Source organism: Caldimonas caldifontis (assembly GCF_002930615.1).
Lineage (GTDB): Bacteria > Pseudomonadota > Gammaproteobacteria > Burkholderiales > Burkholderiaceae_C > Caldimonas > Caldimonas caldifontis.
On the sequence record NZ_PSNX01000018.1, the window covers coordinates 1 to 47,929 of the forward strand.

A 47,929-nucleotide genomic window follows, 5' to 3' on the forward strand; every position below is an offset into this window, starting at 1 on the left:
TGAAGGCTGGCGATGCTAGCAAGCACCCCCCGCCCTGCCCATGGGCTCTTGGAAACAGGGTGTGACAGACGCGCCGCCGTGGCCGCAGATGCGCCCGTCAGGGCAGGGGTGGATCCCCTGAGTGAGGGGGTCGCGTCAGTGGTCGCGCAGATCGAGATCCCAGAGCACGTCACCGCCCAGGCGGTAGGCCCGGGCGCGCGGGCGCAGGCATTCGGCCATGCGTTGCACCGGCGGCAGTTGCACCCCCGGCTTGCCCTGGCCGATGAGCACGGGGGTCACCATCAGGTGCAGCCGGTCGAGCACGCCCTGGGCCAGGCAGCGCGAGACGGTCACCCCACCCCCCTCCACCAGCACCGTGGTCAGGCCGCGCTCGCGCAAGGCGGCCAGCAGCACCGGCCAGACCACATCGCCCGCGGGATCGACAAGGTCCGCCACGGCCAGCACCTGCTCGTCCCCCACACGCTCGGCGGCCCGGGCGCGGTCACGGGCATCGCACACCAGCAGTGTGGGCGCCTGGCCGTCGGTGAACACGCCCGCCTCGCCCGGCACACGCAGGCGCACATCCAGCACCACCCGCGTGGGGTGGGGGCCGCTCACGCGCCGGGTGGTAAGACGGGGGTTGTCGGCCACCGCCGTGCCGGTGCCCACCAGCACGGCGTCGCACAGGGCGCGCAGCCGGTGCAGATGGGTCAGGGCCTCGGGGCCGTTGAGGGCCCCGGAGTCGCCGGCTTCGGTGGCCACCTGACCGTCCAGGCTCTGGCCCAGCTGGCCCACGACGCGGCTGGTGCCGGCCGGCACATCGGCCACCAGCGGCAGCAGCGGGCCGGCCAGCTCATGGGCCGCGGTGGGCCAGGCGCCGTGCAGTTGCCACAGCCCGTCATGCTGGTGCATGCCCAGCCGGGGGTCGTGCGCGGCGGTCAGCCGGGGCGGCGTGCCGCGGCGATGGCGGCGCCAGTGCGCAGCCTGCAGCAGCAGCGGCCACAGGGCTTCGCAGGCGGCCGCAGCGGTAGGCCCCAGCAGGACGTTCGGATCGGTGGACGGGTCAGCGGACAATCGCGGGCCTCCTGCGCCCATGCAAGGCAGTGCCCACCGGGCCAGTCTCAAAAGGCCCGCGCCGGAAGTGCCCCGCCATCGCGGCTATGCTAGCAGTCTGATGAATGCCCTGATTTCCCCTACGCCGACCCTGCCTGCCCAGGATCTGGCCTCCGAACGCGCGGCCATCCGGGTGGACCGGGCCCAGACCGAACTCAAGCATGGTCGCGCCCTGGCGCTGCGATCGGCCGCCGGCCCGGTGCTGCTGGCCGCCACCATCGAAACCCTGAGCCCCTCGCGCCTGACCTGGCTGCGGGGTCTGGGGGTGCCGCTGCGCCTGCTGTTCACGGCCGAGCGGGCCACCGCCCTGGGCTTGACGGTCGCCGGCAGCGTGAGCTTGCCCCTGCCGACGGATGCCGATGTGGAAACCCTCCAGGCCCTGGGCGCCATCACGCTGGAGTTCGGCCCTGCCGGGCGCGCCAAGCGCCCCGAGGCGGCGGCCCTGGGCACTCCCGAGCCGGCCACGCCAGTGATGCTCTCGGCGCTGACGCTGGCCAAGCGCGCCCGCCTCATCCCCGCCCTGGTGGTGGCCGAGCTGGGGGAGGTCAGCGACGCCACGCTGGACGCTGCGCAACTCGAGGTGGTGAGCGAGGCCGAGGTGACCCAGGTGCGCGAGCAGGGCCATCTGAGCCTGCGCCGCGTGAGCGACGCCCATGTGCCCATCGACGCGCATGACGACTGCACCCTGGTGCTGTTCCGCGAGCTCAACGGTGACGCCGAGCACGTGGCCATCCTCGTGGGCCAGCCCGACCTGAGCCAGCCGGTGCCGGTGCGCCTGCATTCGTCCTGCCTGACCGGCGACCTGCTGGGCAGCCTGCGCTGCGACTGCGGCGACCAGCTCCAGCGCGCCATCGCCCACCTGGCCGAACGCGGCGGCGTGCTGCTCTACCTGGCGCAGGAAGGCCGCGGCACGGGCCTGGGCAGCAAGCTGCGTGCCTACCGGCTGCAAGACATTGGCCTGGACACCATCGACGCCGACCACTACCTGGGCTTCCGCGCCGATGAGCGCGACTTCCAGGCCGCCGTGGCCATGCTCAAGGCGCTGGACATCACCCGCATCCAACTGCTGACCAACAACCCGCGCAAGATCGAGGCGCTGCGCCGCGGCGGCATCGACGTGGTGGATCGCATCGCGCTGCACGCGCCACCCACCGCGCACAACGCGCGCTATCTGGCCACCAAGCGCGAGCGCGCCGGGCACCTCAAGCCGGACGACGAGCAGGAGTGAGGGGCGCGCGACGGCCTCAGGCCGGGTCGCGCCCGCGGAAGCGCAGGTAGTCGGCTGCGCACTCCTGCGGCCGCTCGATCATCGGCAGGTGTCCGACACCGGGCATGCGGATCAGTTCCGCCTGCGGCATCAGGCCCTGCAGGATGGGGCCGGCGCCGGGGTGGAGCACGCGGTCTTCCTCGCCCCAGACGATGAGGCTGGGCGCCTTCACGGTGCTGGCGCGGGCCTCCACCGGGTCGGCCTTGATCTGCTGGTACACCCGTTGCTCGAGCGCATGGTTGGCCATGCGCTCCTTGGCCATCACCTGGATGTAGGGCATGGGCACCTCGGGCAGCTTGGCCACGGTGAAGGCCAGCGTGCGGGCGAAGTCCTCGGCGCTGCGCACCAGCAGCGGGTTGTCGCCACCAGCTTTGACCATTTGCGCGAGTTCACTCAGCGGTGCGCTCCACACCCCGCCCGGCGCCAGCAGCCACAGGCTCTTCACCGCCTGCGGATAGCGCGCCGCAAACGCCAGGGCGATGTGCCCGCCCATCGAGTTACCGCCCAGATGCAGCGCTGGCGCCCCCAGGGCCTGGGCCAGGGCCAGCAGACGCTCGGCCTGGGCGTCGGTGCTGTAGTCGGCCTCCATCGGCTTGGCCGATTCGCCGAAGCCGATGTGGTCGGGCACGATCACGCGGTAGTGCGGCGTGAGGTGGCGCGCGATGGTGTTGAAGTTGTCCTTGTTGCCCCCGAAGCCATGCAGCAGCATCAGCGGCTCGCCCCGACCGCCTTCCAGGTACACGTACTGCAGGCCGCCGGGCAGCGTGATCGAGCGGCGCTCCAGCCCCGCGCGTTCGCGCAGGGTGTCGAGCATGTAGCGGACGGTCTTTTCAGGGGCGAGATGCGCGAAGACTTGGGCGAGCAGGTTCATGGGCGCCGAGGATAGCCCAGGGTCGTGAGGCCGGCTGTCACGCCCATGTCACCCCCGCCGCGCCCGCAGCCGCTGGCCGTCGGCGGCCACCAGCACCAGGGCGCCATCGGTCGTGAACTCGTGGCGCACCACCTGGCCGAGGATCTGCAGGAAGCGCGTTTCCTGGCGGTTCAGGGCCTCGGCGCAGGCCATGCGGGTGGAGGCCAGGCCCTTGAGCTGCAGCCCCTCGCCACTGAGCGCATAGCTGCCCATGAACCGATTGCAGGAGGCTCGCCCCGTCACGCGCTCGTCGGGGCCGAACTGCACCGTCACCCGCGAGCCATCGACGATGCCGCTGCCGGCAATGTCCTCCACCACCCACTCGTCGCCGCGCAGCAGCTCGGCCGGGTCGCCGCCGCAGCCCTGGAAGCGCCGGCCCTGCACCTCCACCGTCACCGTCTGCGGGTAGGGCATGCCGCTCATGCTGTCCTGGCATCGGCGGCTCATGATCACGGTCGTGAGCGCCCCGGCGGTGGTCGAGGCGGTGTAGGTGGTGGTGTCGCCCTGCACCTGGGGATCTCGCGCACGGCCGCTGGCCTGCGTGGCACCGTCGGCCGTCTGGAACACCAGGCCGCCACCGGCCATCTCCAGGCGCCAGCCGGGCTCGTTGCCGCGGGCCAGCCAGGCCGTGGCCGCGGTGCCGGGGCTTTGCTCGATGGCCGGGATGGCCACCGGTGCCACGGTGCAGCCCGCGAGCACCGCGGACAGGGTCAGCGTCGTCGTGAAATGGCCGTTCATCCTTCCCGGGTGCATGTGCATTCCTTGTGCGGTGGTTGACATGCCCCGAGCATGCCGCTGGATGCTGGGAGCCGTCCAAAGGACCGCGCAGCGTCCGGGGTTATTCAAGCGCCTCCCAGCTGACGCCCGCGGCAAGCACTCCAGTGCCGGCCTGACGCTGACATGACTGATAGGACCAATACCCGACTCGCGCAGCAGATCCACCGCCGGGGGCCTTACCCATCGTGGACATATGGCCCACCACCACAGTCCCAGCGTGATCCAGTGGATGCGCCGCAGCTTCTCGGCTGCCTTCGTGGCGCTGGGGGCGCGGCTGGCCTTTGCCGAACGCTGACCCCGCTCGAAAGCGGCCGACTGCAAGTGCGCTAGGCTTGCACATCTTCCTCGCGCCACCCTGTGCCATGCTTCACTCGATCCGATCCGCCCTCGGCCTGCTCGCTCTGGCCACGTTGGCCGGCTGCGGCTCGCTGCCCGCCCCTGGCAGCGTGGTGACCGTGGCGCCGCGCGGCGCGATCACGCCGCAGGACCTGGAACGCCGGCCCGACGTGCGAGCCGCCCGAGCCGCCCTTGAAGCGCAGGGCATCGGCCCGGCCGAGATCGCCGCCGGCCGCGTGCTGTGGGTGCAATGCGCGGTCGTCACCGACGGCTGGTGGGACAGCCTGGCCATCGTGCCTGCGGGCCTGACGCTTGCCCCTGGACGCGCACTGACCTTGACCGTGACCGACCCGGGCACCAACGACCGCCTGGCCGTGAACCGCATCACCGCGCTGGCCGAGCCCCCGCTGGGCCCGGGCGGCCTGGCCTACCGGCTCATTCCCGACTGGCGTGAACGCGGCCTGCGCAACAACTACGAAGAGCAGCCCCCGCAAGGCGGGCCACGCGCGGCCTACCTCAAGGTGCAGGGCCGCTGGGTGGTGCGCTGCCGCATGCCCTGACCCCCTCGCCAAGCCCCGTCAGGCGTGACAAGATGGGCGCTGCCCCAACCCACAGGAGGGCACCATGGTCACACCCGTTCGTGCAAGCAACACCCCCTTCCCCGTCACCGTGGAAGCCGGCAAGGACTACTGGTGGTGCGCCTGCGGCCAAAGCAAGAAGCAACCCTTCTGCGACGGCTCGCACAAGGCCGAAGGCCAGTTCAACCCCGTGAAGTACACCGCCACCGAGAACACCACCGTGTGGTTCTGCGGCTGCAAGGGCACGGGGAAGGCGCCCTTGTGCGACGGGACGCACAAGCGCACCTGATCCTTGCGGACATTCTTGCGCTTGTAGCGTTTTTGAGTGTCTGTGATGATGCAGCATTCTTTCCTGCAAACAAGATGCGGTAGATCTCCTTGGATTGCGCCTGGGAGCAGTTGGGGGTGCCGCAACCACTTCGCTATCTGGAAATGATGCGCGGGTAGCTCTGAATGCGTGAAGGCTGGTGGTCGAGCCTATTGGAGCCGATTGAGCGGTCACGAATAGCCGCCGCACTGGATTCGAGGGCAAGCACATCCTGCGGTGGAGGTCCCACCCTCCACGTTGGATCTCCATTGCGACAACATGCTGGGATGTCGCCCTTTAGCGCCGCCGCAAATGACCGCGGGTCGAGTGGTCGAATGGGCGCACGCTCATGGAGTGCTCCCTGCTCGCGCGGGAAAGCCCCTCATGGCATGGCGCAAGCCGGGACCCGCCGCGCCGATCCCCGCTCACGCGGGGGAGCCGGCGCTTGCCAAAGGACGCAAGGTCATCACGAAGGTCGATCCCCGCTCACGCGGGGGAGCCAGCTGGGAGAGGATCAGCAGGCGCTCGGTCTGGGGTCGATCCCCGCTCACGCGGGGGAGCCACCGTGCGTGATGGGTGCGCAGCGCATGAAGAAGGTCGATCCCCGCTCACGCGGGGGAGCCACGTCCTCGGCCTCGTAGAGCTGGTCGATCAAGGGTCGATCCCCGCTCACGCGGGGGAGCCCCCGACTTCTTTCCGAACTTGATGCGGCGCATGGGTCGATCCCCGCTCACGCGGGGGAGCCGCTTTCCATGCCGACATCGGCAGTGCCGCCAGAGGTCGATCCCCGCTCACGCGGGGGAGCCCCATCTCGGGGACCAGCTCGGGGACCAGCTCAAGGTCGATCCCCGCTCACGCGGGGGAGCCCATCACCACCGCGGTTTTCTGGTGTTCGCGCAGGGTCGATCCCCGCTCACGCGGGGGAGCCGGGAAACACCTCAGTGCGCTCCCCGGCGTGCAGGGTCGATCCCCGCTCACGCGGGGGAGCCCAGCGATCCGGTACCGGCCGGCTTGGCCTTGACGGTCGATCCCCGCTCACGCGGGGGAGCCGCCCAGCGGATGGTTTGCAGGAAGGCCTGCAGGGGTCGATCCCCGCTCACGCGGGGGAGCCCGAGGACATCCTGCTGGGCAAGCGGCAGATCAGGGTCGATCCCCGCTCACGCGGGGGAGCCGCGCCAGAAACGGCGCACCTTCTGGTAGTAGCCGGTCGATCCCCGCTCACGCGGGGGAGCCGCTCTGGGCGAGATCCAGAAGCTGCTGCGCGGGGGTCGATCCCCGCTCACGCGGGGGAGCCTCCGCCTGGCCGACGACGCGGCCGAGAGTGTCAGGTCGATCCCCGCTCACGCGGGGGAGCCTCCCGGCCTATGTCGCGGTGAGGTACGCCAACAGGTCGATCCCCGCTCACGCGGGGGAGCCCAGAAACTGATCCGCGCCAGATGGTGCTGGAGCGGTCGATCCCCGCTCACGCGGGAGAGCCTCTGGTGTCGATGTCGCGCCGGAACAAGCCTGGGGTCGATCCCCGCTCACGCGGGGGAGCCGATAAAGAATGCCGGAATCTGCGCTTAGGTAGCGGTCGATCCCCGCTCACGCGGGGGAGCCCAGCTCGCATCCCCAGCGCGCCACCTCAGGCAGGGTCGATCCCCGCTCACGCGGGGGAGCCGGCTTGACTCATCGGGTGGCCTCTCGCACGTACGGTCGATCCCCGCTCACGCGGGGGAGCCGTGGCCGCGTCGGTGGCCGCGTCGGTGGCTGCGGGTCGATCCCCGCTCACGCGGGGGAGCCGCCAGCCTCACGCCGTGGCCGAGCTGGTGAACGGGTCGATCCCCGCTCACGCGGGGGAGCCCTTTCCGGCCTTCAAGCCGTCAGATTTCAGGGGGGTCGATCCCCGCTCACGCGGGGGAGCCGCCCCCGAATTGCACGTCGCCGCGGTGATCTGGGGTCGATCCCCGCTCACGCGGGGGAGCCGCCGCGGCGGGCCGCCGTTGTAGGGCAGCTTCGGGTCGATCCCCGCTCACGCGGGGGAGCCTGCCTCAGCTTGAGCCGAGTCAATCGGCCAACGGGTCGATCCCCGCTCACGCGGGGGAGCCGTCGAGGGAGGCTTCCGCATCGTGCACGAAGCGGGTCGATCCCCGCTCACGCGGGGGAGCCGATCATCGCGGACTAGGGCAGCGCGGCCAGAACGGTCGATCCCCGCTCACGCGGGGGAGCCTCCATCAGCGCCACCAGGGTCGTGGTCACGCGGGGTCGATCCCCGCTCACGCGGGGGAGCCCGGATGTTGCTTGAGGAGCCGCCGCGCAGCCAGGGTCGATCCCCGCTCACGCGGGGGAGCCGGCCCCACGGAGGCCTTGCTGACCTGCAGGTCGGGTCGATCCCCGCTCACGCGGGGGAGCCTGAAGACCTTCATGTTGGTCAGAGCCATGATGGGGTCGATCCCCGCTCACGCGGGGGAGCCCCACCTACAGACTGCGCGCGATGGCGGTGAGCGGGTCGATCCCCGCTCACGCGGGGGAGCCACGAAGGCCCTCGCACGCCGCACGAAGACGTGAGGTCGATCCCCGCTCACGCGGGGGAGCCTGCACAGTCACGCTGTTCACGACGTCCAGTCGGGGTCGATCCCCGCTCACGCGGGGGAGCCCACATTGATGTCCGTGTTATCCACGGTCATCAGGGTCGATCCCCGCTCACGCGGGGGAGCCGTAGGTGTCCGCCGACAGAGCGCGCCCAGTCAAGGTCGATCCCCGCTCACGCGGGGGAGCCTTGCGCCATGTGCTCGCTACTGCTGCATGTACGGGTCGATCCCCGCTCACGCGGGGGAGCCAGCTGCGTCAGGGCCGCCGCAGCGCTTTGCGCGGGTCGATCCCCGCTCACGCGGGGGAGCCACGCGGCCACCCGCGCAGCCACCCGCGCGGCCAGGTCGATCCCCGCTCACGCGGGGGAGCCTGTCGCCGCGCTGGAGGTGTCATGACTGACGACGGTCGATCCCCGCTCACGCGGGGGAGCCGGAAACCACCACCCCACGGTCAAGCCTACCGAAGGTCGATCCCCGCTCACGCGGGGGAGCCTCTGGGCCGTCGAACAAGACAGCGCCCGGCCAAGGTCGATCCCCGCTCACGCGGGGGAGCCGGCGTGCGCTTGAGGTTGAGGGGATGACATGGAGGTCGATCCCCGCTCACGCGGGGGAGCCGTTGCGGTTTCATTTGGTGATCCTTTCGAGCGGGGTCGATCCCCGCTCACGCGGGGGAGCCTACAGCACACCATCGCTCACGCCCACCACATGGGGTCGATCCCCGCTCACGCGGGGGAGCCTCTGCAAGTTGTAGTGCAGGGTCTGGCGGCTGAGGTCGATCCCCGCTCACGCGGGGGAGCCTAGATGCGCGTGCAGTCGCAGAGGCCATCGACGGGTCGATCCCCGCTCACGCGGGGGAGCCCTCCAGCCACTCGCGCAGCGAAACACCGATATCGGTCGATCCCCGCTCACGCGGGGGAGCCCGTAGATGGGGGCGAGAGCGCCGAGGGCCTTCAGGTCGATCCCCGCTCACGCGGGGGAGCCTCGTCATTGACCAAGAACGATGCGGCCTCAACGGGTCGATCCCCGCTCACGCGGGGGAGCCCGCCCCAGCCAGGAGGCATTCGTGCATGGCTGGGGTCGATCCCCGCTCACGCGGGGGAGCCATTTGGTTTGCGCTTGGCACACAGTACTGAAGGGGTCGATCCCCGCTCACGCGGGGGAGCCACGACCTTCACGGCCACTTCGCCCTCGCGCAGCGGTCGATCCCCGCTCACGCGGGGGAGCCGAACCGGGCCGGCGGCTGAGGTGGTAGGCGTTGGGGTCGATCCCCGCTCACGCGGGGGAGCCCGGCTTCGGCTGGTCACGCGCTCGGCTTCCGAGGGTCGATCCCCGCTCACGCGGGGGAGCCTGGACGAAGCCGCCTTGGTTCTCGGTGCGCTCGGGTCGATCCCCGCTCACGCGGGGGAGCCATGCCCGTCCACTGGCCGCGCGCCAGGTCGCGGGGTCGATCCCCGCTCACGCGGGGGAGCCACGCGCCGGATCAGGCCTGCCTCGCCGTGGTCGGGTCGATCCCCGCTCACGCGGGGGAGCCCATGCCTCGATGGCTGCGCGGTCAATCGTGGAAGGTCGATCCCCGCTCACGCGGGGGAGCCGCCCGCAGATAGTTGTCCAAATCCGGGAATACGGGTCGATCCCCGCTCACGCGGGGGAGCCAATGGGGCGGCGCTGGTGGGACTCAATGCCACGGGTCGATCCCCGCTCACGCGGGGGAGCCGCTCGGCTTCCGTGATCTGGCCTTGGCCCTTCAGGTCGATCCCCGCTCACGCGGGGGAGCCCTGCCAGGACAAGGGAGGTGACTTCAGCCATTCGGTCGATCCCCGCTCACGCGGGGGAGCCCCGACTTATCATGTCCGGCCTGTATCTTCACAAGGTCGATCCCCGCTCACGCGGGGGAGCCGCTACCAGGGAGGCCGCTACCGCTCACAGGCGAGGTCGATCCCCGCTCACGCGGGGGAGCCTGCGCGAAGCGGTCCAGGTCGGCGCTGGCCTTGGGTCGATCCCCGCTCACGCGGGGGAGCCATTCCCGCTGCGATGAAGTCGGGGACTGCTGGAGGTCGATCCCCGCTCACGCGGGGGAGCCGATCGCCGCGTGCGCCAAACCACTCCACCGGCAGGTCGATCCCCGCTCACGCGGGGGAGCCTGTACTGGTAGAGATAGACATCAAGTCCCATGGGGTCGATCCCCGCTCACGCGGGGGAGCCTGTACAGTGTAACGTGTTGATTGTTAAAGAAATGTCCGTCTTTTTACGCCGTGCTCCCTCGAAGCAGTCGGCGTGCCAGGATCAGACCGTCGACGTCCGACAACTCGATGGGTGGACTTCCCAGCGTGCGAACCGCTTGCCCGCCGGGGATATTCCGCTCCTGCCAAAGCATCACGATCGATGCATCCCGCTCATTGGGAAACCAGTTTTCGAGCACACCCCAAACCCGACCGCGCACAGCGGGAGACAGGCGAGGCGCGCTGTAGACACCCGGCACAAGTTCCAGCATTGCGGACGCCAGGAAACCTCGCACCCGCGAAGACACATTACGCGTCACCACCACGGTCATCGACATCGAAAAGCTCCTTGATGCGATCGATCATGCGAGGGACGAGCTTTTCCTGTCGGAACAGTTTCGCGGCACGTCGTCTCACTTCTCGTTCGAGGTTATCGGTTTCGCCGTCCCCGAAGGCACGAACAGCGCCAAAGGCCAAGGGAAGTGTCAGATCCACACGGTACAGGTCGGACACGTCCAGGGTAAAGGCATTGCTGGAGTCTTCGTGGATGAAACCCAGTGGAGGTAGAGCACCAACCGCGGCAACTGCGAGGTCAGCTGCTGCTTCCACGAAGGTAGCCGCATGGTTGAGCGCCTGATTGGGTAGATCAGCCGCCGTCGGGTTCTGCCGATCGTAGCGGCGTCCGTGCCATTCGATGCCGAACCGCTGGGCCACGAGCTTGTAGCTCTCCTTGATGCGTGCACCTTCGATGCCACGCAGGGTTTCGATGTCTCGGTGGGGCAGTACACGTCCGAAACGCCACGCATAGAGCCGTCGGGCAGTGTCAAGTCGTCGTTTGGGGTCGGCCCAGCGCTCGGCATGCGCCCGTGCGACGTCCGAGCGCCCTTGACCCAACGGAGGGGCGGTGTAGCTTTTCACGCCACCTTCGCCAACGGCTGCGATCAAAGTACCGTGGCGCGCGCACAAGCGCAGCACGTCTTGCGTGATGCTGGTACCGGGGCCCAGTAGGATCATCGAGACGGCTTGGTAGGGGATGGCATAGTCGCCCGCGTCCAACGTTTCGCTTTTGGCTGCCACGAAACGCAGCGTGCCATCCTCCACCGAGAGCTTGCCGTATTCGAGCCATAGCAGGCCGTGCCGGTCGGTGTGTGGAATGCGCGAGGCGGCCAGACCTAACCGCCCATGCATGAGGCCAGGCCCAACGTTCATCGCGGTGGGGAAAGCAAGACCATCCCGAAGCCGAACGCGCGGTGACGGCCGATACCACGCGCAAGCAGGCCGGAGAATCGATCAGCGTCGACGATCACCGCATCGGCGCTGAACAGCGCCTGCGGCCGCTCGACAATGCGTAGACGGTTCGTCCCGTTGCGTGCACGCCGCAGCAGGCGGCTGCGGGCATTCATGCCCAGCAGTTCAAGCTGATCGAAGCGAACCCCATCGGCCCATTGTTCGGTGAACCAGGTTCGGTACACCTCGGCGCGCGGTGGAGCTGCATTCCCAAGACGGTCGAGCGCTCGCAAATAGAGATCCTTTTCCACGTCACCTTGGCGCGATACCGGGCATGTCAGTACTTCCAGTCGAAGACGTTGGCCCGCCCGCCAAAGGTCAGGCATGGGCTTGCTGGCGACGCCCTCGGGGTCGAGCGCTGCCCAGGCCTGCGGTGAGGCAAATGCCTGGGCCTGCGCCAACAAGGTAGCAGCGTCTGCGTTCGCGTAGGCCAGCACCTCGCAGCGGTGCACGAGGTGGCGAAAGGGTTTCGGCGCCAGGCCCCCAAACAGCGCGGCAAACCAGGCGTGCAGGGTGTAGCCCAGGGTCTCGTCTTCCTGGGCGATGCCGTGATCAACAGCGAAGCGCAGCAGGCGCGGGGCATGGACGGGGATGCGCACGAGATGCAGGGGGCTCATGCCGTCACCTCCAGGAAGCCCACGGCATGGCGCTCGGTGCCGCGGTGGATGTTGTTGCGCCAGTCACGCGGGGCGTAGCGCTCTTCGACCTGGGCGCCCTGTGCCTCATCCAGCGGCCAGAGGGCGGGGATGCGGCCGGGACGCCGGCGCGGGCCGATGTCGGCGAGCGGCTCGGCGGCGAGCGCGGCCCGCACCCCCTCCGCCTTGCGGCGCCCCAGCAGCAAGGGGCCCGCGGGCAGGCAGGGCTTGCGGCCGAGGAACAGCGGCCGGGCAGGGCATCGCAGTGCCTGCTCCAGGGCCGCAAAGCCGGGCTCGCCTTCTCCGTCCAGCGCCAGCGCGATGGTGGCCACACCGTTGGCCCAGTGGTCGCGGTAGCGGATATGGGTGCCGGTGGTCGCGGCCCCCTTGCCACGGTCTTCCCGGCGTCCGCGCGTGGTCCAGCCGGTGCCGATCATGAAATCCTGCCCCAGGTCCACGGTCTGGTAGTCGGTCAGCAACTCCGGTTCGGCATCCCAGCGGGCGGCGAAACGCAGCCGGTCCTGCAGGGACTGCAGCCGGTCGGTGTCGCGGTGGTCCCAGCCCAGGGCATTGCCGAGCAGGCCGGTGAGCATGGCCACGCCGGGGAAGCGCCAGACCGGATGGTTCTGGTCCACCACCACGGCGCCGAAGCTCATCAGGGGCGCATCGAGGCGCAGCAGCAGTACGTCCATGCCCATGGCCTCATGCCTTGGAGCCGAAGATCGCATCCAGTGCCGCTGCCACCGCCTGCGGCACCGGCTGCCTGGGCGGCAGATGCGCGGGCTGCTCCAGCGTGGTGGAGAGCTGGCGCGTCTCGCCATCGTTAGGGCCGCCGTACATCTCGTCGAGTTGCTTCACATAAGCCGCCAGGCGGCTGAGCGCCGCGTTGCGCAGGTCGCTCTTCCCTTCCGGGCGCAAGGCGTCGAGGAAGGCGTTCGACAGCGCGCGGGGCTGGCTGCGCCCCACCTCGAGGTAGAGCGCGTCGGCCCAGGCGTAGGGCGCGGTGCTGCCCTTCTTCGCGCCGGGGCTCTGGCGCAGGATGCTGTCGATCAGGGCCTCCAGCACGCGCCGGGCGGTGCTGCCGTCCTGGCCCTGCCAGTCCTTCGCCTCGCAGCCGGTGAGATTGGAGACCAGCAGCGGCACGTCCACGGCCACGTAGCCGTAGTACAGGCCGGCGCCGAGTTCGGTCTGGTTGGCATGCGCCGCGCCGGTTTCGTCCTCGCGGTTGAGGTCGTCCACCACCGTGAAATAGTCCATCTCGGTGCTGGCGGCGTGCACGCTGAAGGCGTGCGCTACATGCACCGGGGCATCCACGCGCGCCAGCAGGTCGGAGGTGACCATGCGGCCGAAGAGCGCGGCGGTGAGGCCGGCGGCCGATTTGCTCATGGCCTTGAGGTTGTCCTTCTCCTCCCGGGATTTCAGGCGTTCTTCCAGCGCCTTCTTCGGGTCGTCCGCCTGGCTGGCCTCGCGCAGCAGTTGCACGAAGTAGTCCGCCTCTCTCATGCCGAAAAGGACCGGCTGAGAAATATCAACACCTTTCTTCTTGGCCTCTTCCCGTTTCCTCTTTGCATCTTCCTTCTCGTCTTTTGACGATGCGATGAACACATCGATCAACGCATCAACAAGCTTCTCGGCTTGTTCTTCCGGCACACCCGCTTCAATGGTCCGCGGCAGCACTGTTCGGGTGAAGAAGGAGCGGGTGCGTTGCCCGTCAGGCAGTTCGGGCAGCCGGAGGGCGAGGTCCTCGCGCCAGTGCCGCTTCAGGCACTGCGATGACACGCGCAGCCGCACGGCGTTGCCGAAGGGGATGCGCTTGGCCAGCCCGGCGTCATCGCGGTTCAGCAGGCTAGCGGGGTAGGCGGTGAGGGTGTGGATTTGCAGGAACATGCGGCACTCCTTGCTGTGGGTCAGTCGTTTTTCGGCAGGTGGCGGTAGAAGGCCTGGGCGATGCGGCGATGCACGGCTTCGCGCTTGTCCGCATCCGAGGTGATGAGGAATCGGGCGGCCTCGGTGAGGTCGAAGCGCTCGCCCTTGGCGGCAAGGAAGCGCACGGCGGCCATGAACAGGTCCGGCCGCACGTCGGCGGGGGCGGAGAGCAGCCGTTCCAGCCGGCCTTCGGCAAAGCCGCTTTCGGCCAGCGCCTGGCCCCAGGGGCGTTTGGGGTCATGGGCCTCCGCGCCCAGCGTGGCAAGACTCCAGGCCAGCAGCATCCAGGCCTGGGTCGCGGCCTCGGCCGGAAGATCTCCGTCCATCTGGCGTAGCCACAGGCGGTAGAAGGCCAGTGGCAGCGGTTGCCCGGGTGCCCAGCGTCGCAGCGCGGCACGGTCGCCATTGGGGTAGTGCTCGGCACCGATCGCGTGCGCCAACCGGCCCACGGTGCTGGCGAGGCTCGATGCCTTGGGGGATGTGGGGGCAGGTTCGCTCATGCCGGTTGCTCCTCGGGTTCGGGGGTTTCGGTGGTGGCGCGGCCCGGCAGGGGCAGGCCGGCCTTGTGCAGCATGCCGCGCCAGGCGCTTTCGGCCTGGGTCAGGGCCCGCCAGCGCCGGCTGGACGGCAGCGGCAGGCGGGTGGCGGCCTCGTCGAGCAAGGCCTGGCCGGCATCGACGAGGCGCTGCTGCCAGTCGCGGCGCACGGCCTCGTGGGCTTCGTCGGCGCCACGCCAGAGCGTTGGGAAGTAGTGCTGCTCCCAGGTCTTCGCAAAGTCGGCGCGCGCTGCGTTGATCCATTTCTCGATTTGTTTGAAATCATTCTTGTCAGCCTTTTCCAGTCCTCCTTTGCACAAGCGCATCAGTGCCGTGGCCAAGATCTGTTGCACGTCCTTGGCATCAGCGAGCAGCTGTTGCCCGAGCTTTCCCAGCGTCTCCCGGTTTGCTTTCTGCAGCAGGGCCCGGCGGGCTTTCTCGGGCACCGGGACCTGGGCGCGATGGAAGCCTTCCGTCTTGCCCTGTCCGCGCACCAGGCAGGACGCCACGAACCAGCCATCGCCCTCCCCCGATGGCGGCCGTTGCAGCGGTGAGAGCTCGAAGCCCTGCTCGAACAGCAGGTCGGTCAGGCGCTGGGGCGTGAAGCCATCGGCAGACAGGGTGAGGGCCGATCGCCCCTTCTTCTTGTCGCCGGCGTTGATGGCGGTCCAGGGGTCGCCGATGTCGCCGTTCTCGACCGTCTTGGGGCCGATCTGCCGAACCTCGCTGGTGGCTCCCAGCGCCATCAAGCCTGCACCTGCGTGCGGCCACAGGCGGATCGGGCGGGCGGCTTCGATGAACCAGGGCTCCAGCTGGCTCAGCGTGAGGTGATGCTGCTTGCGGTTCCAAGGGGTCAGCCAGGTGAGCACGATGCCACGTTGCGGATAGCGCGATTCGCGGCAGACCGACTCACGAAGCTGTGCGAGCTTCCGGGTTTCGTCGGTGAATCGGGCCGAGGGATGAAGGTCGCGCACCCAGGCCGCAATGCTGCGGCTGCCAGTGCCGGAGTTCATTCGTACGATCCCGTAGTTACCTCTTCCCAGAACGCCGCTGGTGGTTTGCAGCAGTAACAGCGCAAATATCCAAGCCTCCATGGCATCCGTGCCGAGACGCGCCATCTTGACGTCGTGGTTCTTGGCAGTGACCAGCACGTCCAGCTCATCCGGCGAGCTGGCCTTGGGGTCGAACACGGTCTGTCCGCGGCTGGTTTTTACGCCGTAATCTCCTGCCTCGGCCTGCCAGCTTTTCCACGGGTGCTGCATGAAGGCGGGCTTGGTTACGTCCTCCACCACCAGCTGCCAGGCCTCGGGGATGCGGTCGGCCAGATCGAGCAGGCCCTCGCGCCAGTAGGTGGCATCGGTGGGCAGGGCGTCGGTGGGGCGCCGCGCCTGGATGCTGGCAGCCAGCTGCACCAGGAACACATGCCAGGGATCGGCCTGATGGGCGCGCAGGCCCGTGTAGCCGTCCACCTGTCCCGCGCTCAGGGCCGCGAGCAGCCCGGGCAGGCTCAAACGCTGCGATCCGGCCGGCGTGCGCACGCCGATCAGCGGGTCGTGGAGCAGGTCATGCATCGTCTTTCTCCAGTCCAAGGCGGGTGTAGCGGAAAGCGCTGGCGCCGATGCGGAAGCGCAAGCCCTCGGGCGAGGCTTCGGCCTCCAGTGTCTCGGGCGGGGAATCGCCCTTGAGCCAGTGCGCGGGGAGGGACACGCGGTCGATCGTCGCACCGAAGGGTGAGCGGAGCGGGGTGGCCAGGGGAAGCTCGAAGGTCGGGCGGCCCAACCGGGTGAGGACGCGCTCGTTTTTGTCCGGGTAATGCAGCTCGCCAAAGGGCTTGTCGTCGAGCACCGACCGCAGGGCCTGGCGGATCTCGCCGAGGGCTTTGCCCTCGATCATCTGGCCATGGGCCGTCCAGAGGGCTGGCAGGGTGGCGAAGGCATCGGGGTGCGTGGTGCGCTCGATGCGGCTGCGTGCTTGCTCGGGCAGTTCGACCTGCGGCGCGTCCTGCAGTGAGCGCAGGGTCAGCGCCAGCACGCGGCCATCGGCGTAGACCGAGCCGAGGCCGGCGGGGCCGCGCAGGGTGCCATCCTGTGCGAGATGGGCTTGCAGCCCACCTTCGGGGATGCGCACCAGTGCGCGGGGCGTAGAGAACCCGGCAGGGCGATGGGCGCGGTCGTGCCGGTGCAGGCGGCCGAAGCGCTGGATCAGCACGTCCATGGGCGCGAGATCGGTGATGAGCCAGTCGGCGTCGATGTCGAGGCTCTGCTCCAGTGTCTGGGTGCCGATCAGCAGTCGCGGTCCGTCCGCGGAGCCCTTGCCCAGCTGTGCCGTCACCGCCGCGTCCAGCCGTTCGCGGTCGGCACGGGCGAAGCGGCCATGGTGCGGGCAGCGCACCCCGTCGAGTTGAAATAGCGCGGCGAGAAGCGCGGAATGGTCGCGTTCAAGCGTGGCTTCCACGAGCCGGAACAGCGCGTTGGCCCGGGCCACGGTGTTGCAGACCACCAGCACGCGAGCGCCGGCCTCGAGCGCCGAGGTGAGGCCGGGCAGCAGGGCGGCATCGTCGGTGAGGCTGGGCGAGCCGCTCACCTCGATGCTGCGCGTGCGGCTCGCCGGCATGGGCCAGGCCTTGGTGCGCGAGGACAGCAGCGGATAGGGGCGCTGCATGGCATCGGCAAGCGGCTGGGGCGGGCGGCCGAAGAACTCGGCGGCCGCCGACTCGCCGAGGGTGGCCGAGAGCAAGAGCGCCCATCCGCCCCGCGCCAGATGGCCTTTCAGCAGGGCTTTCAGGGCCTCGCGCATGTAAGGGTCAGAGGCGTGCACTTCGTCGACCACCAGCAGGTGCCGATCCAGGCACACCGAGCGCAACAGGCTGTGCTTGACCTGCAGCGCTGAGAGCAGGGCCTGGTCGATGGTTCCGACCGCGACCGGCGCGGCGAGGAAGCGCTTGGGCCGTTCGGCCGACCACAGGCGTTCTCGCTGCCGGTCCTGCGCGCTGTCGTCCCATAGCGTGCCCTCTGGGGCGGCCAGGGCTGGCGATGCGCCATCCACCTTCACGTAGCCCGGCGCGGCCAGCAGCACCGGCCCGGGGCGCTCATCAGGCTCGAAGGCGGCCTCGATCGCCTGCAGCACCCGGGCATACAGCTCCCGGGCAGCCACCCGGGTCGGCAGGGCGAAGTAGAGCCCGTCCACTCGGGCCTCGGCATAGAGCCGGAAGAACCAGGCCAGCGCCGCCTCGGTCTTGCCCGAGCCGGTGTCGGACTCGGCCAGCAGCAGGCGAACGTCATCGCTGGGCGTGATCTCCCCAGCCAGCGCGGCCTGCAGCGGCGTGGGGCGGAACGCAAAGGTGGTCTCGAACGGCCTGGGCTCACGCCTGGCCGGGGGCATGAGGCCGATGCGTTCGAGGGCGCGTTGCGCCGCCGCCCGCGCCAGCGCCAGCCGGTCTTCTTCCGGGCTTTGCCGGTAGGGAAAGAACTGCGTGTCCGAGCCGATCCAGTCGGCCAGCATCACCAGCCCGGCGAAGCGCTGCTGCAGGGCCGGGGTGGCGTCGATGGGTGCCGCCTCGCCGAAGGCCAGAGGAAAGGCCCCGCGCACGGTGGCCGCCTGGGCATCGAGTGCCGCGAGCGGGTCGTAGCCACCGCTCGCCGTCCACCAATGGCGGGCCTTTCGTTCGATTCCTGAATGCTGATAATCGCTCTCCGAGACCGGGCGGCCATGGTGGGAGAGGCTGGCGATCAGCATCTGCTTCGCTTGCTCCTCATCCTTGAACCAGCCGGCAATGTCGCCGAGCAGTGCCTCCCAGCCTGGCGGCCATAACGCCCCGAGATCCCACAGCAGCGCCAATCCCTCGAATACATGCCCGGCCGTGTCCCTGGCGGCCGGGTCGGCCTTGGCCTGAAAGCCCCGGTTGCACTTGCCGAAATCGTGCAGGAAGGCGAGGACGGTCAGGCGCTCGCACTGAATGGGGTCGAGGCGTGGGAGCGACCGGGCGATCCCGGGGGCGTCGAGCAGCGCCCGGAAGGTGACCGCCACATCGAGGCAGTGGTCGACGAGAGGATGACGCTCTCCCGTTTCGGACAGTTTGCCCCACGGCTGTTCGGCAGTCTCAACCATCCTGCGCAAATTCGTCCCAGCATGGTCGGCATCGCCGCACCCGGTTCACTTTCTTGTGTGCCTCCACGGTCCTCTGCTGCTCTTTCTGTGCTTCAGAACATGCCCCCGAATGCTTACAAGATGTCACGCTATCCGACACCCCCTTTTGGGGGAGAAGGATTGCGGGTTTTCACAGTTGGCGGTCGATACAGCCGCCGTGCGCGACGCGGTGCTGGTTCCGATGATTCACGCCCGGCCGTGACGCATTGCGCGCTTGGTTCACCTCTTCACCAACGGCACCCTCGCAGCCGCCTCCGCACCGGCATCTCGCCGTTACATTCGCGAACAAATCCTCCCGCGACCGGATGCCCTGAATGCTGTCGTTCCGCTCGGCCCCGCCTCTTGACCCAGGCACGCTGCTGTTTTCGATTTCGGTGCTGGCCTTGCTGATGGCGGCGATGGCCTTCAGTTCGATGCGCACGCTGCCCGATCTGCGCTTTGGCCTGCGCGAGTGGGGCAAGGCGATGCTGGCTGCGGGCGGAGCCTTCCTGCTGTTCTTCTTTCGCGGGCATGCGCCGTGGTTCCTGGGCTTCGTGGTGGCCAACCTGCTGGTGATGCTGGTGCCGGTGTATGGGCTGCTGGCGCATGCGCGGCTGATGAGCCGCCAGGTGTCGCGCCGGCTGCTGTGGGGCATCTATGGCTTTGGGGTGAGCGGGGTGGCGGTGTCATATGGCTTGGGCACCTCCACGGCGGTGGCGGTGGTCACGCTGTCGAGCGCGATTGCGCTGCTCTTCCTGGCCACAGCGGTGCTGGTGCTCAGCCATGCGCGGCAGCACCGCAATGGCGCGGTGTTCGTGGCGGGGCTGGTGATGGCGGCCATGGCCGCGGGCTTCCTGATGCGTGCGGTGCTGAGCCTGTTCGGGCAGGCCGAGGCGGTGTCGCCGGGCGCGCCGTCGCGGCCGCAGATCGGTGTGCTGCTGATGGGCGCGCTTTTTGTGGTGGGGGCGTCGATCGGCTTCTTTTCGATGGTGCACGAGCGCCAGCGGCAGGAGGTGCTGGACCGCGCGCGGCGTGACGGGCTCACGGGCCTGTTCACGCGCATGGCCTTCATGGACATGGGCCGCGCGCTGGAGCAGGCGCGCCCGCCGGTGCATTTTGCGGTGGCAATGATCGACCTCGACCACTTCAAGCTGGTGAACGACACGCACGGCCATGCGGCCGGCGACGTGGTGCTGGCCCACGTGGCGCGGCTGATCGCCAACACGGTGCGCAGCACCGACCTGGTGGGCCGCTACGGGGGCGAGGAGTTCTGCGTGCTGCTGCGCGACTGTTCGCTGGGCGAGGCCAGCGTGTTCGCGGCCCGCCTGGTGGAGGCGGCCCGCCATCAGGCGGTGCGCCTGCCCGGCGGCGGCGAGGTGGCGTTCACGGTGTCGGTAGGCTGCGCCGCGCGGCGGCTGCTGCCGCAGCCCGAAGCGCTGATGCAGACGCTGGCGCGTGCCGACAAGGCCTTGTATGACGCCAAGCACCAGGGGCGCGACCGCTGGGTGGCGCAGGCGCTGCCGAGCAAGACTTGACCTTGTAGCGGCTCCAGGCTCTTCAATGGCGCGGTTGCCACGGAGAACCGCCTCATGTCGTCCACCTCTTTCAACCCTGCCGTCTTCGATCGTCTGCTGGCCCTGTCGGCCGCGCCCGGCGCATGGCCCAGCGAGGAGCGCTGGCGCTACCTGGAAGCCGCACACGTGGTGGGCCAGACCCGCTTCGTGCCCCACCTGAAGACGCATGCCCGCATGCTGGCCCTGGCGTGGCACACCCGCGACTGGCCCGAGGTGGCCGGCCAGATGTTTCGCCTCGCCCTGGTGCCGCTGGGCCACACGCTGGGCCGCCTGCCGCTGGGCAATCCCGGGCGATCCAACGTGAGCGCCTTCCGACCGTTTGCGGTGCGGGAGGATTTGCAGGCCACGATCAATGCCGTGTCGAAAGACCTGGCCCTGGCTCGTCGTGATGTCACGGAGCGAGATCCAGGAGGGCGTTGATGCACGATGCTGCTGACGGGCTGCTGCCATGATGGGCATGGGGTGGAGTGGCTCACGGCATGCCGGGGGAAGTGGTACTGTTGCGTGCGGCAGGCGCACCCTACAGTCCCATCCTTCCGCCATGAAGAGCCCTGTTTCGTCCCATCAGTTGGCCACTCAGCTGCACTCGCTGGGGGTGCGCCCGGGCGACCTGCTGGTGGTGCACACCGCGTTTTCCGAGGTGGGGCCGGTGGAAGGTGGGCCGCAGGGTTTCATCGACGCGCTGCTGCGCTCCGTGGGCCCGATGGGCACGCTGATGATGCCCAGCCTGGCCGATCACGACGACTTGTTCGACCCGGCGGCCACCCCTTGCCGCAACATGGGCGTGGTGGCCGACACCTTCTGGCGCCTGCCGGGCGTGCTGCGCAGCGACAACCCCCATGCCTTCGCGGCGCGGGGGCCACTGGCCGGGCAGTTGCTGGCGCCGCATTCGGTGGTGGTGCCGCACGGGCCGGACAGCCCGCCGGGGCGCGCCATCGTGGCCGGCGGCAAGGTGCTGCTGGCCGGTGTGGGGCATGACGCGAACACCACCATCCACGTGGCCGAGAACGTGGCCGGTGTGGGCTATGGCTTCGAGGCGCGTTCGGTGGTGCGGCTCGACGGCGCACTGGTGGAGCTGCGCTACCGCGAGATCGACCACTGCTGCCGCGGCTTCGAGCGGGTGGGCGACGAACTGCGGCGCAGGGGCTGGCAGACCACGGGGCTGCTGGGGCATGCCGAGGCAGTGCTGGCTCCCTCGGCCCAGGTCTTCGAGGCGGCGTCGGCCCTGCTGGGCCACCACGCCGAGGCCTTGCTGTGCCCGCAGGGCCAGTGCAACTATTGCGATGCGGCGCGCAGGGCCGCATCGCCGGACGACCATCGGCACGGCGTGCCGGCCTGAGTTGCGTCGGGCCTCGCGCGGCGGGGCCGGCAAGGCGGGAACGCCTGCGAGGTGAGCATGGACATGTTTCTTGAACTCGACGGCCAGGGCGAGGTGTACCGACAACTGCACCGCGCCCTGCGCCAGGCCATTGCCCAGGGGCGCCTGCGCGAAGGGGCGAAGCTGCCCTCGACGCGCGAGCTCGCCCAGCAGATCGGCGTGGCACGCAACACCGTGCTGCTGGCCTACGAGCTGCTGTGTGCCGAGCACCTGGCGGTGTCGAAGGTGGGCTCGGGCACCTATGTGGCGCGCGGCACCACACCAGCGCGCACGGTGCTGCGGCCCAAGCCTGCTGCCACCCTGTTGCCGCCGCCCTCGCGTTATGCGCGACGGCTGCGCGACACCGACACCACCTGGTTCCGCCCCACGGGCCAGGCCCTGCGCTTCAACCTGCAGTACGGCACCCCCATGGTGGACGTGACCATGTACAGCGCCTGGAGCCGGGCGCTGGCACACGCGGCGCAGCACACGGATGCCGGCTATCCACCCACCCAGGGCCTGCCGGCCTTGCGCCAGGAGATCGCCGCCTACCTCAGCCAGCGCCGCGGGCTGGTGTGCGACGCCGACGACGTGATCGTGGTGAACGGCACGCAGCAGGCCGTGGCGCTCATCGGCCGCCTGCTGCTGGACGAAGGCGACCGCGTGGTGATGGAAGACCCTTCCTTCAAGCTGGCGCGCAACTGCTTCACTGCACAGGGGGCCCAGCCCTGCTTCGTGCCGGTGGACGACGAGGGGTTGCAGGTGGACGCCCTGCCCGGCGGGCCGCTCAAGCTGGCCTACGTGACCCCCTCGCACCAGTACCCCTCGGGCGTGCAGATGTCGATGCGTCGGCGCGTGGCCTTGCTGGCCGCCGCCGTGCAACGGGGCTTCTGGGTGGTGGAAGATGACTACGACGGCGAGTTCGGACTGGAGGGTCGTCTGCAGCCCGCGCTGGCGTCGATGGACACGGCCGGCCACGTGATCTACGTGGGCACCTTCTCGAAGATGCTGCTGCCCTCGATCCGCATGGGCTATATCGTGGCGCCGCGCGCCCTGCGCGACGACCTGCTCAAGGCCAAGCTGCTGGCCGACATTGCCAGCCCCGGCATCGAACAGGTGGCGCTGGCCCACTTCATGAAGAGCGGTGCCTTCGAACGCCACCTGCGGCGCGGCAACCTGGAGTTGCGCCGGCGACGCCAGGCCCTGCACGAGGGCGTGGCGCGCTGGTGCGGCGACGACATCGTGCTGCACGACAACGGTGCCGGCATGCATTGCGTGGCCTGGCTGCCGCGGTTCTCGTTCGAGCAGACGCAGCGGCTCATCGACCTGGCCCGCAGCGAAGGCCTGGGCCTGCATGCCATCCACAACCAGTACCAGCACCCGCCGCGCCACCCCGGGCTGCTGCTGGGCTTTGCCAGCACCTCGGTGGCGCAGCTGCGCGGCGCGATGAAGCTGCTGGGCGAATGCATCCAGCAGGTCCATGCCCAGCAGGCGGCCGCCGAACCGAAGACCGCCATCTGTACACCCTGAGCTAGCCTCAATCGGCCTCCCGTGCAGACGCGTGTGGCTTCGCCCCACATCGACTGGGGGATCGACGCCGCCGGCAAACGGCGTGTCGCAGACGTCGAACAATGGGCGCCACCTGAGGACATCACATGGAGGACCCCATGACCGCACTCGATCGCTTTCCCATCACGAAGAAGTGGCCTGCCCAGCACCCCGACCGCCTGCAGCTGTATTCGCTGCCCACGCCCAACGGCGTGAAGGTGTCCATCGCGCTGGAAGAGCTGGGCCTGCCCTATGAGCCGCACCTGGTGCGCTTCGACACCAACGACCAGCTCTCGCCCGAGTTCCTGTCGCTCAACCCGAACAACAAGATCCCCGCCATCATCGACCCGAACGGGCCGAAGGGCGAGCCGCTGGCCTTGTTCGAGTCGGGGGCCATCCTGTTTTACCTGGCCGAGAAGACGGGCCGTCTCCTGCCGGCCGACCCGGCCGCGCGGTATGAAACCCTGCAGTGGGTGATGTTCCAGATGGGCGGCATCGGGCCGATGTTCGGCCAGCTCGGCTTCTTCCACAAGTTCGCCGGCAAGGACTACGAAGACAAGCGCCCGCGCGACCGCTACGTGGCCGAATCGAAGCGCCTGCTCTCGGTGCTGGACCGGCGCCTCGACGGGCGCGAGTGGATCATGGGCAGCGACTACACCATCGCCGACATCGCCACCTTCCCCTGGGTGAACAACCTGATCGGCTTCTACGGGGCTGGCGAGCTGGTGGGCTTCAACGAGTTCGCCAATGTCAACCGCGTGCTGCAGGCCTTCGTGGCACGCCCGGCCGTGCAGCGCGGGCTCACGATCCCGGCAAGGCCGGCGGGCTGAACGCTTCGAACAGGCTGCGCACCGCCTGCTCCCACACCCGCCGCGGCACCTTCGTGCCCGGCGCGGCCAGCCGCAGCGCCAGCGCGTTCAGCGCCCCGTTGAGCATCGTGGCCAGCAGCTCGGGCGAGCCCTCGTAGCGCAGCACCCCTTCGGCCAGCGCAGCCTCGATGCCTTCGCGCAGAGCCTGCTGGCCCAGGCGGCGATCGAGCGCTTCCCAGCGCGACCAGCCCAGCACGGTGGGGGCATCCAGCAGCCAGATGCGCTGCACGCCCGGCTGGGTGACGAAGCGCAGCCACGCCAGCGAGCCCTGCACCAGGGCTTCGAGCGGGTCGTCCACCCTTTCGGTGGCGGCCTCAATGGCGGGCACCGCTTCTTCGCACAACTGCAGGCACACGGCCTCGAACAGCGCGGCCTTGTCGGCGAAGTGGTGGTACATGGCACCACGGCGCACACCGGCGCCTTCCAGGATCGCTTCGGTGCCGGTGGCGGCATAGCCGTGCTCGGAAAACAGCGCACGCGCCGTGTCGATCAGGCGGGCGCGGGTCTGCGCGGTGCGTTCTGCGTTGGTGGCCATGATCTCGATGGTACTTTACAGACAGTCTGTCCGTAAACTACATTTAACAGACAGATTGTCTGTTTATGGAGATCCTCATGCGCTTCAGCGACCGCTACCCCCTCATCGTCACCCCCCACAAGAACGCCTGCCGCGACTTCTGGGTGCGCCACCTCGGCTTCGAGGTGGGCTTCGACAGCACCTGGTTCGTCTGGCTGCACAGCGGCGACGGCTCGGCCAGCATCGCCTTCATGACGCCCGACCACCCGTCGGCCCCGCCGGGGCCCGAACCCTTCTCGGGCCGCGGCCTGTGCTTCGAGATGCAGGTCGACGACGTGGACGCGGCGTTTGCCGAAGCCACGCAACGGGCGCTGCCCGTCGGCTACCCGCTCACCGACGAAGCCTTCGGACAACGCCGCTTCGGCTTCACCGACCCTTCCGGCCTGTGGGTGGACGTGGTGCAGCAGACCGAACCCGCTGCCGGCTGGTGGGACCGCTACATGCTCGATCCAGCCTCCTGAGAGACAGTAGCCCAGCAGTAAACGATCGGCCGATACAAGGTCATCGCACCCCGGCGTGAGGTCTTGTGGCGCCGGCTTGAGCCTGGCCCACGGCATCGCTAGCCTCGAAGGCTCCTGGACGATCTGCTGGACTGCCTATCCATGAACTGGCCCGAATTCGCTCCCTGGCTCAGCCCGCTTCTCGCCGCCACGGTGGCTGTGACCATCGCCCTGGTGGTGCATCGCATCGGTCGCACGATCCTGCGGCGCGTCACCCATTTCTCGATCATGCTGCAGCACGTCGTGCGGCACATCGACCGCCCGGCCCAGTGGGTGCTGCCCCTGATCGGCCTGCAAGGGGTGTGGCACGGTTCACCCGCCGGCCTGCCCGGGCTCGGCACCGTCCAGCACAGCAGCGGCCTGCTGTTGATCGCCTGCATCACCTGGCTGCTGATCGCAGCGGTGCGCGGCATCGCCGATGGCGTGATCGCCCGGCACCCCGTGGATGTGGCTGACAACCTCCACGCGCGTCGCATCCAGACGCAGACCCGGGTGCTGGCCCGCACGGCGATGTCGATCCTGGCCGTCGTGGGTCTGGCCTTCATGCTGATGACGTTCCCCGGCGCACGCCAGCTGGGCACCAGCCTGCTGGCCTCGGCCGGTGTCATCGGCATCGTGGCGGGCATCGCCGCCCAGTCGGTGTTCAGCAACCTCATTGCCGGACTGCAGATCGCCCTCGCCCAGCCCATCCGGCTCGACGATGTGCTGATCGTCAATGGCGAATGGGGTCGCGTCGAGGAGATCTCGGGTACCTACGTGGTGTTGCGTATCTGGGACGAACGCCGCCTCATCATCCCGCTGCGCTGGTTCATCGAGAACCCCTTCGAGAACTGGACGCGGCGCAGTGCCGACATCCTCGGCACCGTCTTCCTGTGGGTGGACTATCGGTTGCCACTGGAGCCGCTGCGGGCGGAGGCCCGGCGGGTCTGTGAAGCTTCACCCAAGTGGGACGGCAAGGTCTGCGGCGTGGTGGTGTTCGAAGCGGGACCGCAGTCGATGCAGCTGCGCGTGCTGGTGAGTGCCGCCTCGTCGGGTGATGCCTGGGACCTGCGCTGCGAGATGCGCGAGGCGCTCGTGAACTTCATTGCCCGAGAGTATCCCGAGTGCCTGCCGCGCCTGCGCGCCGAGGTGGACGCCTTGCCCGCACCCGCGCCAGCCGCGACGCCGGCCTGACTAGCGGATGCCTGCTCGCAGGAAGCTCTGCACGAACTGGCGCTGGAAGATGAGGAAAGCCAGCAGCAACGGGGCACTCGCAATGAGGGTGGCGGCGTTGATGATGGACCAGTCGATGCCCTGATCGGTGCCGGCGAACACGGCCAGGCCCACGGTGAGCGGGCGCGTTTCCACGCTGTTGGACACGATGAGCGGCCACAGGAAGTTGTTCCAGTGGTAGCTCACCGACACCAGGGCATAGGCCAGGTAGACCGGCCACGCCAGTGGCACGTACACACGCCACAGCACGCCCAGCACACCGCAGCCTTCGATGCGGGCCGCTTCTTCCAGCTCGCGCGGGATGGTCTTGAAGGCCTGGCGCAGCAGGAAGATGCCGAAGGCCGAGGCCACATAAGGCAGGGCCATCGCAGTGATCGTGTCCACCAGGCCCAGGGCATGCAGGCTGCGGTAGTTCTCGACGATGACCACGTCGGGCATGACCATGAGCTGCACCAGCACCAGCGCAAAGGCCAGATCGCGCCCCGGGAACTCAAAGCGCGCAAACGCGTAGGCCGCCAGCGTACACAGCACGAGCTGGCCCGCCAGGATGAAGCTCACGAGCAAGAAGGTGTTGAGAAAGTAGCGCGGGAAGGGGGCGGCGGCCCACGCGGCGCGGAAGTTCTCGAGCGTCCAGGGGGCAGCCAGCTCGAAACGGGTGGCGTACTCGCCGGGGTGGATGGCCGTCCACACGGCATACAGCAGAGGCAGCACCCACAGCAGGCCCAGCGCCCACGCGCCGGCGGTGTGCAGCCAGGTGTCCAGGCGCGAGGTGTTCATTGGTAGTGGGTGCGGCGTTCGAGCCAGCCGAACTGCACCAGGGCCACGAGGGCCAGGATCAGCAGCAGCACCACGGTGAGGGCCGCGGCATAGCCGGCATCCCAGAACTTGAAGCCGGTCTCGTAGATGTAGTACAGCAGCAGCGTGCTGGCGTTGTCGGGCCCGCCGCGGGTCATCACCACGACGTGGTCGATGAGGCGGAAAGCGTTGATCACCGCGTTGATCAGCACGAACAGCGTGGTGGGCATCAGCAGCGGAAAGGTGATGCGCCAGAAGACCTGCCAGCGGCTCGCGCCTTCAAGCTCGGCCGCCTCGTGCAGCTCGGTGGGGATCTGCTGCAGCGCGGCGAGGTAGAAGATCATGAAGAAGCCCGCCTCCTTCCACACCGCCACCACCATCATCGCGCCCAGCACGGTCTCGCGCGAGCCCAGCCAGTTGTGGGCGGCCCCGCCGAAGAGGCTGCGGACCTGATCGAGCAGGCCATAGTCGGGCGTGTAGAAGAAGAGCCAGATGTTGGCCACCGCGATCATGGGCAGCACGGTGGGCGTGAAGTAGGCCAGGCGCAGCCAGCCGCGGCCGGCGAGGTGGCGGTTGACCCACAGCGCCATCACCATGGCCAGCACGATGGAGGGCACGATGGTGCCCAGCGCATACCAGGCGTTGTTGACCAGCGCTGCCCAGAACACCGGATCGTCAAGCAAGGCGCGGTAGTGCTCCAGCCCCACGAAGCGCGCGGGCCGGTTGGGCCGCGGCGTGGAAAAGAGGCTGTGCCACACCGCGCCCACGGCGGGGTAGTGGGTGAAGGCCACGAGCAGCACCGCCGCCGGCAGCAGGAGCAGCCAGCCGTACAGGGCGGCGCGTCGCTCGGTGACCCCCATGGTCATGGCCCCTGGTGGCTTCAGCGGTAGGCCCGCAGGATGCGATCGGCTTCGCGCTGGGCGTCGCGCAGGGCCTGCTCGGGCGTCTTGGCACCCGTGAGCGCCGCCTGCAGGCCGTCGTTCAGCGCCTTGGTGACGCGCTGGTTCTCATGCGTGGACAGCTCGGCCACGGCGTAGCGCAGCTGGTCGCGGGCCACCAGCGGCGCGGGGAACTCGGCCACGTAGGTCTTCATGGCCGGGGTTTCCCACGCTGCGGGCGAGACGGCCACGTAGCCCGTGGCAATCGCCCACTCGGCCGCGCGCTCGGGCGTGGTCATCCAGCGCACGAACTTCATCGCCGCCTCGCGCTCGGCCGGCGTGGTGCGCTTGGCCACGTAGAAGTTGCCACCGCCGGTGGGCGTGCCACGCTGCTTGCCCTGGGGCAGCATGGCCACGCCGAAGTCGAACTTGGCGTTGTTGCGGATGTTGGTGAGGTTGCCGGTGGTCGTCCAGATGATGGCCGCCTTGCGCTCGAAGAAGTCGCGCGGCGTGGTGCCCCACTCCACCACGCCGGGCGGGTGCACCTGGTGCTTGCGCGAGAGGTCGGCCCAGTACTGCAGCGCCTCGATGACGGCCGGGTGATCAAAGCGCGTCTGCGTGCCTTCAGGGTTCATCAGCTCCACGCCGTTCTGCGTGGTGAAGGCCTGGAAGAGCCAGTACGGAAAGCCCGAGGACGGCACCTGCACGCCCCAGGTCGTGACATTGCCGGCAGCATCGCGCTTGGTGAGCTTCCTGCCCATCTCCACAAGCTCGGCCCAGGTTTGCGGGGGGCGTTGCGGGTCGAGCCCGGCCTCGCGAAAGAGGTCCTTGTTCCAGTACATCACGATGGTGGATCGCTGGAAGGGGATGCCCCAGGTCTTGCCACCGGTCTGGCTGTTCTTCATGAAGCCGGGGTAAAAGCTGCCTATCCAGGCCCGGTCGGCGTCGGTCTTGACCATCTCGTCGAAGGGCACGATGGCATCTTCGTCGATCAGGGTGTACATGTCGGTGGACAGGATCACCGACACGTGCGGTGCTTCGCCGGCCTTGGTGGCCGTGAGCACCTTGGTGATGGTGTCCTGGTAGCTGCCCGAGTACACCGGCTTGATCTTGATGCCAGGATGGTCCTTCTCGAAGGCAGCGGCCATGCCGTCGATGATCTTGGTGACCGGGCCACCCACGGCCACGGGGTAGTAGAAGCTCAGCTCGACGGCCGAGGCCGCCGTGACGGCCGCGGCGGCGCCAAGGCCGGCAGCAAGCCGCACCAGGGGTTTGAGGAGGGTTCTCATGCAGGGCACTCCAAGGGGTTGGGGAGGGGCGGGACAGGTCCGTCATCGGCGCGCTGGCCGCTGACGGCATCGAAACCATGCTGGTGCTCGGGCGCCCAGTGCAGGCCCACGGCCCGGCCGGCGGCCACGGGCGAGCGGCCGTTGCAGCGCATCACCAGGCGGTGCGGTCCGCGGTCGGCGCTGCACACCACCATCGACTCGGCACCCAGGTATTCGACGGCCTCGACGCGCGCGGCCAGACCGCTGCCCGGCGGGCCCAGGCGCAGGTGCTCGGGGCGCACGCCCAGGGTGAGGCCGCGGCGGGTGGCATCCACCAGCTCGACGGGAAAGAGGTTCATCGCTGGCGCGCCGATGAAGCCGGCGGCGAAGGCCGTGGCCGGTCGTTCGTACAGTTCGGCCGGCGGGCCCTGCTGCTCGATGCGCCCGGCACGCATCAGCACGACGTGATCAGCCATGGTCATGGCCTCGGTCTGGTCGTGCGTGACGTAGACCATGGTCATGCCCAGGCGTTGCTGCAGCGCGCGGATCTCCCCGCGCATGTGCTGGCGCAACTGGGCATCGAGGTTGGACAGCGGCTCATCCATCAGGCACACCGGGGCTTGCGCCACGATGGCACGTGCCAGGGCCACACGCTGGCGCTGGCCGCCCGAAAGCTGCGCCGGCTTGCGCTCCAGCAGCGCCTGCAGGCCCAGCAGTTCGGCCGCCTGGGCGAGGCGTTGCGCACGTTCCGGCTTCGGCAGGCGGCGCACGCTCAGGCCGAAGACGATGTTCTCACCCACCGTGAGGTGGGGGAACAGCGCATAGTTCTGGAAGACCATGGCGATGCCCCGTTGGGGGCTGGGCAGCTGGGTGACGTCGCGATTGCCGATGAGGATCTGCCCGCCGTCCGCCCGCTCCAGCCCGGCGATCAATCGCAAGGTCGTGGACTTGCCGCAGCCCGAGGGCCCCAGCAGGGCCACGAGCTGGCCGGCCTCGGCACGCAGCGAGACCCCGTCCACCGCCCGGGTGGCCTCCCAGTGCTTGTGCACGGCGCGCAATTCGATGGCGCTCACTGGGCGCCCCCGACCACGTGCAGCACAGGCACCCCACCGGCCCACAGCGCCGCGTAGTCCGCCGGCGGCGATGCGTCGGTGAACAGGTGGTCGATCGCGTCCAGCCGGCCCCCGCGCGCCAGCGCATTGCGGCCGAACTTGCTCACGTCGGCCACCAGCAGGCTGGCGCGGGTGTGAGCTGCCATCGCCATGCGGGCCGTGACTTCATCCACCTCGAATTCGAGCAGGCTGCCGTCCTTGTCGATGCCGCCCACGCCAAACACCGCATAGTCGGTCTTGTAGGCCGCAAAGCACTGCGCCGCCGCAGGGCCGACGATGTCGAGGTCGCTCGGCCGCAGCGTGCCACCGGCCAGCGTGAGCGTGATGCCGGCACAGCCGGCCAGCGCATTGGCCACGTTCAGGCTGTTGGTGATGACCTTCAGATCCTGGTGATCACGCAGCGCCAGCGCCACCTGCTCGGGCGTGGTGCCCAGGCCGATGGACACCGAGCTGCCGTCCGGAATGAAGGCCGCCACCGCCGCCGCAATGCGGCGCTTGGCCTCCAGATGCTGCACCTGGCGGCGCTGGTAAGGCAGGTTGCCCTGCACCGCGGGTGCCTCCACACCGCCATGCACACGGCGCAGCAGGCCACGTTCACACAAACCGTTCACGCCGCGCCGGATGGTCTGCGGCGTCACGTCGAAGCGGCGCGAGAGGTCGTCGATACCGACGAAGCCTTGTTCTCGGACCAGATCGAGAATATGGCGATCGCGCTCGCTCAGGTCGGACAGAAGCATGGAAGTTTCGAACGCTCGGGTGTGTTCGTTCGAAACTCTAGAAAGGCCATGTGAAAGCCGTGTGTCAGCCTCACACCCTGCCAGGTGACTCTGTGCAGGCGCATCCGTTTGCGATGTACTGCGTCCTCAGACTCGTTCCGCCGAGGTGATCCATGCCTGCCCTTCTGCCACACGTGCTCGTCCATCTCTCTGACACCCACATCACCGTGCCCGGCCGTTTACTGGACGGCCGCGTGGACACGGCCACCGCACTGGCGCGTGCCGTGGAGGCGGTGGGACGCCTGCAGCCCGCACCCGTGGCCGTGCTGGTCAGTGGCGACCTGGTCGATGCCGGATCGCCCGAGGAATACGACCACCTGCGCACGCTGCTGGCCCCACTGCCCGGCCCGGTCTACCTGATGCCGGGCAACCACGACGAGCGCGGCGCCCTGCGCGCGGCCTTTGCCGACCACCCCTACCTCGGGCAGATGGGGGGTGGCGAGTTCATCCAGTACACGGTGGACCTGCGCGGCCTTCGCCTCGTCACGCTGGACACCGTGGTGCCCGGTGCCGGCCACGGCGCGCTGTGCGGGCACCGTCTCGACTGGCTCGACGCCACACTCGCCCAGGCGCCCGGACAGCCCACCCTGGTGGCCCTGCACCATCCGCCCTTCCTCACGCACATCGAGCACATGGACGCCCTGGGCCTGCGGGAGGGCCGCGAAGACTTCGAAGCCATCATCCGCCGCCACCCCCAGGTGGAGCGCATCGCCTGCGGCCATCTGCACCGCTGCATCCAGGCCCGTGTCGCCCACACGGTGGCGATCACCGTGCCTTCGCCGGCCCACCAGGTGGAGTTGGACCTCGTGGGCGACCATCCGGCCAGCTACACCTTCGAGCCCCCCGGCTTCGGCCTGCACGTGTGGACCACCGGCACCGACCTCGTCAGCCACGTGATGCCGGTGGGCGACTTCCCGGGGCCGTTTGCGTTTTAGGCCACCAGCGTGAAATTCGCGCTCGCCGCCACCTGCCCATTCACCACCACCTCGGCTCGATGGGCACCGGGGTACAGCACCCGCGTGCTGCGGGGGATGAAGTTGCGGCGGAAGACAAGACGAGCGTGCGGCATCAGCAGGTGGCGGGGATCGTGCCGTCGGCCGCCAGCAGCGTTTCCAGCGCCTGCTCGCGGATGCCGTAGAAGCGCTTGATCTCGCGGATCTGCTCGAGCACCTCGCCGGCCGGCTTGGGGCTGGTGCGCTTGACCGCCAGGATCATCTTGTTCTTGTTGGTGTGCTCCAGCGAGATGAACTCGAAGACCTGGGTGTCGTAGCCGCTGGCTTCCAGCAGCAGGGCACGCAGGCCGTCGGTGAGCATCTCGGCCTCCTGGCCCAGGTGCACGCCGTGCTGAAGGATGGGCCGCAGCGGGTGCGGCGACAGCAGCTGCGGGCGGATCTGCTTGTGGCAGCACGGCGAACACAGGATGATCGACGCCCCGCCGCGCACGCCCTGGTGGATGGCCAGGTCGGTGGCGGTGTCGCAGGCGTGCAGGGCGATCATCACGTCGATGGGCTGGGGCGCGCGCCGGGCGATGTCACCCTCGTCGAAGCGAAGGCCGTCCAGGCCCAGGCGCTGCACGATGCCGTTGCACAGGGCCACCAGGTCGCCGCGCAGCTCCACCCCCACCACGTCGGCGCGGCGCTGCAGGTGCTGCTGCAGGTGGTCGTGCACGGCGAAGGTGAGGTAGCCCTTGCCGGCGCCGAAGTCGAGCACGCGCACCGGCTCGCCCCCGTCGCGCCCGGCCAGCGGGGAATCGGTGAAGGCGTGCGAGAAGATCTCGACGAACTTGTTGATCTGCTTCCACTTGCGCGCCATCGCCGGCACGAGGTGGTGGCCGGCGTCCATCACGCCCAGCTCGACCAGGAAGGGGCGTTGCGGATCGACCCAGCGCTTTTTCTCGCGGTTGTGGCCGGCCGGCGGCAGGGCCTCGGCCACCGCGCCATGGAGTCGACCGGTGCGCAGGCTGGCCTTGCCCTTGCGGCTGTAGGCGAGCTGCACTTCCTGCGTGGGCGTGAAGAGATGGGCATTGCGAAAGCCCTGGGCAATCCACTCGCGCAGCGCCGGCGCCACCTCGTCGGCTGGCAGGTTCTTCGTGATGTCGCGGGTGCGGTAGCGCCACACGAAGGACCAGTGCGGCTGGCCGCGCAGCACCACGGGGCGGCCCATCAGGCGCTCCAGTTCGGGCTCTTCACCCTCGTAGCGCGCCAGCACCAGCTTGTGGGCGGCACCCTGCGCCACCTCGGTGGCCACGCGGGCGAGGAAGCGTTCGAGGGCGTCGGTGTCGGGCGCGGTCATGGGCAGAAAGTGTAGGACGGGGAATGAAAAAGCCCGGCGTATGCCGGGCTTCCCAGACTGCCGCAGCAGCGGCTTACTTGAGGTGGCTGCTGATCAGCTTGGTCATTTCGAACATCGACACCTGGGCCTTCTTGAAGATCTCCTTCAGCTTGGCGTCGGCGTTGATCATGCGCTTGTTGACGGCGTCCTGCAGCTTGTTCTTCTTGATGTAGTCCCACACCTTCTTGGTCACTTCCGTGCGGGGCAGGGCCTTGTCACCGATGACGGCGGCCAGCGCGGCGCTGGGGGTCATCGCCTTCATGAACGCGGCGTTCGGGGTGCGCTTGACCTTGGGCTTGGCCGCCTTCTTGGCGGGGGCCTTCTTGGCCGGCGCAGCCTTCTTGGCAGCGACCTTCTTGGCCGGCGCTGCCTTCTTCGCCGCGGGCGCCTTCTTGGCAGGCGCCGCCTTCTTCGCGGCCGGGGCCTTCTTGGCCGGGGCCTTCTTTGCTGCCGCCTTTTTGGCGGGAGCCTTCTTCGCAGTTGCCATGTCGAATTTCTCCATCACGTGAGTGGTTGATGTGCCGGGTCGGGGCGAGAACCGCATGAGCCCTCGTTCCTGCCGAACACCTGCGAGGCGAATGGTACTGCGTGTGCATGCCACTGAGAAGCAGTTTTCAGAGGGAAAACCACCGTTTGAGCCAGTGTTCATGCGGTTTTGTCGCGGCCGGGCATCACTGAAAGGGGGGGACTCCCCCTCTGGAAGCCCCCAAGGCGCGCAACAACGGGCTGTTACCCATCGCACCTCGACGCTTTCCACAATGGTCTGCCGCTCCTTCCAATCCCCTTCCCCAGCCATCACACAGGAGACAGCCATGGCCAAGAAGATCCTCATGCTCGTCGGCGATTTCGGCGAGGACTACGAAACGATGGTGCCCTTCCAGGCGCTCTCGATGGTGGGCCACACCGTGCATGCGGTGTGCCCGGACAAGCGCGCCGGCGACTGGGTGATGACCGCCATCCACGACTTCGACGGCTACCAGACCTACTCGGAAAAGCCCGGCCACCGCTTCAGCCTCAACGCCGACTTCGCACAGGTCAAGGGCGAGGACTACGACGCCCTGGTGGTGCCCGGCGGGCGCGCACCCGAGTACCTGCGCATGAACCGCGAGGTGATCGCCCTCGTCCAGCACTTCGCGAAGGCCGGCAAGCCCATCGCCGCCATCTGCCATGGCGCGCAGTTGCTGGCCGCCGCGGGCGTGATCCGCGGCAGAAAAGTGTCGGCCTATCCGGCCTGCGCCGCCGAGGTGGAACTGGCGGGTGCAAGCTATGCCGAGATCGCGGTGGACCAGGCCGTGACCGACGGCACCCTGGTGACCGCGCCCGCCTGGCCAGCCCACCCGGCCTGGCTCGCGCAGTTCCTGAAGGTGCTGGGCACACGCATCGAGGCCTGAGCTTGGCAAGGCCGCGGCACAGCGGCTATGGTTGAAGCTGTCCGCGCGGCTCGCGCGACGAGGAGACCCCGATGTGCGAGATCTTCATTCGCGCCAACCCGCAGTCCTACGACTCGCGCACCCGCTCGGTGCGCCTGCACGGCGTGGTCACCAGCATCCGGCTGGAAAACCTCTTCTGGGAGGTGCTGGCCGAGATCGGCGAGCGCGACGGCCTGGGGGTGACCCAGCTCATCGAGAAGCTCTACGACGAGCTGGTGGCCGCGCGCGGGGAGGTGGGCAACTTCGCCTCCTTCCTGCGCGTGAGTGCGCTGCGCTACCTGGCGCTGCAACTGCACGAGCGCATCCCCAGCGACCTGTCGGTGCCCATCCGCTCGCTCGACGCCCGCCAGGTGCTCGATCGCCTGCCCGAGAGCTGGGCCACGCCGGGGCTGCGGCCACGGCCGCACTGAACGTCAGGCGCGGAGCGGATCGAGCAGCAGCTCGGGCGTGATCGCGTCCAGCGTGGCGCAGCCGCACAGCGCCATCGCGATCTCGAGTTCGTCGCGCAGCAGGCGCAGCAGATGCGCCACTCCCTGCGCCCCGCCGGCCGCCAGCGCCCACACCTGGGGCCGGCCGACCAGCACGGCGCTGGCCCCCAGCGCCAGCGCCTTGAAGACGTCGGTGCCGCGGCGGATGCCGCCGTCCACCAGCACCGGCAAGCGCCCTCCCACCGCGGCCAGCACGGCCGGCAGCACCTGCGCCGTGGGGGCGGCCGTGTCCAGCGTGCGCCCCCCGTGGTTGGAGACGATGAGGCCCGCCACACCATGGCCCAGCGCCTCGCGTGCGTCGGCGGGGTGCATCACGCCCTTGAGCAGCACCGGCAGGCGGGTCGTGGCACACAGCCAGTCGACGTCGTCCCAGGTGGGTGCCGCCTGCAGCAGGTCATCGAAGAGCGCACTGCGCCCCGGAGCCGCCGGTGACGCCACCGCAGACGGCCGGCCGGCCAGGTGTACCGCCGAGACACCCGGCGGCAGGCGGAAGCCGGCCCGCCGCTCGCGGTCGCGCGCGCCGCTGACCGGCGCATCCACGGTGAGCACCAGCGCCTCGCAGCCCGCGGCCTCGGCGCGCTGCACCAGCTCGCGCCAGAAACCGCGGTCGGTCTGCGGATAGAGCTGCATCCACAGCGGGCCGGCCTCGGTTTCACCGTGCATCGCCTGCGCCACCGCTTCCACCGGCGTGTTCGACTGCAGGCTGAGCACCATGCCCGCCCCCAGCGCCGCGGCGGCGTAGGCGGTGGCCAGCTCGCCATCGGGATGGGCCAGGCGTTGATGGGCCACGGGCGCCAGCAGGATGGGATGCGCCAGCGTGCGGCCCAGCAGCGTGCGGCGGGTGTGACCGCCGGCCGTGCGGCACAGCACCCTGGGCTGCAGGCACAGCGCGTCCCAGGCCGCACGGTTCGCCCGCACGGTGTGCTCGTCGCCGGCACCCCCACTGACATAGGCCCAGGCGTTGGCGTCGAGACGCGCCTGCGCCAGCGCCTCGTAGTCGGCCGGACTCACGGCGGCGGCACTCATGTGTCGGCCCACAATCGCAGGAGGTTGTGGTAGGTGCCGCTCAGGCCCACCACCGCCGCGTCGGTGCCAGCCATCTCGCGCAAGGCGCCCAGGTGCCGGTCCATGTCGAAGAGCAGGCGGCGCTGCTCGTCGCTGCGCACCATGCTCTCGACCCAGAAGAAACTGGCCAGGCGCTCGCCGCGTGTGACCGGGCTCACGGCATGCACGCTGGTGCCCGGGTAGATCACGGCATCGCCCGCGGGCAGCTTCACGCGCTGGCGACCGAAGGTGTCGTCGATCACCAGCTCGCCGCCGTCGTAATCCTCGGGATCGGACAGGAAGAGGGTGCAGCTCACGTCCGAGCGCACCCGCTGGCCGGTGGCGCGCGAGTGCATCACCGCCCCATCCACATGGGCACCATAGGTGTTGGCGTCGCCTCCATAGCGGTTGAACAGAGGGTTGAAGATCTTCTTGGGCAGGGCCGCCGAGAAGAACACCGCGTGGCGCTCCAGGGCGGCCAGCACCAGGGCCTGCAGCCGGCGCGAGGCCTCGCTGTCCTGGCGCAGCTGGCGGTTGTGCTTGGCCTGCACCGCCTGGGCGCCGGCCGTGGCGCGGCCGTCGATCCATTCGCCGCTGGCCAGCCACTGGCGGGCCTGCCGGAGTTCATCGGGATGGAGGACCTGGCGTAGATGCACGAGCATGGCTGGGACCCTTCCCTCAGAACACGGCCTTGAGCGTGGCCTGCACCGTGCGGGGCGCCCCGGGCGTGTAGAAACCGCGGTACAGCGAGTCGGCGTAGAGCTTGTCGGTGGCATTGTTGACGTTCACCTTGAGCGACAACGACTCGTTGAAGGCGTACTCGGCCATGAGGTCCAGCGTGGTGAAGCTGGCCGCGGTGACATGACGCGCCCCCTCGGGGTTCTGCTCGCCGCGGTGGTTCAGGCCCGCACCCACGCGCAGCGACGGCAGCACCCGGTAGGTGGTCCACAGGCTGGCGCTGTGCTTGGGCGTGAGGCCCGGGCGATCGCCTTGCACCTGCGCGCCGGTCCCTGCGGGGTTGGGGGTGACGTTGCTGCGGTCGATCCTGGCGCTCGGAATCCAGGTGTAGGACAGGAAGGCGTCCCACTGGGCGGTGATGCGCCCGGCCACGTCCAGGTCCAGGCCCAGCGCGTGGCGCTTGCCCGACAGCAGGTCCTGCGGCGAATCCGGGTCGGTGTTGCGCTCGTTGTACTTCTCTGAGTAGAACAGTGCCGTGCCCACCCACAGCCGGTTGTCGAGCAGATCGAACTTGCCGCCGATTTCGATGTTGCGACTCTTCTCGGGCGGCGTGTTCAGCACCCGCGCATTCGCCGGGTTGGTCAGCGCCGCGTTGATGGTGTGCTGGTAGGTGTCGGCCGAGGTGTTGTAGGAGGTGCCATACGACACATGGAAGGACGCCCAGTCATTGGGCTGGAAGAGCAGACCCACCCGCGGGCTCCAGAGCATGTCCTTCATCGTGAAGCTGTTGCCGGCCGTGTCCCGGAAATCGGCCTTGAAGCGGTCGAAGCGCAGGCCGCCCACCAGTTTGAGCACCGACGTCAGCTCGACCGTGTCCTGGGCATACAGGCTGATGTTGCGCACGTCGAACTCGTTCATCGCGATGTCGCGCGTGTCACCGATGCTCGCCCCATCATTGGGGGTGCCCACGGTGGTGTTCGGGCGGGCCGGGCCGGCCGCGTTGTTGTTGCGCCGGGCGTCTTCCTGGGTGAACTCCACGCCCGCGATCAGGCTGTGGCGAACGCCCAGGGCCTGGAAGCTGTTGCTGAAGTCGCTTTGCAGCGTGGTGATGTCGCTCACTCCCACGCGGCCCTTGCCGGTGCGCGTGAGCACGGTGTCGGGCCCGAGGGTGTCCGGCGTGACGGCCACGCCACCCGGCTGCGACGCCGCGCCGGCGAAGCGCACCACGCTGGCCCACAGGTCGCGCTCGAAGCGGCCATGCTGCAGCGAGGTCTTGAGTTCGGCGCCGCCACCGAAGCGATGGATGTGCATCAGGCTGCCGTAGGTCGAGCGGCCCTGGTTGTAGTCGCTGGCCAGACCGTAGTAGTTCTTGGCCGGCAGCGAGGGCTTGATCTTGCCGTCGATCAGGAACCAGGGGTGGTTGTAGAGCGGCTTGTTGTCGTACTCGAGGTGGTAGAAGCCCACCTGGAATTCGTTGGCCGTGCCGATGCCCCAGTTGTAGGTGGGCGCGATGCCCTTCTTGTCAATCTCCGCCCCCCAGTGCTCGGCCTGGTGCACCAGGGTGTTGATGCGCAAGGCCGCATCCGGTCCCGTCAGGAGGTTGAAGTCGCCGGTCACGCGCCAGTCCTCACCGGAGCCGGCGCTGACATTGACCTCGTGGCGGTTCATCAGGAACGGCCGCTTGCTCACCTGGTTCACCACGCCGCCGGTGGAGCCGCGACCGAAGAGCATCGAGGCCGAGCCCTTGAGCACCTCGACACGCTCGAGGTTGAAGGTGTCGCGCTCCTGCAGGCCCGGGTCGCGCCGGCCATCGAGGTAGATGTCGCCAGCCTGCAGCAGCGAAAAACCGCGCAGACGGACGTCCTCTTCGCCGGTCTCGCCGGCCTGGAAGGTCACGCCGGCAGTGGCGCGCAGCACTTCGCGGAAGTCGTCGAGGTTGCGGTCGTCCATCAGGCGCTCGGTGATGACCGTGACCGACTGGGGGATGTCGCGCAGGGCCTGGTCACCCTTGCCGATGCCACTGCGGTTCACGCGCAGACTGTCCTTCGGGTCGTGCTCGGCCGTGGCCTGCACCTTCACCTCCGGCAGGGCGGTGGCTTGAGCGGCGGCCGGGGGGTCAGCCGGCGGCGTCTGGGCCCAGGCGCCGCCCACGGCCAGGCTGGCCATGAGCGCGGCGGCGGGGCCGACGCGGGGAGCCGCCGGAGCGGCCGAGGGGGAACGGGACGGGCGCGGGCGCGCCTGGGCGCGGACGGTGCGTGCCATGAGGGCTTCTCTCCAGAGTGGTGCAAGACACTGACCGAACGATGTCTTGGCTGGCGAGAAGCGAGGCCGGCCTCAGCCGGACCCCAGGGCTGGCGGGACCGTGTTCGGAACGAAACTTTTCGTAATGATAATGATTCTTATTGTGTTTTGCGCGATCCGCCGGGAGAAGGGTGCGGCAAGCGCGCACCCTGCCCAGAGCCTCTCAGGATGTCTTGCGATCGGGCAGCTTGGGCGCCGTGCGCACGCTCAGGACCATCGTGATCGCCAGGATGGTCGCCACCACGCCGAGGGAGGCGAACACGGGGATCTTCACCACGTCGATGAGCAGCATCTTGCTGCCGATGAAGACCAGGATCACCGCCAGGCCGTAGCTCAGCAGGTGGAACTTGGCCGCCATGGCCGCGAGCAGGAAATACATCGCGCGCAGACCCAGGATGGCGAAGATGTTCGAGGTCAGCACGATGAAGGGGTCGGTGGTGATCGCGAAGATCGCGGGAATGGAATCCACCGCGAAGATCACGTCGATCACGCCCACCAGGGCCACCACCAGCAGCAGCGGCGTGGCGATGCGCTTGCCGTTCTCCATCGTGAAGAACTTCTCGCCATCGAAGTTCTTCGACACCGGCATCAGGCGACGCAGCAGCTTGAGCGCGGGGTTGTCGTCCAGGTTGGGCTCCTGGCCCGAGGCCCACCACATCTTGATGCCGGTGACGAGCAGGAAGGCGCCGAAGACATAGAGCAGCCAGTGGAACTGCGCCACGAGCCAGCTGCCCAGCAGGATCATCACCGTGCGCAGCACGATGGCCCCGATGATGCCGATCATGAGCACCCGCTTCTGGTAGGCCGGCGGCACCGCGAAGTAGGTGAAGATCATCAGAAAGACGAAGATGTTGTCGACCGCGAGCGACTTCTCGATGAGGTAGCCGGTCAGGAACTCGGTGGCCTTGACATTGGCCACGGCCGTGCCGTGATCCTGTGCCACCGCCCACCAGAACAGCCCGTTGAAGGCAAAGCTCAGGGCGATCCACACGAGCGACCAGTTCAGCGCCTCCTTCACCGACACCGCATGAGCGCCCTGCTTGCGCAGGACCACGAAGTCGATGAAAAGCGCAACGAGAACGGAAACGACAAAAAAGACCCAGAGCCAGTCCGGCGCAATGGTGTTCATGAACACTCCAAGAAAGGTTGGATTGCGCCGAAAGGTCTTGCGGGGTGAAGACGCAGCCCTGGCGGGCTGGCTTCCTGCGGGGCCCGGGCGCTTCATTCGAAGCGTCCGTATTGACGGGCCGTCGCCACGGTGGGGAACCGTGTGCTACTCCCCCTTCGACAGTCGGGATTGTCGCGGCTGGCCCCAAAACCCAGCAAGTCGCGGGGCTTTGTTCCCATAGGCTTCAATGCAAGCCAGACTTCCACTTACGTCTCTGCGCCCTGGCGCCCGCCCGACCAACGAGGAGCCCTCCATGCACAAGACCGTCATCCTGGTCGACGATGCTGCACACACCCGCGCCCGCCTCACGGCCTTGCTTGATGCCCAACCCGCACCGGTGCGCGTGGCTCCCGGCGAGCTGGTGCTCATCGGCTGCGCGCCGCGCATGACGCACCGCGTCTCGAAGTGGGTGTCCCACGGGGCGCGGGAACACTGGCGCACCAAGTGGGCGCGCAAGCTCTTCGACGAATTGCAGCCCTGGCTGCAGGCCCAGGGACTCACGGCGGAATGCGTGCTGGCCAAGGGGCCGATCGAGGACGTGGTGGCCGAACTGCAGGCCGACCAGGTGATCGATGCGCGCCGGCCGAAGGCCCCTGCGCCCACGGAAGCACCCCGCGAGCCGGCCGCCCGTCCAGCCTGGCGCTCGGCCTTGATGGTGTTCGGTCTGGGCACCCTGATCGCGCTGGCCGAGGCCTGAAGGCGCCCCGCTGTCGGCACTGGGCGCGAGCCCGGGGCTGCGCTATGCTGGGCACATGCTGCTGATCCTTCTTCGCTGGGGCCTCCTGGCCGCCGCCCTGCTTTTCGTTGCCTATCTCTACCCGGCCGTGCAGGTGGCCAGCTTTGGCGCGGCCCTGGTCGCCGCGCTGGTGCTGGGTCTGCTCAACGCGGTGGTGCGGCCCATCCTGGTGGTGCTGACACTGCCGGTGACGCTGGTCACGCTGGGGCTCTTCCTCTTCGTGATCAACGCGCTGATGTTCTACTTCGCGGGCTATATGCTGGCCGGGCTGAATGTGCCCAGCTTCACCGCCGCGCTCATCGGTTCGCTGATCTACAGCGTGCTGGGGCTGGTGATCGACGCCGCGCTTCAGCAGCTGTTCGGCCGCCGCTGACCCCCGTCAGGCGCCGACGCGCACCCACCGGCGCAGCGTGGCATGCAAGCTGCGCAGGTCGATCGGCTTGGCCAGAAAATCATCCATGCCAGCCTCCCGGGCGCGCTGCTGCTCGGACACCATGGCGGCCGCGGTGAGCGCGATGATGGGCAGCCTTGCGTTGCCCGGCTGGCGGCGGATGTGACTGGTGGCTTCGTAGCCACTCATGTCGGGCATGTGGACGTCCATGAGCACTGCATCCAGGCGGCCACCGGCCTGCGCCACGGCTTCGAGCGCCTGGCGGCCATCCTGGGCCTGCACCACCTCGACCCCCCAGCGCTCGAGCATGCTCACGGCGATCATCATGTTGACCGGGTTGTCCTCCACCACCAGCACCCGCGCGCCACGCAGGTCGTCCTCGCCCGGCTCCGGCAAGGCTTGAGGCACGGTATGGGGCGGGATCTCGGGCATCGGCAGTTCCGCCCAGAATACGCTTCCCCGCCCGACCTCGCTGCGCACTCCCACCTCGCCCCCCATCAGCCGGGCCAGCTGGCGACAGATCGACAGGCCCAGCCCGGTGCCGCCGTAACGACGTGTCGTGGAGTCGTCCGCCTGGGTGAAGGGTTCGAACAGGCTGTCCTGCAAGGCCGCGTCGATGCCGGGCCCGGTGTCGCTCACCTCGAAGCGCCAGCGCTGAGGCCCTGCGGGCCGCACGCGCAGCCCGATGCCCCCGCTGTCGGTGAACTTCAGGGCGTTGCTCAGGAAGTTGCCGAGGATCTGGCGAAGCCGTACCGGATCCGCCCGCACCAGCGGCGGCAGGCCTGCAGGCACGTCGAAATCGAAGCCCAGCGATTTGGCCCGCGCGAGTTCGGCATAGGAGTTCTGCAAGGAGTGAAGCACCTCCAGCGGGTCGAACTCGATGGCCTCGAGCGTCAGCCGGCCCGCCTCGATCTTGGACAGGTCCAGCACGTCGGAGATGACGGCCGACAAGGCGCGTGCGCTCTCCACCAGCCGCTGGAGGTAGTCATCGCGGCGACGCGGATCGACGTCGGGGACAGCCGCCAGCTGGGCCAGGCCCAGCACGCCGTGAAGGGGCGTGCGGATCTCGTGGCTCATGTTGGCCAGGAAGGCGCTCTTGGCGTGGCTGGCCGCTTCGGCCTGGTCCTTCGCCGCCGCCAGATCGGCGGCCGCCTGACGCGCCTCGGTGATGTCCTCGACGATCCAGATGGTGTCCGGGCCCTCACCATTGACACCGGCCGCTGCGGCAAGCACCGTGGCTCGCGATCGCGCCCAGAAGGGGCTGCCGTCGCGACGGCGCATCTCCCATTCGAAATCCAGGGGGCGCGTCTCGGCCATCGCCGCACGCACGTCCTCACGGGCAGATCGGAAGGCCCCATCATCGGGCCAGATGTCACGCACCGGATGGCCGCCAAGGGTGCCCGGCGCCCACCCCAGCATGCGCTCGAAGCGTTCGTTGACCTGGCGCAGCCGCCCCTGGCGCACCAGCGCGATGCCCACGGAAGCATTGTCGAAGATGGCGCGGTATTCGGCCTCGATGCGCTGGCGATCGGTCACGTCGTGCGAGACCACCAGCAGGTAGGACTGTTCGCCCACGGTGAAGAAGGTGCCCGACAGCTCCGTGTACACGGAGCGCCCGTCGCGGGCCCGGTAGCGCATCGGGAAGTTGACGATGCGGCCCTCCCGCCGGACCTCGCGCAGGAGCCGCTCGCGTTCGGCCTGATCCGGCAGCAGGCCGAGTTCCAGCACCGTGCGCCCCACCACTTCGTCCACCCGGTAGCCGATGATCTCTTCGAACCGGGGGTTGGCCATCACGTAACGCCCCGTGTCGGGGTCGGTGACGGTGATGACGTCGGGGCAGGCCTCGAACAGCCCGGCGAGCAGGGCCTCCGATGCGCGCAGCTCATCCACGCGCGCTTCGTGCTCACGCAGCGCATGCCGCAGCGCACGCACGTGGGTGACGAGCATCGAGGCCACTCCCAGCACACCGACCGCCCCGGCCCAGCGGGTCCAGGTCCCGGCACCCAGGAAGAGCCCCCCGAAGGCCAGCACGGCGATCCCGCCGGCCGCAGCCGCAGCCGCATAGACGGAAGCAGGCCAGCGCGGTGAGGCGCCAGCAGACGGGGCGAGCGCAGGACGCTCCGGCACAGGGCTCACTCGAAGGTCGTGGGGAGGGCTGGGAAAAGCGCCCCGGATTCTAGGAGGGCCCTTGCGCAGCCTGTCTAGGCGCTCACCCTAGGTTGTGGCCCCCACCCGCCACGCTCTCGCCCGGATCGTGAGGAATTCCCGCTGCCCACGCCAGGCCCTCCAGCAGCATGTCGCGCACGGGTGTGAGCCCGCGATACGCCAGCACCGCCTCGCTCATGGTGGCCAGGGCGTGATGCAGGCGCTCGGCGAGGCCGGGCAAGGTGTGGAGGGCCTCGGTCAGGGGCTGCACCCGCACGCGGATGGTGAACATGGCCTGCCGTGACGAGGGCAGGGGCAGGAAGGTCTGTCGTTCATGACGGAACCAGGTGCGCTGCATCAGTGCCTGCGGCGACAGATGCGTGGGCCAGGGGTGGCGCGCAGCCCTCACCGGATGCGCGTCCAGCAGGGCGTGGGACGTGAGCGTCCACACGAAACGCTCATGCGCTGCGCCCTGTGTGACCTGGTCGATGCGGCGAGCCGCCTGCTGCATCAGCAGCGTGTTGTCGGCCACCGGTGCGTGGATGGCCGTGAAGTGCAGGCCGATCTTCTCGCGGGGCACCCAGAAGGACGGCAGGCACACCGCCATCCAGGGCACACAGCCACTGGTCCCGTCGAGCACAGCGAGGTCTTCCTCGAAGGCCAGCGCCAGCAGCCCCGCCAGGCGCCACTCGGTGGGCAGTGCCGCCAGCACCTCGCCGGTGGCCGCATCGGCGCCCTCCATGGCGCGCAGCCGCCCTTGCACCGACACCGCCCAGCCGAGCCGGGCGGCCCGGGCTTCCTGCCCATCCCACGACCAGGCCTGCGGATGCTCCCGGGCGGCCTGGGCGCACAGGGCGTGCAGCGCCGGCGCCGCCTCGAAGCCCGGTTGCACGAGCAGCGCCTCGCCGGCGTCGTGCCCCAGCACCGACCGCTTGGCCACGCAGGCCGGCGCATCGGGCGCCAGGGGCGTGAGGTGGGCCCCCTGCACCAGCGGGTACAGGGTGGGCGTCATGAGGAAACGGCCCGGCGGAATGAGACGGTTGAGAGGGGGATGCACAGCAAGCTCCGTGCGCGGCATCACCCCATTGTGCACAGCGTCCATGCGCCCACCGCGTCGCGGGGTTCTTCTGCCCTGCAGTCCAACCCGGGGATAGCCCCGATCCCCTCCCGCGGTGGCGCTGCGCACACTCAAGCCATTGCCTATCGCCTATGGAGTTGCCATGAACCGTCTCACTCGCCGTCACCTCGTCCTGGCTGGACTGACCCTGGCGCTGGCCCCTGCCGCCTGGGCGCAGGCAGCGTGGCCAACCAAGCCCGTGCGCATCGTCGTGCCCTTTGCGCCGGGCGGCACCACCGACATCCTGGCGCGCGCGCTGGCGCCGGAGCTCAGCCGCGCCTTCGGGCAGCAGTTCATCATCGACAACAAGCCTGGCGCGGGGGGCAATGTGGGCGCGGCCGAGGTGGCCCGCGCACCCGCCGACGGCTACACCTTCCTGATGGGCACGGTGGGCACCCACGGCATCAACGTGTCGCTCTACAGCAAGATGCCCTACGACCCGGTGAAGGATTTCGCCCCGGTCACTCTGGTGGCCGGTGTGCCCAATGTGCTGGTGATGAATCCGGCCAAGGCGGCCGAGTACCGAATCGACTCCGTTCCCGACCTGATCCGCTTTGCCAGGGCCAACCCCGGCAAGCTCAACATGGCCTCCAGCGGCAACGGCACCTCCATCCACCTCTCGGGTGAGCTGTTCAAGACGATGACCGGCACCTTCATGGTCCACTTCCCCTACCGGGGCTCGGCGCCGGCCGTGACCGACCTGCTCGGGGGGCAGATGGACCTGATGTTCGACAACCTGCCCTCGTCGATGCCGCACATCCGCGCGGGCAAGCTCAAGGCCCTGGCCGTCACGAGCGCCTCGCGCTCCGACGCCCTGCCCGACGTGCCCACCATCGCCGAGGCCGGCCCCGTGAAGGGCTATGAAGCGAGTTCATGGTTCGGGCTGCTGGCCCCCGCCGGCACTCCTGCCGACATCATCAACCGTGTGCAGCAGGAAACCGCCAAGGCGCTGGCCAATCCGGCCATCAAGGAAAGGCTGCAGTCGCAAGGAGCCATCCCCAGCGGCAACACGCCGGCCGAGTTCGCCCGCCTGATCGACAGCGAGATCAGGAAGTGGGCCGCCGTGGTCAAGGCCTCCGGCGCGAAGGTGGATTGACGGCGAGGGCCGCCGCCCCGGTCAGCCCTTGGCCAGGCGCCGGTCGACGAAATCGAGCCGGTCCTGCCCCCAGAAGATCTCGCCCTCGATGACGTAGCTGGGCGCACCGAACACCCCGGCAGCAATCGCTTCCTGGGTGTTGGCTTCGTAGCGCTCGTGGGCGGCCTGGCTGTGGGCATCCTCGATGCGCGAGGCCGGCAGTTCGCATTCGCGCAGCAGCTCGGCCAGCACGGCCTCGTCGGCGATGTTGCGCTGCTCGGCCCACACGGCGCGCGTGATCGCGGTGACGAGGTGCATGGCCGCATCCGTGCCGTCCTTCTGGTCCACCGCCACGATGAGCTTGGCCGCGTCATCGCCCGCCACGGGGAAATAGGCCGGCTCGGGGTGGATGGGCATGTTCAGGTACTCGCCGAAGCGCTTGAGCTCCAGCAGGCGGTAGGCCTGGCGCTGAGGCGCCCGCTGCTTCAGCGGCAGGCCGCCCGAGACGGGAAACACCTTGCCGCCCAGATCCACCGGGCGCACCCGGATCGTCGCCCCATGGCGGCGTGCGATGTCCCAGAAACGCAGGTGGCCGAGATAGACGTAGGGAGACTGCGGCGCGAAGTAGTAGTCGACGGTCAGGGGCATGGGGAACTCCAGTCAGGCGGCCCGACTGTAAGCCCAGTCGCGGCCGCCTGCACGGCCCAGCGGTCATGCCCCTCGCTCCGATCAGGGCGCGCTGGCCGCAGCAGCCGCCTCCTCGGGGATGGAGTCCTGGAGTTCGGGGGGCAGCTGGGCCCGCAGGGCCCGCAGCCGCTCCTGGCGCTCCGGCGGGCTGAGCGAGTCATCCTGCGCCACGAAACTTGCCTCCATCACGAGACGGCCGTGACGCAGTTCGTCGCCGAACACGGCCTCGGCCGTGTCGGCGCCGAAGTGGCGGCGTTGCACGGCCTCCATCTGCGCAAAGAAGGCCTGCGCCTCGTCGCGGTTGGTGGGAATGCCCAGGCGCAGGTACTCGCTGCGCATGTCCTTCAGGTAAGCGCGGTAGCCATGGACGAGGGCAATGGCCTTCTGCGCATCGGCCGCCGGCAGGCCGTCGCGCAGCGTCCACTCCAGACGCTCGAGGTCTTCGGCGCTGGGCTCCTGCGGCAGGTTGGACAGCAGGATCTCCAGGGTCTCGCGGGTGCGGCCGTCGATGGACAGGCCGCCTGCGTAGCCGATCTCGAACAGGCGGGCGGCATCCACCGTCAGGCCCATGAGGTCGATGGGCTGTTTCATGCCGGGGGCGCCCTCGGCTTGCGCCAGGGCCGTGGGCCCGGGGCGTGCCTCGACGCTGTGCCCAGGCATGGCCGATCCGGCAGGCGAATCCACCGGTGACAGCCACCGGTTCAGGCTCACCGCCAGACCCAGGATCACCAGGGCCGCCAGCAGCCAGGGCAGCGTGCGTCGATTCAGCATGGGTTCGTCCCAGAGTTGTGGGCATGGTGCCTCCCGCAAGCGCCGCACGCAAGCAAGCCAGCAGCGCGGCCGCCCAGGGAAAACACCAAGCCCGGTTGACACCTGCGGCACTCGGGACCTTCCCTGATCGAGGGAAAACCCGGCGTATCAATCTGAACGGCCATGCAATTATAAAACTGCACGGCCGTGCAAATCAATGGGAGCCAAAGGAGGACGGATCCCGTTGCCGCAAGGCCCGTGTTCTTCCATCACACAAACCTTTCGGAGACTCAAATGACAACATCGAAGATCCAGGCCTTCGCGCTGGCCGCCTGCGCCGCCGCGGCGCTCCTGTGCGCGGCCGGCACCGCCCACGCCCAGTTCCAGAAGGGGCCCGACCCCACGGCGGCAGCCCTGGAACGCAACGGCCCCTTCGCCATCCGCAGCACCTCGGTATCCAGCCTCGTCAGCGGTTTCGGCGGCGGGCGGCTCTACTACCCCACGGCCACCGGCACCTACGGCGCCATTGCGGTGTCGCCCGGCTACACCGGCACCTCGTC

At 68.9% G+C, this 47,929-nt stretch carries 45 protein-coding genes and 1 CRISPR repeat array; of the genes, 17 read left to right on the forward strand and 28 right to left on the reverse strand.

Features of this window, described 5'->3' with window-relative positions:
- Nucleotides 1-135 precede the first annotated feature (135 nt).
- Complete coding sequence (locus C1704_RS16490) at nt 136-1,053, reverse strand: RibD family protein (RefSeq protein ID WP_170064723.1); 918 nt, start codon at nt 1,051-1,053, stop codon at nt 136-138.
- A gap of 100 nt (nt 1,054-1,153) precedes the next feature.
- Between C1704_RS16490 and ribA the strand changes: the two genes are divergently transcribed.
- Nucleotides 1,154-2,320: a GTP cyclohydrolase II RibA gene (gene ribA / locus C1704_RS16495; RefSeq protein WP_170064724.1), complete on the forward strand. Its 1,167-nt coding sequence runs from the start codon at nt 1,154-1,156 to the stop codon at nt 2,318-2,320.
- Between the two features lie 16 nt (nt 2,321-2,336).
- On the opposite strand, the gene C1704_RS16500 is transcribed toward ribA, so the two are convergent.
- Together C1704_RS16500 and C1704_RS16505 are read right to left on the reverse strand one after the other, a co-directional pair.
- Entirely contained in the window at nt 2,337-3,230 is an 894-nt protein-coding gene (locus tag C1704_RS16500) for an alpha/beta fold hydrolase (protein ID WP_104303839.1), read from the reverse strand.
- A gap of 48 nt (nt 3,231-3,278) precedes the next feature.
- Nucleotides 3,279-4,022, reverse strand: coding sequence for an META domain-containing protein (locus C1704_RS16505; protein ID WP_211286954.1), 744 nt, complete (start codon nt 4,020-4,022; stop codon nt 3,279-3,281).
- Nucleotides 4,023-4,408: 386 nt separating this feature from the next.
- On the opposite strand from C1704_RS16505, the gene C1704_RS16515 reads away from it, so the two are divergent.
- Together C1704_RS16515 and C1704_RS16520 are read left to right on the forward strand one after the other, a co-directional pair.
- Complete coding sequence (locus tag C1704_RS16515; protein ID WP_104303841.1) at nt 4,409-4,942, forward strand: hypothetical protein; 534 nt, start codon at nt 4,409-4,411, stop codon at nt 4,940-4,942.
- Nucleotides 4,943-5,006: 64 nt separating this feature from the next.
- Nucleotides 5,007-5,249 carry a CDGSH iron-sulfur domain-containing protein gene (locus C1704_RS16520; protein WP_104303842.1) on the forward strand — a complete coding sequence of 81 codons (243 nt, stop codon included), beginning with the start codon at nt 5,007-5,009 and terminating at the stop codon, nt 5,247-5,249.
- 430 nt (nt 5,250-5,679) lie between these two features.
- Nucleotides 5,680-10,039: a CRISPR direct-repeat array (repeat unit 28 nt; unit sequence GGTCGATCCCCGCTCACGCGGGGGAGCC).
- Between the two features lie 43 nt (nt 10,040-10,082).
- Here C1704_RS16520 and cas2e read toward each other — a convergent pair.
- The 8 genes from cas2e to C1704_RS16560 are packed head-to-tail and all read right to left on the reverse strand — an operon-like array spanning nt 10,083 to nt 18,547.
- Nucleotides 10,083-10,394, reverse strand: coding sequence for a type I-E CRISPR-associated endoribonuclease Cas2e (gene cas2e / locus C1704_RS16525; RefSeq protein WP_104303843.1), 312 nt, complete (start codon nt 10,392-10,394; stop codon nt 10,083-10,085).
- Nucleotides 10,366-11,265: a type I-E CRISPR-associated endonuclease Cas1e gene (gene cas1e, locus C1704_RS16530; RefSeq protein WP_104303844.1), complete on the reverse strand. Its 900-nt coding sequence runs from the start codon at nt 11,263-11,265 to the stop codon at nt 10,366-10,368. The genes cas2e and cas1e overlap by 29 nt, the downstream gene beginning before the upstream one ends.
- Nucleotides 11,262-11,960 (reverse strand): type I-E CRISPR-associated protein Cas6/Cse3/CasE, encoded by a 699-nt coding sequence (locus C1704_RS16535; RefSeq protein WP_104303845.1) that lies wholly within the window; start codon nt 11,958-11,960, stop codon nt 11,262-11,264. Before C1704_RS16535 ends, cas1e begins: the two co-directional genes overlap by 4 nt.
- Nucleotides 11,957-12,670, reverse strand: coding sequence for a type I-E CRISPR-associated protein Cas5/CasD (gene cas5e / locus C1704_RS16540; protein ID WP_104303877.1), 714 nt, complete (start codon nt 12,668-12,670; stop codon nt 11,957-11,959). Before cas5e ends, C1704_RS16535 begins: the two co-directional genes overlap by 4 nt.
- 10 nt (nt 12,671-12,680) lie before the next feature.
- The gene (cas7e, locus tag C1704_RS16545; RefSeq protein ID WP_104303846.1) at nt 12,681-13,865 is read right to left on the reverse strand and encodes a type I-E CRISPR-associated protein Cas7/Cse4/CasC; all 1,185 of its coding nucleotides are present in this window, start codon (nt 13,863-13,865) and stop codon (nt 12,681-12,683) included.
- Between the two features lie 20 nt (nt 13,866-13,885).
- On the reverse strand, nt 13,886-14,404 hold the full coding sequence (gene casB, locus C1704_RS16550; protein WP_104303847.1) for a type I-E CRISPR-associated protein Cse2/CasB: 519 nt from the start codon (nt 14,402-14,404) through the stop codon (nt 13,886-13,888).
- On the reverse strand, nt 14,401-16,011 hold the full coding sequence (gene casA / locus C1704_RS16555) for a type I-E CRISPR-associated protein Cse1/CasA (protein WP_104303848.1): 1,611 nt from the start codon (nt 16,009-16,011) through the stop codon (nt 14,401-14,403). Before casA ends, casB begins: the two co-directional genes overlap by 4 nt.
- Nucleotides 16,004-18,547, reverse strand: coding sequence for a CRISPR-associated helicase/endonuclease Cas3 (locus C1704_RS16560; protein ID WP_104303849.1), 2,544 nt, complete (start codon nt 18,545-18,547; stop codon nt 16,004-16,006). The genes casA and C1704_RS16560 overlap by 8 nt, the downstream gene beginning before the upstream one ends.
- Before the next feature lie 353 nt (nt 18,548-18,900).
- On the opposite strand from C1704_RS16560, the gene C1704_RS16565 reads away from it, so the two are divergent.
- The 5 genes from C1704_RS16565 (at nt 18,901) to C1704_RS16585 (ending at nt 23,874) form a co-directional block, all read left to right on the forward strand.
- Nucleotides 18,901-20,100, forward strand: coding sequence for a GGDEF domain-containing protein (locus C1704_RS16565; RefSeq protein WP_104303850.1), 1,200 nt, complete (start codon nt 18,901-18,903; stop codon nt 20,098-20,100).
- Nucleotides 20,101-20,154: 54 nt separating this feature from the next.
- Nucleotides 20,155-20,559, forward strand: coding sequence for a DUF3703 domain-containing protein (locus tag C1704_RS16570; RefSeq protein ID WP_104303851.1), 405 nt, complete (start codon nt 20,155-20,157; stop codon nt 20,557-20,559).
- Nucleotides 20,560-20,680: 121 nt separating this feature from the next.
- Nucleotides 20,681-21,478, forward strand: a complete 798-nt coding sequence (locus C1704_RS16575; RefSeq protein ID WP_170064726.1) for an AAC(3) family N-acetyltransferase — start codon at nt 20,681-20,683, stop codon at nt 21,476-21,478.
- A 57-nt stretch (nt 21,479-21,535) separates the two neighbouring features.
- Entirely contained in the window at nt 21,536-23,026 is a 1,491-nt protein-coding gene (gene pdxR / locus C1704_RS16580) for a MocR-like pyridoxine biosynthesis transcription factor PdxR (RefSeq protein WP_104303853.1), read from the forward strand.
- A gap of 137 nt (nt 23,027-23,163) precedes the next feature.
- Nucleotides 23,164-23,874 (forward strand): glutathione S-transferase N-terminal domain-containing protein, encoded by a 711-nt coding sequence (locus C1704_RS16585; protein WP_104303878.1) that lies wholly within the window; start codon nt 23,164-23,166, stop codon nt 23,872-23,874.
- Here the strand turns inward: C1704_RS16585 and C1704_RS16590 are convergent.
- On the reverse strand, nt 23,846-24,448 hold the full coding sequence (locus C1704_RS16590; protein WP_104303854.1) for a TetR/AcrR family transcriptional regulator: 603 nt from the start codon (nt 24,446-24,448) through the stop codon (nt 23,846-23,848). The two genes, C1704_RS16585 and C1704_RS16590, sit on opposite strands and share 29 nt — an antisense overlap.
- 77 nt (nt 24,449-24,525) lie before the next feature.
- On the opposite strand from C1704_RS16590, the gene C1704_RS16595 reads away from it, so the two are divergent.
- Both C1704_RS16595 and C1704_RS16600 read left to right on the forward strand, forming a co-directional pair.
- A complete protein-coding gene (locus C1704_RS16595) occupies nt 24,526-24,948 on the forward strand; it encodes a VOC family protein (RefSeq protein ID WP_104303855.1) in 423 nt (140 codons plus the stop codon).
- A gap of 141 nt (nt 24,949-25,089) precedes the next feature.
- Entirely contained in the window at nt 25,090-26,160 is a 1,071-nt protein-coding gene (locus tag C1704_RS16600; protein WP_104303856.1) for a mechanosensitive ion channel family protein, read from the forward strand.
- On the opposite strand, the gene C1704_RS16605 is transcribed toward C1704_RS16600, so the two are convergent.
- From C1704_RS16605 to C1704_RS16625, 5 genes are read right to left on the reverse strand one after another with little or no spacing between them, the layout of a single operon-like run.
- On the reverse strand, nt 26,161-26,976 hold the full coding sequence (locus C1704_RS16605; RefSeq protein WP_104303857.1) for a carbohydrate ABC transporter permease: 816 nt from the start codon (nt 26,974-26,976) through the stop codon (nt 26,161-26,163).
- Complete coding sequence (locus C1704_RS16610) at nt 26,973-27,854, reverse strand: carbohydrate ABC transporter permease (RefSeq protein WP_104303879.1); 882 nt, start codon at nt 27,852-27,854, stop codon at nt 26,973-26,975. Before C1704_RS16610 ends, C1704_RS16605 begins: the two co-directional genes overlap by 4 nt.
- Before the next feature lie 20 nt (nt 27,855-27,874).
- Complete coding sequence (locus C1704_RS16615; protein WP_104303858.1) at nt 27,875-29,161, reverse strand: ABC transporter substrate-binding protein; 1,287 nt, start codon at nt 29,159-29,161, stop codon at nt 27,875-27,877.
- Complete coding sequence (locus C1704_RS16620) at nt 29,158-30,213, reverse strand: ABC transporter ATP-binding protein (protein ID WP_104303859.1); 1,056 nt, start codon at nt 30,211-30,213, stop codon at nt 29,158-29,160. Before C1704_RS16620 ends, C1704_RS16615 begins: the two co-directional genes overlap by 4 nt.
- Nucleotides 30,210-30,989 carry a DeoR/GlpR family DNA-binding transcription regulator gene (locus C1704_RS16625; protein WP_104303860.1) on the reverse strand — a complete coding sequence of 260 codons (780 nt, stop codon included), beginning with the start codon at nt 30,987-30,989 and terminating at the stop codon, nt 30,210-30,212. The genes C1704_RS16620 and C1704_RS16625 overlap by 4 nt, the downstream gene beginning before the upstream one ends.
- A 152-nt stretch (nt 30,990-31,141) precedes the next feature.
- On the opposite strand from C1704_RS16625, the gene C1704_RS16630 reads away from it, so the two are divergent.
- Entirely contained in the window at nt 31,142-31,963 is an 822-nt protein-coding gene (locus tag C1704_RS16630) for a phosphodiesterase (RefSeq protein WP_104303861.1), read from the forward strand.
- On the opposite strand, the gene C1704_RS17615 is transcribed toward C1704_RS16630, so the two are convergent.
- The 3 genes from C1704_RS17615 to C1704_RS16640 all read right to left on the reverse strand — a co-directional run bounded on the left by C1704_RS17615 (nt 31,960) and on the right by C1704_RS16640 (nt 33,846).
- A complete protein-coding gene (locus C1704_RS17615) occupies nt 31,960-32,097 on the reverse strand; it encodes a hypothetical protein (protein ID WP_170064727.1) in 138 nt (45 codons plus the stop codon). The two genes, C1704_RS16630 and C1704_RS17615, sit on opposite strands and share 4 nt — an antisense overlap.
- The gene (locus C1704_RS16635) at nt 32,097-33,320 is read right to left on the reverse strand and encodes a class I SAM-dependent methyltransferase (protein WP_104303862.1); all 1,224 of its coding nucleotides are present in this window, start codon (nt 33,318-33,320) and stop codon (nt 32,097-32,099) included. Before C1704_RS16635 ends, C1704_RS17615 begins: the two co-directional genes overlap by 1 nt.
- A gap of 73 nt (nt 33,321-33,393) precedes the next feature.
- A complete protein-coding gene (locus C1704_RS16640; RefSeq protein ID WP_104303863.1) occupies nt 33,394-33,846 on the reverse strand; it encodes an SWIB/MDM2 domain-containing protein in 453 nt (150 codons plus the stop codon).
- A 325-nt stretch (nt 33,847-34,171) separates the two neighbouring features.
- On the opposite strand from C1704_RS16640, the gene C1704_RS16645 reads away from it, so the two are divergent.
- Nucleotides 34,172-34,750, forward strand: a complete 579-nt coding sequence (locus tag C1704_RS16645) for a DJ-1/PfpI family protein (RefSeq protein ID WP_104303864.1) — start codon at nt 34,172-34,174, stop codon at nt 34,748-34,750.
- A gap of 71 nt (nt 34,751-34,821) precedes the next feature.
- Entirely contained in the window at nt 34,822-35,199 is a 378-nt protein-coding gene (locus C1704_RS16650; protein ID WP_104303865.1) for a ribbon-helix-helix domain-containing protein, read from the forward strand.
- A 3-nt stretch (nt 35,200-35,202) separates the two neighbouring features.
- Here C1704_RS16650 and C1704_RS16655 read toward each other — a convergent pair whose 3' ends face one another.
- From C1704_RS16655 to C1704_RS16670, 4 genes are all read right to left on the reverse strand, one after another.
- Nucleotides 35,203-36,303: an alpha-hydroxy acid oxidase gene (locus C1704_RS16655; protein ID WP_104303866.1), complete on the reverse strand. Its 1,101-nt coding sequence runs from the start codon at nt 36,301-36,303 to the stop codon at nt 35,203-35,205.
- Nucleotides 36,300-36,983: a Fe2+-dependent dioxygenase gene (locus tag C1704_RS16660; protein ID WP_104303867.1), complete on the reverse strand. Its 684-nt coding sequence runs from the start codon at nt 36,981-36,983 to the stop codon at nt 36,300-36,302. The genes C1704_RS16655 and C1704_RS16660 overlap by 4 nt, the downstream gene beginning before the upstream one ends.
- 16 nt (nt 36,984-36,999) lie before the next feature.
- Nucleotides 37,000-39,261 carry a TonB-dependent receptor gene (locus tag C1704_RS16665; protein WP_104303868.1) on the reverse strand — a complete coding sequence of 754 codons (2,262 nt, stop codon included), beginning with the start codon at nt 39,259-39,261 and terminating at the stop codon, nt 37,000-37,002.
- 202 nt (nt 39,262-39,463) lie between these two features.
- A complete protein-coding gene (locus C1704_RS16670) occupies nt 39,464-40,429 on the reverse strand; it encodes a TerC family protein (RefSeq protein WP_104303869.1) in 966 nt (321 codons plus the stop codon).
- 292 nt (nt 40,430-40,721) lie between these two features.
- On the opposite strand from C1704_RS16670, the gene C1704_RS16675 reads away from it, so the two are divergent.
- Both C1704_RS16675 and C1704_RS16680 read left to right on the forward strand, forming a co-directional pair.
- On the forward strand, nt 40,722-41,165 hold the full coding sequence (locus C1704_RS16675; protein ID WP_104303870.1) for a hypothetical protein: 444 nt from the start codon (nt 40,722-40,724) through the stop codon (nt 41,163-41,165).
- A 55-nt stretch (nt 41,166-41,220) separates the two neighbouring features.
- Nucleotides 41,221-41,577, forward strand: a complete 357-nt coding sequence (locus C1704_RS16680; protein WP_211286956.1) for a phage holin family protein — start codon at nt 41,221-41,223, stop codon at nt 41,575-41,577.
- A 6-nt stretch (nt 41,578-41,583) separates the two neighbouring features.
- Here the strand turns inward: C1704_RS16680 and C1704_RS16685 are convergent, their stop codons facing one another.
- Together C1704_RS16685 and C1704_RS16690 are read right to left on the reverse strand one after the other, a co-directional pair.
- Nucleotides 41,584-43,731 (reverse strand): PAS domain S-box protein, encoded by a 2,148-nt coding sequence (locus C1704_RS16685; protein WP_146076105.1) that lies wholly within the window; start codon nt 43,729-43,731, stop codon nt 41,584-41,586.
- 73 nt (nt 43,732-43,804) lie between these two features.
- Nucleotides 43,805-44,752 (reverse strand): heme-dependent oxidative N-demethylase subunit alpha family protein, encoded by a 948-nt coding sequence (locus tag C1704_RS16690; protein WP_170064728.1) that lies wholly within the window; start codon nt 44,750-44,752, stop codon nt 43,805-43,807.
- Nucleotides 44,753-44,960: 208 nt separating this feature from the next.
- Here C1704_RS16690 and C1704_RS16695 point away from each other — a divergent pair, with 208 nt between their 5' ends.
- Nucleotides 44,961-45,953: a tripartite tricarboxylate transporter substrate binding protein gene (locus C1704_RS16695; protein WP_104303873.1), complete on the forward strand. Its 993-nt coding sequence runs from the start codon at nt 44,961-44,963 to the stop codon at nt 45,951-45,953.
- A 21-nt stretch (nt 45,954-45,974) separates the two neighbouring features.
- Here C1704_RS16695 and C1704_RS16700 read toward each other — a convergent pair whose 3' ends face one another.
- Entirely contained in the window at nt 45,975-46,580 is a 606-nt protein-coding gene (locus C1704_RS16700; RefSeq protein WP_104303874.1) for a 2-hydroxychromene-2-carboxylate isomerase, read from the reverse strand.
- A gap of 81 nt (nt 46,581-46,661) precedes the next feature.
- The gene (locus tag C1704_RS16705; RefSeq protein WP_104303875.1) at nt 46,662-47,390 is read right to left on the reverse strand and encodes a lipase secretion chaperone; all 729 of its coding nucleotides are present in this window, start codon (nt 47,388-47,390) and stop codon (nt 46,662-46,664) included.
- 273 nt (nt 47,391-47,663) lie between these two features.
- Here C1704_RS16705 and C1704_RS16710 point away from each other — a divergent pair.
- Nucleotides 47,664-47,929, forward strand: a 266-nt coding sequence (locus C1704_RS16710) for a poly(ethylene terephthalate) hydrolase family protein (RefSeq protein WP_473206052.1), incomplete at its 3' end; no start/stop codon positions are given.

Excerpts from the sequence above, each read along its gene's own strand:
- C1704_RS17615 (WP_170064727.1), bottom strand. The coding sequence starts at position 32,097 with ATGCCGCACGCTCGTCTTGTCTTCCGCCGCAACTTCATCCCCCGCAGC.
- C1704_RS16655 (WP_104303866.1), bottom strand. The coding sequence starts at position 36,303 with ATGAGTGCCGCCGCCGTGAGTCCGGCCGACTACGAGGCGCTGGCGCAG.
- C1704_RS16590 (WP_104303854.1), bottom strand. The coding sequence starts at position 24,448 with ATGGCCACCAACGCAGAACGCACCGCGCAGACCCGCGCCCGCCTGATC.
- cas2e (WP_104303843.1), bottom strand. The coding sequence starts at position 10,394 with ATGTCGATGACCGTGGTGGTGACGCGTAATGTGTCTTCGCGGGTGCGA.
- C1704_RS16585 (WP_104303878.1), top strand. The coding sequence starts at position 23,164 with ATGACCGCACTCGATCGCTTTCCCATCACGAAGAAGTGGCCTGCCCAG.
- C1704_RS16615 (WP_104303858.1), bottom strand. The coding sequence starts at position 29,161 with ATGAGAACCCTCCTCAAACCCCTGGTGCGGCTTGCTGCCGGCCTTGGC.
- C1704_RS16520 (WP_104303842.1), top strand. The coding sequence starts at position 5,007 with ATGGTCACACCCGTTCGTGCAAGCAACACCCCCTTCCCCGTCACCGTG.
- C1704_RS16605 (WP_104303857.1), bottom strand. The coding sequence starts at position 26,976 with ATGAACACCTCGCGCCTGGACACCTGGCTGCACACCGCCGGCGCGTGG.
- C1704_RS16565 (WP_104303850.1), top strand. The coding sequence starts at position 18,901 with ATGCTGTCGTTCCGCTCGGCCCCGCCTCTTGACCCAGGCACGCTGCTG.
- C1704_RS16660 (WP_104303867.1), bottom strand. The coding sequence starts at position 36,983 with ATGCTCGTGCATCTACGCCAGGTCCTCCATCCCGATGAACTCCGGCAG.
- C1704_RS16560 (WP_104303849.1), bottom strand. The coding sequence starts at position 18,547 with ATGGTTGAGACTGCCGAACAGCCGTGGGGCAAACTGTCCGAAACGGGA.
- C1704_RS16675 (WP_104303870.1), top strand. The coding sequence starts at position 40,722 with ATGCACAAGACCGTCATCCTGGTCGACGATGCTGCACACACCCGCGCC.
- cas1e (WP_104303844.1), bottom strand. The coding sequence starts at position 11,265 with ATGAACGTTGGGCCTGGCCTCATGCATGGGCGGTTAGGTCTGGCCGCC.
- C1704_RS16535 (WP_104303845.1), bottom strand. The coding sequence starts at position 11,960 with ATGAGCCCCCTGCATCTCGTGCGCATCCCCGTCCATGCCCCGCGCCTG.
- C1704_RS16625 (WP_104303860.1), bottom strand. The coding sequence starts at position 30,989 with ATGCTTCTGTCCGACCTGAGCGAGCGCGATCGCCATATTCTCGATCTG.
- C1704_RS16665 (WP_104303868.1), bottom strand. The coding sequence starts at position 39,261 with ATGGCACGCACCGTCCGCGCCCAGGCGCGCCCGCGCCCGTCCCGTTCC.
- C1704_RS16610 (WP_104303879.1), bottom strand. The coding sequence starts at position 27,854 with ATGGGGGTCACCGAGCGACGCGCCGCCCTGTACGGCTGGCTGCTCCTG.
- C1704_RS16505 (WP_211286954.1), bottom strand. The coding sequence starts at position 4,022 with ATGCACCCGGGAAGGATGAACGGCCATTTCACGACGACGCTGACCCTG.
- C1704_RS16630 (WP_104303861.1), top strand. The coding sequence starts at position 31,142 with ATGCCTGCCCTTCTGCCACACGTGCTCGTCCATCTCTCTGACACCCAC.
- C1704_RS16690 (WP_170064728.1), bottom strand. The coding sequence starts at position 44,752 with ATGACGCCCACCCTGTACCCGCTGGTGCAGGGGGCCCACCTCACGCCC.
- casB (WP_104303847.1), bottom strand. The coding sequence starts at position 14,404 with ATGAGCGAACCTGCCCCCACATCCCCCAAGGCATCGAGCCTCGCCAGC.
- C1704_RS16500 (WP_104303839.1), bottom strand. The coding sequence starts at position 3,230 with ATGAACCTGCTCGCCCAAGTCTTCGCGCATCTCGCCCCTGAAAAGACC.
- C1704_RS16705 (WP_104303875.1), bottom strand. The coding sequence starts at position 47,390 with ATGCTGAATCGACGCACGCTGCCCTGGCTGCTGGCGGCCCTGGTGATC.
- C1704_RS16670 (WP_104303869.1), bottom strand. The coding sequence starts at position 40,429 with ATGAACACCATTGCGCCGGACTGGCTCTGGGTCTTTTTTGTCGTTTCC.
- C1704_RS16680 (WP_211286956.1), top strand. The coding sequence starts at position 41,221 with ATGCTGCTGATCCTTCTTCGCTGGGGCCTCCTGGCCGCCGCCCTGCTT.
- C1704_RS16515 (WP_104303841.1), top strand. The coding sequence starts at position 4,409 with ATGCTTCACTCGATCCGATCCGCCCTCGGCCTGCTCGCTCTGGCCACG.
- cas7e (WP_104303846.1), bottom strand. The coding sequence starts at position 13,865 with ATGTTCCTGCAAATCCACACCCTCACCGCCTACCCCGCTAGCCTGCTG.
- cas5e (WP_104303877.1), bottom strand. The coding sequence starts at position 12,670 with ATGGACGTACTGCTGCTGCGCCTCGATGCGCCCCTGATGAGCTTCGGC.
- C1704_RS16700 (WP_104303874.1), bottom strand. The coding sequence starts at position 46,580 with ATGCCCCTGACCGTCGACTACTACTTCGCGCCGCAGTCTCCCTACGTC.
- C1704_RS16575 (WP_170064726.1), top strand. The coding sequence starts at position 20,681 with ATGAAGAGCCCTGTTTCGTCCCATCAGTTGGCCACTCAGCTGCACTCG.
- C1704_RS16600 (WP_104303856.1), top strand. The coding sequence starts at position 25,090 with ATGAACTGGCCCGAATTCGCTCCCTGGCTCAGCCCGCTTCTCGCCGCC.
- ribA (WP_170064724.1), top strand. The coding sequence starts at position 1,154 with ATGAATGCCCTGATTTCCCCTACGCCGACCCTGCCTGCCCAGGATCTG.
- C1704_RS16635 (WP_104303862.1), bottom strand. The coding sequence starts at position 33,320 with ATGACCGCGCCCGACACCGACGCCCTCGAACGCTTCCTCGCCCGCGTG.
- casA (WP_104303848.1), bottom strand. The coding sequence starts at position 16,011 with ATGCATGACCTGCTCCACGACCCGCTGATCGGCGTGCGCACGCCGGCC.
- C1704_RS16650 (WP_104303865.1), top strand. The coding sequence starts at position 34,822 with ATGTGCGAGATCTTCATTCGCGCCAACCCGCAGTCCTACGACTCGCGC.
- C1704_RS16640 (WP_104303863.1), bottom strand. The coding sequence starts at position 33,846 with ATGGCAACTGCGAAGAAGGCTCCCGCCAAAAAGGCGGCAGCAAAGAAG.
- C1704_RS16595 (WP_104303855.1), top strand. The coding sequence starts at position 24,526 with ATGCGCTTCAGCGACCGCTACCCCCTCATCGTCACCCCCCACAAGAAC.
- C1704_RS16570 (WP_104303851.1), top strand. The coding sequence starts at position 20,155 with ATGTCGTCCACCTCTTTCAACCCTGCCGTCTTCGATCGTCTGCTGGCC.
- C1704_RS16695 (WP_104303873.1), top strand. The coding sequence starts at position 44,961 with ATGAACCGTCTCACTCGCCGTCACCTCGTCCTGGCTGGACTGACCCTG.
- C1704_RS16645 (WP_104303864.1), top strand. The coding sequence starts at position 34,172 with ATGGCCAAGAAGATCCTCATGCTCGTCGGCGATTTCGGCGAGGACTAC.
- pdxR (WP_104303853.1), top strand. The coding sequence starts at position 21,536 with ATGGACATGTTTCTTGAACTCGACGGCCAGGGCGAGGTGTACCGACAA.